At 48.0% G+C, this 57671-nt stretch carries 53 protein-coding genes and 1 rRNA gene (1 of these 54 running past the window's edge); 34 read left to right on the top strand and 20 right to left on the bottom strand.

Annotated features, from left to right (window positions below; translation table 11 throughout):
- Positions 1 to 116 precede the first annotated feature (116 nt).
- The 5 genes from glmU to AMJAP_RS17585 all read left to right on the top strand — a co-directional run bounded on the left by glmU (position 117) and on the right by AMJAP_RS17585 (position 7772).
- Positions 117 to 1484, top strand: coding sequence for a bifunctional UDP-N-acetylglucosamine diphosphorylase/glucosamine-1-phosphate N-acetyltransferase GlmU (gene glmU / locus AMJAP_RS17605; RefSeq protein WP_019621258.1), 1368 nt, complete (start codon positions 117 to 119; stop codon positions 1482 to 1484).
- Between the two features lie 12 nt (positions 1485 to 1496).
- Positions 1497 to 3326 (top strand): glutamine--fructose-6-phosphate transaminase (isomerizing), encoded by a 1830-nt coding sequence (glmS, locus tag AMJAP_RS17600; RefSeq protein WP_019621259.1) that lies wholly within the window; start codon positions 1497 to 1499, stop codon positions 3324 to 3326.
- 164 nt (positions 3327 to 3490) lie between these two features.
- Positions 3491 to 4864: a DUF1800 domain-containing protein gene (locus AMJAP_RS17595; RefSeq protein ID WP_026340058.1), complete on the top strand. Its 1374-nt coding sequence runs from the start codon at positions 3491 to 3493 to the stop codon at positions 4862 to 4864.
- 2 nt (positions 4865 to 4866) lie between these two features.
- Positions 4867 to 6057, top strand: a complete 1191-nt coding sequence (locus AMJAP_RS17590; RefSeq protein ID WP_019621261.1) for a DUF1501 domain-containing protein — start codon at positions 4867 to 4869, stop codon at positions 6055 to 6057.
- 224 nt (positions 6058 to 6281) lie between these two features.
- On the top strand, positions 6282 to 7772 hold the full coding sequence (locus AMJAP_RS17585; protein ID WP_019621262.1) for an FMN-binding glutamate synthase family protein: 1491 nt from the start codon (positions 6282 to 6284) through the stop codon (positions 7770 to 7772).
- 50 nt (positions 7773 to 7822) lie between these two features.
- Here AMJAP_RS17585 and AMJAP_RS17580 read toward each other — a convergent pair whose 3' ends face one another.
- Together AMJAP_RS17580 and AMJAP_RS17575 are read right to left on the bottom strand one after the other, a co-directional pair.
- Positions 7823 to 8029, bottom strand: coding sequence for a PA3496 family putative envelope integrity protein (locus AMJAP_RS17580; protein ID WP_019621263.1), 207 nt, complete (start codon positions 8027 to 8029; stop codon positions 7823 to 7825).
- Between the two features lie 209 nt (positions 8030 to 8238).
- Complete coding sequence (locus AMJAP_RS17575; protein ID WP_019621264.1) at positions 8239 to 9120, bottom strand: MurR/RpiR family transcriptional regulator; 882 nt, start codon at positions 9118 to 9120, stop codon at positions 8239 to 8241.
- A 223-nt stretch (positions 9121 to 9343) separates the two neighbouring features.
- Between AMJAP_RS17575 and AMJAP_RS17570 the strand changes: the two genes are divergently transcribed.
- The 4 genes from AMJAP_RS17570 (at position 9344) to AMJAP_RS17555 (ending at position 11933) form a co-directional block, all read left to right on the top strand.
- Positions 9344 to 10474, top strand: coding sequence for a TRAP transporter substrate-binding protein (locus tag AMJAP_RS17570; RefSeq protein WP_019621265.1), 1131 nt, complete (start codon positions 9344 to 9346; stop codon positions 10472 to 10474).
- A gap of 331 nt (positions 10475 to 10805) precedes the next feature.
- Positions 10806 to 11051 (top strand): hypothetical protein, encoded by a 246-nt coding sequence (locus AMJAP_RS17565; RefSeq protein WP_019621266.1) that lies wholly within the window; start codon positions 10806 to 10808, stop codon positions 11049 to 11051.
- Positions 11052 to 11226: 175 nt separating this feature from the next.
- Positions 11227 to 11472, top strand: a complete 246-nt coding sequence (locus AMJAP_RS17560; RefSeq protein ID WP_019621267.1) for a hypothetical protein — start codon at positions 11227 to 11229, stop codon at positions 11470 to 11472.
- 215 nt (positions 11473 to 11687) lie between these two features.
- Positions 11688 to 11933: a hypothetical protein gene (locus AMJAP_RS17555; RefSeq protein WP_019621268.1), complete on the top strand. Its 246-nt coding sequence runs from the start codon at positions 11688 to 11690 to the stop codon at positions 11931 to 11933.
- Between the two features lie 63 nt (positions 11934 to 11996).
- Here AMJAP_RS17555 and AMJAP_RS17550 read toward each other — a convergent pair whose 3' ends face one another.
- Together AMJAP_RS17550 and AMJAP_RS17545 are read right to left on the bottom strand one after the other, a co-directional pair.
- Positions 11997 to 13376, bottom strand: coding sequence for a TRAP transporter large permease (locus AMJAP_RS17550; RefSeq protein ID WP_019621269.1), 1380 nt, complete (start codon positions 13374 to 13376; stop codon positions 11997 to 11999).
- Positions 13373 to 13924 (bottom strand): TRAP transporter small permease subunit, encoded by a 552-nt coding sequence (locus AMJAP_RS17545; RefSeq protein ID WP_019621270.1) that lies wholly within the window; start codon positions 13922 to 13924, stop codon positions 13373 to 13375. The genes AMJAP_RS17550 and AMJAP_RS17545 overlap by 4 nt, the downstream gene beginning before the upstream one ends.
- 194 nt (positions 13925 to 14118) lie before the next feature.
- Here AMJAP_RS17545 and AMJAP_RS17540 point away from each other — a divergent pair, with 194 nt between their 5' ends.
- The 9 genes from AMJAP_RS17540 to AMJAP_RS17500 all read left to right on the top strand — a co-directional run bounded on the left by AMJAP_RS17540 (position 14119) and on the right by AMJAP_RS17500 (position 24559).
- On the top strand, positions 14119 to 14718 hold the full coding sequence (locus AMJAP_RS17540) for a YjaG family protein (RefSeq protein WP_019621271.1): 600 nt from the start codon (positions 14119 to 14121) through the stop codon (positions 14716 to 14718).
- 44 nt (positions 14719 to 14762) lie between these two features.
- Positions 14763 to 14975, top strand: a complete 213-nt coding sequence (locus AMJAP_RS17535; protein ID WP_236588733.1) for a hypothetical protein — start codon at positions 14763 to 14765, stop codon at positions 14973 to 14975.
- A 19-nt stretch (positions 14976 to 14994) separates the two neighbouring features.
- Entirely contained in the window at positions 14995 to 15423 is a 429-nt protein-coding gene (locus AMJAP_RS17530; protein WP_019621273.1) for a hypothetical protein, read from the top strand.
- 603 nt (positions 15424 to 16026) lie between these two features.
- On the top strand, positions 16027 to 16833 hold the full coding sequence (locus AMJAP_RS17525) for a response regulator (RefSeq protein WP_019621274.1): 807 nt from the start codon (positions 16027 to 16029) through the stop codon (positions 16831 to 16833).
- A gap of 56 nt (positions 16834 to 16889) precedes the next feature.
- Complete coding sequence (locus AMJAP_RS17520) at positions 16890 to 17252, top strand: response regulator (protein ID WP_019621275.1); 363 nt, start codon at positions 16890 to 16892, stop codon at positions 17250 to 17252.
- Positions 17249 to 17794, top strand: a complete 546-nt coding sequence (locus AMJAP_RS17515; RefSeq protein WP_019621276.1) for a chemotaxis protein CheW — start codon at positions 17249 to 17251, stop codon at positions 17792 to 17794. Before AMJAP_RS17520 ends, AMJAP_RS17515 begins: the two co-directional genes overlap by 4 nt.
- A 20-nt stretch (positions 17795 to 17814) precedes the next feature.
- On the top strand, positions 17815 to 19962 hold the full coding sequence (locus AMJAP_RS17510; protein ID WP_019621277.1) for a methyl-accepting chemotaxis protein: 2148 nt from the start codon (positions 17815 to 17817) through the stop codon (positions 19960 to 19962).
- A 21-nt stretch (positions 19963 to 19983) separates the two neighbouring features.
- Complete coding sequence (locus tag AMJAP_RS17505; protein ID WP_019621278.1) at positions 19984 to 23742, top strand: hybrid sensor histidine kinase/response regulator; 3759 nt, start codon at positions 19984 to 19986, stop codon at positions 23740 to 23742.
- 13 nt (positions 23743 to 23755) lie between these two features.
- Positions 23756 to 24559 carry a hypothetical protein gene (locus tag AMJAP_RS17500; RefSeq protein ID WP_156815151.1) on the top strand — a complete coding sequence of 268 codons (804 nt, stop codon included), beginning with the start codon at positions 23756 to 23758 and terminating at the stop codon, positions 24557 to 24559.
- Here the strand turns inward: AMJAP_RS17500 and AMJAP_RS17495 are convergent.
- On the bottom strand, positions 24556 to 25500 hold the full coding sequence (locus AMJAP_RS17495) for an NADP-dependent oxidoreductase (RefSeq protein WP_019621280.1): 945 nt from the start codon (positions 25498 to 25500) through the stop codon (positions 24556 to 24558). The genes AMJAP_RS17500 and AMJAP_RS17495 overlap by 4 nt on opposite strands.
- Before the next feature lie 130 nt (positions 25501 to 25630).
- Between AMJAP_RS17495 and AMJAP_RS17490 the strand changes: the two genes are divergently transcribed.
- Both AMJAP_RS17490 and cysZ read left to right on the top strand, forming a co-directional pair.
- Positions 25631 to 25855 carry a hypothetical protein gene (locus AMJAP_RS17490; RefSeq protein WP_019621281.1) on the top strand — a complete coding sequence of 75 codons (225 nt, stop codon included), beginning with the start codon at positions 25631 to 25633 and terminating at the stop codon, positions 25853 to 25855.
- A gap of 24 nt (positions 25856 to 25879) precedes the next feature.
- Positions 25880 to 26665, top strand: a complete 786-nt coding sequence (gene cysZ, locus AMJAP_RS17485; protein ID WP_019621282.1) for a sulfate transporter CysZ — start codon at positions 25880 to 25882, stop codon at positions 26663 to 26665.
- 59 nt (positions 26666 to 26724) lie between these two features.
- Here the strand turns inward: cysZ and phoR are convergent, their stop codons facing one another.
- The 4 genes from phoR to AMJAP_RS17465 all read right to left on the bottom strand — a co-directional run bounded on the left by phoR (position 26725) and on the right by AMJAP_RS17465 (position 30310).
- Positions 26725 to 28041: a phosphate regulon sensor histidine kinase PhoR gene (gene phoR / locus AMJAP_RS17480; protein ID WP_019621283.1), complete on the bottom strand. Its 1317-nt coding sequence runs from the start codon at positions 28039 to 28041 to the stop codon at positions 26725 to 26727.
- A gap of 8 nt (positions 28042 to 28049) precedes the next feature.
- Positions 28050 to 28745 carry a phosphate regulon transcriptional regulator PhoB gene (phoB, locus tag AMJAP_RS17475; RefSeq protein WP_019621284.1) on the bottom strand — a complete coding sequence of 232 codons (696 nt, stop codon included), beginning with the start codon at positions 28743 to 28745 and terminating at the stop codon, positions 28050 to 28052.
- A gap of 103 nt (positions 28746 to 28848) precedes the next feature.
- Entirely contained in the window at positions 28849 to 29739 is an 891-nt protein-coding gene (gene ubiA / locus AMJAP_RS17470) for a 4-hydroxybenzoate octaprenyltransferase (RefSeq protein WP_019621285.1), read from the bottom strand.
- A 16-nt stretch (positions 29740 to 29755) separates the two neighbouring features.
- Positions 29756 to 30310 carry a chorismate--pyruvate lyase family protein gene (locus AMJAP_RS17465; RefSeq protein ID WP_019621286.1) on the bottom strand — a complete coding sequence of 185 codons (555 nt, stop codon included), beginning with the start codon at positions 30308 to 30310 and terminating at the stop codon, positions 29756 to 29758.
- Positions 30311 to 30395: 85 nt separating this feature from the next.
- Here AMJAP_RS17465 and AMJAP_RS17460 point away from each other — a divergent pair, with 85 nt between their 5' ends.
- Positions 30396 to 30971: a DUF1415 domain-containing protein gene (locus AMJAP_RS17460; RefSeq protein ID WP_019621287.1), complete on the top strand. Its 576-nt coding sequence runs from the start codon at positions 30396 to 30398 to the stop codon at positions 30969 to 30971.
- A gap of 14 nt (positions 30972 to 30985) precedes the next feature.
- Here the strand turns inward: AMJAP_RS17460 and AMJAP_RS17455 are convergent, their stop codons facing one another.
- The gene (locus AMJAP_RS17455) at positions 30986 to 32503 is read right to left on the bottom strand and encodes a diguanylate cyclase (protein WP_019621288.1); all 1518 of its coding nucleotides are present in this window, start codon (positions 32501 to 32503) and stop codon (positions 30986 to 30988) included.
- Between the two features lie 256 nt (positions 32504 to 32759).
- Here AMJAP_RS17455 and AMJAP_RS17450 point away from each other — a divergent pair, with 256 nt between their 5' ends.
- A complete protein-coding gene (locus AMJAP_RS17450) occupies positions 32760 to 33041 on the top strand; it encodes a hypothetical protein (protein WP_019621289.1) in 282 nt (93 codons plus the stop codon).
- A gap of 75 nt (positions 33042 to 33116) precedes the next feature.
- Here AMJAP_RS17450 and phoU read toward each other — a convergent pair whose 3' ends face one another.
- The 5 genes from phoU to AMJAP_RS17425 all read right to left on the bottom strand — a co-directional run bounded on the left by phoU (position 33117) and on the right by AMJAP_RS17425 (position 39875).
- On the bottom strand, positions 33117 to 33851 hold the full coding sequence (phoU, locus tag AMJAP_RS17445; RefSeq protein WP_019621290.1) for a phosphate signaling complex protein PhoU: 735 nt from the start codon (positions 33849 to 33851) through the stop codon (positions 33117 to 33119).
- Positions 33852 to 33867: 16 nt separating this feature from the next.
- Positions 33868 to 34701, bottom strand: a complete 834-nt coding sequence (gene pstB / locus AMJAP_RS17440) for a phosphate ABC transporter ATP-binding protein PstB (protein ID WP_019621291.1) — start codon at positions 34699 to 34701, stop codon at positions 33868 to 33870.
- 24 nt (positions 34702 to 34725) lie between these two features.
- Positions 34726 to 36414: a phosphate ABC transporter permease PstA gene (pstA, locus tag AMJAP_RS17435; RefSeq protein ID WP_019621292.1), complete on the bottom strand. Its 1689-nt coding sequence runs from the start codon at positions 36412 to 36414 to the stop codon at positions 34726 to 34728.
- A 26-nt stretch (positions 36415 to 36440) separates the two neighbouring features.
- Positions 36441 to 38717: an ABC transporter permease subunit gene (locus tag AMJAP_RS17430; protein ID WP_019621293.1), complete on the bottom strand. Its 2277-nt coding sequence runs from the start codon at positions 38715 to 38717 to the stop codon at positions 36441 to 36443.
- A 186-nt stretch (positions 38718 to 38903) separates the two neighbouring features.
- Positions 38904 to 39875 carry a PstS family phosphate ABC transporter substrate-binding protein gene (locus AMJAP_RS17425; protein WP_019621294.1) on the bottom strand — a complete coding sequence of 324 codons (972 nt, stop codon included), beginning with the start codon at positions 39873 to 39875 and terminating at the stop codon, positions 38904 to 38906.
- Between the two features lie 219 nt (positions 39876 to 40094).
- Between AMJAP_RS17425 and AMJAP_RS17420 the strand changes: the two genes are divergently transcribed.
- Positions 40095 to 40493 carry an acyl-CoA thioesterase gene (locus AMJAP_RS17420; protein ID WP_019621295.1) on the top strand — a complete coding sequence of 133 codons (399 nt, stop codon included), beginning with the start codon at positions 40095 to 40097 and terminating at the stop codon, positions 40491 to 40493.
- Between the two features lie 11 nt (positions 40494 to 40504).
- On the opposite strand, the gene AMJAP_RS17415 is transcribed toward AMJAP_RS17420, so the two are convergent.
- The 4 genes from AMJAP_RS17415 to AMJAP_RS17400 all read right to left on the bottom strand — a co-directional run bounded on the left by AMJAP_RS17415 (position 40505) and on the right by AMJAP_RS17400 (position 45570).
- Entirely contained in the window at positions 40505 to 41734 is a 1230-nt protein-coding gene (locus AMJAP_RS17415) for a nucleoside recognition domain-containing protein (RefSeq protein WP_026340062.1), read from the bottom strand.
- 98 nt (positions 41735 to 41832) lie between these two features.
- The gene (gene uvrD, locus AMJAP_RS17410; RefSeq protein WP_019621297.1) at positions 41833 to 44049 is read right to left on the bottom strand and encodes a DNA helicase II; all 2217 of its coding nucleotides are present in this window, start codon (positions 44047 to 44049) and stop codon (positions 41833 to 41835) included.
- 234 nt (positions 44050 to 44283) lie between these two features.
- The gene (locus AMJAP_RS17405) at positions 44284 to 45237 is read right to left on the bottom strand and encodes a homoserine kinase (RefSeq protein ID WP_019621298.1); all 954 of its coding nucleotides are present in this window, start codon (positions 45235 to 45237) and stop codon (positions 44284 to 44286) included.
- Between the two features lie 45 nt (positions 45238 to 45282).
- Positions 45283 to 45570, bottom strand: coding sequence for a DUF2782 domain-containing protein (locus AMJAP_RS17400; protein WP_019621299.1), 288 nt, complete (start codon positions 45568 to 45570; stop codon positions 45283 to 45285).
- Between the two features lie 115 nt (positions 45571 to 45685).
- On the opposite strand from AMJAP_RS17400, the gene polA reads away from it, so the two are divergent.
- Positions 45686 to 48427, top strand: coding sequence for a DNA polymerase I (gene polA, locus AMJAP_RS17395; protein WP_019621300.1), 2742 nt, complete (start codon positions 45686 to 45688; stop codon positions 48425 to 48427).
- Positions 48428 to 48634: 207 nt separating this feature from the next.
- Here polA and yihA read toward each other — a convergent pair whose 3' ends face one another.
- Positions 48635 to 49270 (bottom strand): ribosome biogenesis GTP-binding protein YihA/YsxC, encoded by a 636-nt coding sequence (gene yihA / locus AMJAP_RS17390; RefSeq protein WP_019621301.1) that lies wholly within the window; start codon positions 49268 to 49270, stop codon positions 48635 to 48637.
- A 205-nt stretch (positions 49271 to 49475) separates the two neighbouring features.
- Between yihA and AMJAP_RS17385 the strand changes: the two genes are divergently transcribed.
- The 10 genes from AMJAP_RS17385 to AMJAP_RS17340 all read left to right on the top strand — a co-directional run.
- Positions 49476 to 50078 carry a c-type cytochrome gene (locus tag AMJAP_RS17385; RefSeq protein ID WP_019621302.1) on the top strand — a complete coding sequence of 201 codons (603 nt, stop codon included), beginning with the start codon at positions 49476 to 49478 and terminating at the stop codon, positions 50076 to 50078.
- 134 nt (positions 50079 to 50212) lie between these two features.
- A complete protein-coding gene (locus tag AMJAP_RS17380; protein ID WP_040404311.1) occupies positions 50213 to 50836 on the top strand; it encodes a thiol:disulfide interchange protein DsbA/DsbL in 624 nt (207 codons plus the stop codon).
- 148 nt (positions 50837 to 50984) lie between these two features.
- Positions 50985 to 52523 (top strand): sensor domain-containing diguanylate cyclase, encoded by a 1539-nt coding sequence (locus tag AMJAP_RS17375; RefSeq protein ID WP_169336945.1) that lies wholly within the window; start codon positions 50985 to 50987, stop codon positions 52521 to 52523.
- 106 nt (positions 52524 to 52629) lie between these two features.
- Complete coding sequence (gene ubiB / locus AMJAP_RS17370) at positions 52630 to 54267, top strand: ubiquinone biosynthesis regulatory protein kinase UbiB (protein ID WP_019621305.1); 1638 nt, start codon at positions 52630 to 52632, stop codon at positions 54265 to 54267.
- Positions 54268 to 54370: 103 nt separating this feature from the next.
- Positions 54371 to 54760 carry a phosphoribosyl-AMP cyclohydrolase gene (hisI, locus tag AMJAP_RS17365; protein ID WP_019621306.1) on the top strand — a complete coding sequence of 130 codons (390 nt, stop codon included), beginning with the start codon at positions 54371 to 54373 and terminating at the stop codon, positions 54758 to 54760.
- A gap of 9 nt (positions 54761 to 54769) precedes the next feature.
- A complete protein-coding gene (locus AMJAP_RS17360) occupies positions 54770 to 55102 on the top strand; it encodes a phosphoribosyl-ATP diphosphatase (RefSeq protein ID WP_019621307.1) in 333 nt (110 codons plus the stop codon).
- A gap of 109 nt (positions 55103 to 55211) precedes the next feature.
- Positions 55212 to 55457 (top strand): Sec-independent protein translocase subunit TatA, encoded by a 246-nt coding sequence (gene tatA / locus AMJAP_RS17355; protein ID WP_019621308.1) that lies wholly within the window; start codon positions 55212 to 55214, stop codon positions 55455 to 55457.
- A gap of 14 nt (positions 55458 to 55471) precedes the next feature.
- Positions 55472 to 55858, top strand: coding sequence for a Sec-independent protein translocase protein TatB (tatB, locus tag AMJAP_RS17350; protein WP_019621309.1), 387 nt, complete (start codon positions 55472 to 55474; stop codon positions 55856 to 55858).
- Complete coding sequence (gene tatC / locus AMJAP_RS17345) at positions 55845 to 56657, top strand: twin-arginine translocase subunit TatC (protein ID WP_019621310.1); 813 nt, start codon at positions 55845 to 55847, stop codon at positions 56655 to 56657. Before tatB ends, tatC begins: the two co-directional genes overlap by 14 nt.
- A 719-nt stretch (positions 56658 to 57376) precedes the next feature.
- A 16S ribosomal RNA gene (locus tag AMJAP_RS17340) occupies positions 57377 to 57671 on the top strand (it continues 1246 nt past the right edge of the window).

Below are 57671 nucleotides of genomic sequence, written 5' to 3'. Positions count from 1 at the left end.
TTTAATATTGCATCTGTAAGCAGTTATATTAAAGTTCTGTTAAATTGTTACTTATGTCAATAACAGCAGACCACTGGAAGTGGTTAATGCTGTCATAAACCAAGGATGCATCTGTTTTGAATAAGCTTGATATTGTTGTCCTGGCTGCGGGTCAGGGTAGTCGGATGAAATCTTCTCTGCCTAAAGTACTGCATACGGTTGGCGGTAAGCCGATGCTGCAACATGTTATCGATAATGCATCTATTTTACCGGACTCCCGGCTTCATATTGTCATTGGCCACGGGGCTGAAAAAGTTCAGTCGCTGCTGTCTGAACAGACTGTCGAGTTTGCATTGCAAACGGAGCAACTGGGAACCGGTCATGCGGTCGCTCAGGCGGTGCCTGGGGTCTCCGATAATGGTGTGGTACTGGTGTTGTACGGAGATGTTCCTTTAACGCGATCAGAAACGATGTCAGAGCTCGTGAAGATCGCAGAAAGGGGGCAGTTTGGCTTGTTGACAGTTAACCTGGCGGACCCCACCGGTTATGGCCGGATCGTCCGTAGTGATACCGGCGATGTGGTGGCTATCGTTGAGCATAAGGATGCCAGCGAAGCAGAGTTGAAAATTACAGAAGTTAACACCGGGATTCTGGCGCTGCCTTCTGCGTTATTAAAAGAGTGGATTCCGCAGTTATCCGCTAATAATGCCCAGGGTGAATACTATCTGACCGATATTATTGCCATGGCTGCTGAACAGGGTGTACGGATTCAGGCTATTCACCCGGCTACGGAGCAGGAAGTGCAGGGTGTTAATAACCGTATGCAGCAGGCAGAGCTGGAGCGGTGGTATCAACTTGGTGAGGCTGAGGCATTGATGCTGGAAGGCGTAAGTCTGGCCGACCCTGCTCGAGTTGATATTCGTGGAGAGGTGAATGTTGGGCATGATGTGTCGATCGATATCAACGTGATTCTGGAAGGCAAGGTGAGTATTGGCGATAACGTCACAATCGAGGCGAACTGCATTATTAAAGACTCGGTTATCGGTTCCGGTACCTGTATCAAAGCAAACTCGATGCTTGACCAGGCGGTCGTTGCTGAAAATTGCGACATAGGCCCTTTTGCCCGTCTTCGCCCAGGTAGTGTATTAGCGAAGAACGCAAAAGTGGGCAATTTTGTAGAAACCAAGAAAGCGAATATTGGCGAGGGAAGTAAGGTTAATCATCTAAGCTATATTGGTGATGCAGAGGTAGGTGTCGGCGTTAACGTAGGTGCAGGCACTATTACCTGTAATTACGATGGGGTGAATAAATCTATGACTGAGATTGGTGATGGTGCTTTCATTGGCTCAAACTCCTCTCTGGTTGCACCAGTTCGTGTTGGCGCAGGTGCAACGGTAGGTGCAGGCTCTACCATTACCAAAACGATTGAAGCTGATCAGCTGGCAGTGACCCGTGCGAAGCAGCTTAATCTCAATAACTGGCAGCGTCCGGTTAAAAAGTCATAAGGAAACGGAATTATGTGTGGAATAGTTGGGGCTATCGCTGGCCGGAATATTTCAGCGATTCTGTTAGAAGGACTTAAGCGTCTGGAGTACCGGGGCTATGATTCTGCAGGTATGGCTGTTTATAGCGCTGAGACGGAATTGTTAGACCATGTTAAGCGAGTAGGTAAGGTGGCTGAACTGGAAGCGGGTCTTGAAGAACATCCGTTGCCGGGTCATCTGGGAATAGCGCATACCCGCTGGGCAACCCACGGTAAACCGGAAGCGCGTAATGCTCATCCTCATCTCTCTTCTGACCGTATTGCTATCGTGCATAACGGTATTATTGAGAACTATGTTGCGTTGAAAGAAGAGCTTATTGCTGAAGGTTATACGTTTATTTCTGATACGGATACCGAGGTGGTTACTCATCTGATTTATCGTGCGGTAGCTAAAGGCAGCTCACTCGAACAGGCGTTGAGGGAGACTGTTGAGCGATTAGAAGGTGCTTATGCGTTGGCGGTCATTGACCAGCAGCAGCCAGATCGGATGTTAGCTACGCGTATGGGTAGTCCCCTGGTGATCGGTGTGGGTATTGAAGAAAACTTTATCGCTTCAGATCCGTTGGCATTGTTACAGGTAACCGATCGCTTTATCTATCTTGAAGAGGGAGATCTGGCACTGATCAGTCAGGGGCAGATCGCTATTGAGGATGGGTCTGGAAACCTGGCTGTCAGAGAGATCAAGCAGTTCGAACATGGGCATGGTACGGCAGATAAGGGCGAATACCGTCACTACATGCTGAAAGAGATCTATGAGCAGCCAGCAGTTATTACTAATGTACTGGAAGGCCGAATTCATCAGGGACAGGTGTTAGAGCAGATATTTGGTTCGAATGCGTCGGAGCTCTTTGATCAGGTTAAAATGGTTCAGATAGTTGCTTGTGGCACTAGTTACAATGCGGGTGTCGTTGCCCGCTACTGGATCGAAAAGCTGGCGGGTATTCCCTGCATGGTTGAAGTGGCCAGTGAGTTTCGTTACCGGGCGACAGTATGCATGCCGGGCACCCTGTTTATTACCATTTCTCAGTCGGGTGAAACGGCAGACACCTTGTCCGCTCTTCGAGAGGCAAAAGAGCAGGATTATCTGGGCTTTCTGTCCATCTGTAATGTACCGGGCAGTTCATTGGTACGTGAATCCGATCTGTCTCTGATGACCAATGCAGGTCCGGAGATTGGGGTTGCCTCGACTAAAGCATTCACCAGTCAGTTAGTTGCGCTGATGTTAACGGCGCTGATTTTAGCGCGCCGTAACGGTTACGCGGAAGAAGAGCAAATGGTGGCTAATCTTCAACAATTATCAGCTCTGTGTGAACAGGTGCTGGCTCTGGATCCGGCCATTCAGAAAATGGCGGAGCACTTTGTTGATAAGCATCACACCCTGTTTCTGGGGCGGGGTACTATCTATCCGGTCGCGGTAGAAGGGGCTCTGAAGCTTAAAGAGATCTCTTACATTCATGCTGAAGCTTATCCTGCAGGGGAGTTGAAACACGGCCCTCTGGCGTTAGTGGATGAGGATATGCCGATAGTTGCTGTTGCTCCGAATAATTCTCTACTTGAAAAATTACTGGCTAATCTGGAAGAGGTGCGGGCGCGTGGTGGTAAATTATTCCTGTTTGCCGATTCTAAAGCACAGGTAAAACCGGGCGATGACCTGGAACTGATCACTTTACCCGATGTCCCAACAGTAATGGCACCAATTATATATTCAATCCCCCTACAGCTGCTGGCTTACTATGTTGCTGTTCTGAAAGGTACGGATGTAGATCAGCCGCGAAATTTAGCGAAGTCGGTGACGGTTGAGTAAGCAGTAGAAGCTGATCAGCTGGCTTTTTATTAAAGCTTCTTAGTACGATTAAAGAATCAACATTTCGTTGATTTTTTTGTTTTTGCTTTAGTATATTTTTTATGGAGCGCGGATGTTAAGTATCGATATTTAATTACTTGAAAAGCAACTTATGGGAGAGCAGCGTGATTTCGTTTTCACAGAATAGGGCTCTAAATCGATTCGGTTTGGGTCTTAGTCCATCAGATGTTAAAGCCTCTTCTGCAGATCCAAAGGGCTGGTTGCTGCAACAGTTGCAAGTTCAGCAAGATCCAGGGCCGAAGGTTGCTGATGCCGCTAGCAGTTTGGTTGCTTTTCATGAGTGGAAGTCGACGAGAAAGCTTCTGAGCGGCAGTGAGGATAGCGATAAAAAGAATGGTGAGCTTAAAGCTCTGCAAAAGAGCTTTGCTGACAGAGAGTTAAGCAACTTCAATAAACGCTTTGAATATGCTGCGCAAAGCCGAACCCCCTTTAGAGAACGATTAGTTCAGTTTTACAGCAACCATTTTTCTGTTTCACGTAAAGGAAAAAGAATCATATCCTTGGCTTGTGTTGCGTATGAAAATGAAGCGATCCGCTCGAACCTGAATAACTCTTTTTCAGATATGCTGCTGGCAGCTGTTTCCCATCCAGTGATGTTGATTTATCTGGACAATGATCGTTCTATTGGCCCGGACTCTGTTGCGGGACGAAAGTCTAAACGGGGCCTCAATGAAAACCTGGCCCGGGAGATACTTGAGCTGCATACACTGGGTGTTTCAGGGGGATATAAGCAAAAGGATGTGCTGGCGCTGGCAAATATGATTACTGGTTGGGGCGGCGGCGGATTTAAAAGTAAGAACCCCAGAGTAAAGCCAGGAGAATTCTACTTTTCTAAACACCGGCATCAGCCCGGTACACAGGTGTTATTGGGGAAGCAGTATAATTTCGAAGGCTTGGAACAGGGAAGAAGAGCGTTGACCGATCTGGCTTTGGATTTTTCTACTGCTCGTTTTATAGCGACCAAACTGGCAAAGCACTTTATAGCAGACAATCCGCCAGCTGAGGTTATAAGTATCCTCGAACGAAGCTTTCTTATTAGTAAGGGGCATTTGCCAACTTTACATCGTACTCTCGTTAACCTGGAGGCTGCCTGGGATCCTGCGCTAAAAAAATTCAGAACGCCTTATGATTATGTTTTATCAGCGGTGAGAACAATTGATCTATCAATGGGAGGCAGGATTAAAAAGTTTGTCAGAACCGGGTTAGTGACAATGAATCAACCGCCTTTCTTAGCAAACTCTCCTGCTGGATGGTCAGATGAGGCTCGCTACTGGAGCTCGTCCAGTGCTTTAAAAAAACGAGTTGAATGGGGTCTAGCCGCCGGCTCAGCTATTGGAGCCTCTCCCAGAATGATTGAGTGGCTTATCACAGTGTTACCTGCAGAAGCTGATAACCTTAAGCTGGCTATGAGCCGGGCAGCAAGCCCTGCACAGGCGGCTAGCCTGATGCTAGCTTCACCTTATTTTCAGTGGAGATGATAATGCTATCTGGAATTGGTCGCCGTCAGTTTATTCAAGCTTGCAGTTTATTGACACTGGGTTTTACCACGCCAATATCATTTGCCAATAGTATTAAAGATCCGCGTTTAGTGGTGATTATCTTAAGGGGGGGGATGGATGGTCTGGCTGCTGTGCCTGCTTATGGTGATCCTTTTTATCGTTCCTCACGAGGTAAGCTTGCGCTGAATACTCCGAGAATGGCGGAAGGAGCAATTGATCTTGATGGCTTCTTTGGCTTAAACCCCAACTTTAAAAGCCTTGCCAAGCTGTATAGACGTCAGGAAGCGCTAGTGTTTCAGGCTATTGCGCCCCCCTATGCTCAACGTTCACATTTTTATGCTCAAGATGTACTGGAAACTGGTTTGACTGCTCCATTGGGGCATTCAAGCGGTTGGTTATATCGGGCTTTGACTGGGTTAACAGCAGGTCGTAGCCCTGAACAATATGCATACTCATTGGGTGCAGGAATACCGCGTATTGTTCAAGGGCAAGTGCCGGTGGGAGCCTGGGCTCCGGATCGATTACCCGACCCAGATGAAGATACACTGGAACGATTAATGGCGCTGTATGAACAGGATTCCTATTTAGGGCCAAAGCTTCAGGCTGGTTTTAATGCAGATCAGATGATCAACTCTATGGGGGGGAAGCTCAAGGGAAGAAATAATTTATCGACAGTTGCTAAAGCTGCAGCCAGATTTATCACTCGGATTGATGGTCCTAGAATAGCCGTAATGGATAGCAGTGGCTGGGATACCCATGCATGGCAAGGCACAACAAAAGGCCGGTTAGCTAACAGGTTTCGTGAGCTTGACACTGTTTTAGAAAACTTAATGCATGATATGGGTTCAGTCTGGCAGCAGACGGCTGTTTTGGTTGTCACTGAGTTTGGACGGACGGTGGCGGTTAATGGTACATCCGGTACGGACCACGGCGTCGGTAGCGCTGCGTTTCTGCTGGGCGGTGCAGTCAGAGGGGGGCGGGTAGAGAGTGACTGGCCGGGCCTGGCTAAGAATCAGTTGTTTGAAGGACGTGATATACAGCCGACACTTGATATGCGTGCTTTGTTTGCCGGTGTTTTACATCAACATATGGGCTTAGATAGAAACTTTGTTGAAGATGTTGTTTTTCCGGGTTTCCGGGATCAGGTCAGAGGACTGTTTCGCACAGGGTGAAAATCCTGATTAATTTAATAATAGTGTTAGCTTACCTGAATTATTTATATCTAAAGTACTTTCTTTTTTCGGAATAGTGTCAACAACTTGTCTATAGATTTGTCCTCAGGAATAAAATTTTGTCTTAGCCTTATGTTCCCGTAGGCATTGCCGATGCAACAGGTTAGGATTGGGATATCTGTTTCTTTATATGCGCTAATAAACAATAACAAGGAGTGCAGAATATGATCGATCCCGTCAGTAGCTTTGCGATTAACTTCGTAGCAATTCTGGGCGGCATTTTGCTGTTGATCGTCATTGGTGGGCTGGTAACCGGGTTGATTATTTATCAGATAGATAAGAATCAAACCACTCAGACTATTCGACGAAATTATCCATTATTTGGCCGCTTCCGTTACGTGTTTGAGCATCTGGGAGAGTTTTTCCGTCAATATTTCTTTGCTATGGACAGAGAAGAGATGCCTTTTAACCGGGCGCAGCGTAGCTGGTGCTATCGGGCAGCAAAAGATATTGATAATACGATTGCATTTGGCTCATCCAGGGACCTGCGTATTCCCGGCACTTACTTTTTTCTTAATTGCCCGTTTCCTACGATGAAAGAAGATGCGGTGAAGAATCAGCCGCTGCGCATTGGACCTCATTGTCGACACCCTTTTGATGCAAAGTCATTCTTTAATATTTCCGGTATGAGCTATGGGGCTTTGTCCAAACCTGCCGTTCAGGCGCTCTCTAGGGGAGCTAATGAGGCGGGTTGCTGGATGAATACCGGTGAGGGGGGGTTATCGCCTTTTCATCTGGAGGGTGGTTGTGACATCGTCTGTCAGATAGGTACCGCTAAGTATGGTGTGCGTGATGAGCACGGTATGCTCAGTGATGAGAAGCTGAGAGAAAAAGCCGCGTATGAAAATGTCAGAATGTTTGAGATCAAACTTAGCCAGGGCGCGAAGCCGGGTAAAGGTGGCATGTTACCGGCTGAGAAGGTCAGCGCTGAAATAGCGGCAATTCGAGGTATTCCGGAAGGGCATGCGTCTATAAGTCCGAATCGGCACCCGGATATCGCTTCAATCGACGATCTGTTGGATTCGGTCAGTCATATTCGTCAGGTTACGGGGAAGCCGGTAGGCTTCAAACTGGTGCTGGGTTCAACTGACTGGCTGGACGAGTTCTGTGAGCAGATTGTCTCCAGGGGTATAGAAGAAGCACCAGACTTTATTACGCTTGATAGTAGTGACGGGGGGACCGGAGCAGCACCGATGCCATTGATGGATAGTGTCGGGTTACCACTCAGGGAGAGCCTGCCAGCCTTGGTGAATAAGTTGATAATGCATGGCCTGCGGGATCGGATTCGAGTGGTCGCCTCAGGTAAGTGTATAAACCCTACAGATGTCGCTGCAGCGCTGTGTATGGGTGCTGATTTTTGTGTCAGTGCCAGAGGCTTCATGTTTGCATTAGGCTGTATTCAGGCGTTGCAGTGTAATAAGAATACCTGCCCAACCGGTATTACAACCCATGATGAAGACCTGCAACGAGGCCTGGTACCGGAAAATAAATCTGTCAGGGTGACAAGCTATCATCAGCATCTGGTGAATGAGGTGGAGATGATTGCTCACTCATGTGGTGTATCAGAACCGCGCAAGCTGAAGCGTAAGCATGCTTCGATAGTAATCGATAGTGGTCGCTCAGTACCGTTGGATATTCTTTATCCGGAGATGTAACAGAAAAAATTAAAAAAGCCTGCTTATGCAGGCTTTTTTATCGTCGATAGTTAGATGTCTTCAAACCAGAGTTCATCGTTAATTTGATGTTCGAGCTCTTTTTTCTTTCTGCGTTCTTCAATGGCACGTCGGTAAACGAGGCTTTTTGCAGAGGCTTTTTTCTTCATAGCCTGTTGGGCTTCCTCTTCAATACCAACAATTATATCAAAGACTTCGGTTTGAATTTCGCTGAGATTCTGACCTTTCCGTATTAGCATAGCAGGGGCTCCTATACGTTCTGTAAAATCTACCTGGCAGCCTTATTCCAGAGACGGCTAACCGGCGGCTTTGCTTTATTGATTAACAGCTAAACTCTTTTTTATAACAGACAAAAGAGAATTTCAAATATGCGTAGCCCTTAAAGCTGTCTTTAGCTGAATTAAATATGTCAGAGAAATGTTACAGAAATGAGAATAAAAGGCGCAAATCAGTCAGCAGGTTTGCGCAAGGGCAGGCGCTTATCATTCTGACGCAGGCTTTTCAGGCCCCGCTTAATAGTCTTGAGGTGGTCGAGTAATCCTGGTCCTAGCTTCATTGCCACTCCAACGGCCAGTACATCGATAACAACCAGATGTACAACTCTGGAAGACATCAGCGTGCTGAGGTCTTTATCTTCTTCCAGGTCGATATGGATAGAGATAGATGCCAGGTCAGAGAGTGGCGTATTACTGGGGCAAAGGGAGATGACGGTTACTCCGGCATCTTTTACCAGCTTCACTGAATGGAGAAGATCCTTAGTGCGACCTGTTTGGGATATAGCGATAACTACATCCTGCTCAGTCAGCGTCGTTGCCGATATCATCTGCATATGGGGATCTGAATAGGCTGATGTTGCGATTTTAAGGCGATGAAATTTATGTTGAGCATCATTGCATACGGGGGCTGATGCGCCAAAGCCATAGAGTTCAAGGCGATTGGTATTGGCAATTGCATCAATAGCGGCTTCAAGGGTTTCAGCGTTAAGTTCTTCCCGTACGCGCATCATATTACCGACGGTTGAGTCGAAAATTTTCTGCTTGAATTCACTTACTGTATCTTTGCTGTTGAGGGAAAACTGTTCGAAATTAGCATTACTCGCGAGGCCCTGGGCTAGCGTCAGTTTAAAATCCTGAAACCCATCATAATTGAGTGCCCGGCAGAAACGCACGACCGTAGGCTCGCTCACATTTGCTTCTGAAGCTAAGTCAACAATTCGCATATGAATTACATCTGAAGGATGCTCCAGTACGTAATCGGCAACTTTCTGCTCAGACTTACGCAGATTCGATTTTGCATCAGCAATAGACTTTAGAAGGTTAAGTGATTGCAAGCTGGATTCCGTATTCAGGTTATGCGTAATGTGACGGCAATGAGTATATCAGTAATTTTGTTCAAGAGAATTAACCCTTATCTTATTATTAGTGCTTTTTAGTTGCGAAAAATCAGGTAAAGCAACGGGCTTACTATTTGAAATTGCAGGATTTAAAACTTGGTGCTATGTTCATTGGGTTATGTATAAAAATAGAATAAATTGACGATTAGGGAGATGCCTTGTGAAACGTCGTGAGATTGTTAAAGTCTTGGGTCTGGGTGCCGCTGCTGCGGGCCTGGCTGCATGTACGGAACAAAAAGCGCCGGTTGCTGATTGTAAGCCGGTTGCACAACCTGCTGCGCCAGTCGCCGCTAAGCCAGAGACCATCGAATGGAAGATGGTAACAACCTGGCCAAAAAACTTTCCTGGTTTGGGTACCGGGGCGAATAACCTGGCAGCTCTGATCGGCGAAATGTCCGGTGGGCGAATCAATGTAAAAGTCTATGGGGCTAAAGAGCTCGTAGGCGCGCTGGAGATCTTTGATGCCGTATCTCGTGGTACTGCCGAAATGGGACATGGTGCCGCTTATTATTGGAAAGGTAAGACCCGTGCAGCACAATTCTTCGCTGCGGTACCTTTCGGGCTGACGGCTCAGGAGATGAACTCATGGTTGTACCACGGCGGTGGTATGGAGTTATGGGAAGAGGTCTATGCTGAATTTGGTCTGATCCCTGGGGCAGCCGGCAATACCGGTGTTCAGATGGGCGGGTGGTTTAATCGTGAGATTAACACTCTAGAAGACCTGAAAGGCTTGAAAATGCGGATTCCGGGTCTGGGTGGTGAAGTGCTTAAGCGGGCTGGAGGTACACCTGTACTGCTACCTGGTGGTGAGATATTCCCCTCTTTGCAGTCAGGCGCTATCGATGCAACCGAGTGGGTGGGCCCATACAATGATCTGGCCTTTGGTTTGCATAAAGCCGCTAAGTTCTACTACTACCCTGGATGGCATGAGCCAGGTACAACTCTGGAAAGCTTCATTAATAAAGAAGCTTTTGAGAAGCTACCTGAAGATTTGCAGGTTATTGTGCGTAGTGCGATTCGAGTGGCAAACCAGGATATGCTGGCTGACTTCACAGCGAAGAACAACCGCGCACTGGAACAATTGGTGACTGAACATGGTGTTGAGTTACGCAAGTTCCCGGACGAAGTACTGAAAGAGATCAAGTCCTTGTCTGATGCAGTGGTATCTGAAGAGGCAGCGAAAGATCCGATGTCACAGAAAGTCTTTGAGTCTTTTGTTAAGTTCCGTGATCAGGCTACCCAGTGGCATGCGGTATCTGAACAGGCTTATCTGAACGCCCGTTCTTTGTAAGTTATCTCAATTAGAAAAAAACAGGCTGTAATGCCTGTTTTTTTTGTGCTTCAAGTAGTCATTCCAGAGTCTATGACCGGCTCTTTATAAAGGGAGAGGCTGTGCTATCAAAAAAGCCTGTATCGCTGGCTGTGACTTTTGATTGCTCTGAGAATAAAAGATCAACGCTAGTGCCATAGGAGGCTTTATCTGGTCAGGGTGATATTTGGCTCTTATAACATATCCATAGTATTAAGTTTTAAATGTTATAACGGTAATGGTGATTTTCAGTCGTATTTCAGGAAAGCATCATATATTGACTGTGGATTGAAAAACATATGAGGATGTCGCCATGAACACTAAATTATTAACAGGTATTGCTTTGAGCTTAGCTATGATTTCATCTAGCGCCTTTTCTGCGAATTCTATGCTAAACGACCCTTATTCCACTCATGTCATAAATAATTCAAAAGTTAATTCCAGTTATGGAATTCATAGTTCAGAAATGCGTAGTAGTTCTAATCAGCATGTTGATAAAGCGGTTAGTTTTGATAAGGCAGCCTCTAGCTGGGGTTGGGATGCTGATTCATCAAAGTAAGTGAAATAATTGTATTTATAAAAGCCTTATAACGTTAGTTATGAGGCTTTTTTATGCTGCCAGATAATAACTAACCTTTATAAAAATTTATTATCATAAATATAATGATTTTCAGCGGTATTTCAGGAAGACATCATATATTGAATATGAATTGAAAATATATGAGGATATCGCCATGAACACAAAATTATTATCTGGTATTGCATTGAGTTTAGCAATGATTTCATCCAGCGCATTTTCTGCAAACTCTATGCTAAACGACCCTTATTCCAACCATGTGATAAATAATTCAAAAGTTAATTCCAGCTATGGAATTCACAGTTCAGATACTAACAACAGCTCTAATCATCATGTTGATAAAGCGGTTGGTGTTGATAAGACGGATTATACCTGGGGTTGGGATACTGATTCATCAAGGTAAATTAACGGGTTATATACAAAGACACTTATAGTGTTAGCTATGAGTTATTTTGTTAATAGAATTACGTAATAGCTTATTAGTTTTAATAATTACATTATTATCTTATGTGACGTTAATTTTAATAAAAAACATCAAAATATAATTATTATTTTCAGCCATATTTCAGTAAAGAACTATATATTAAATATGAATTGAAAATATATGAGGATATCGCCATGAACACAAAATTATTATCTGGTATTGCACTGAGTTTAGCCATGATTTCATCCAGCGCCTTTTCTGCGAATTCTATGCTAAACGACCCTTATTCCACCCATGTCATAAATAATTCAAAAGTTAATTCCAGTTATGGAATTCATAGTTCAGAAATGCGCAGTAGTTCTACTCAGCATGTTGATAAAGCGGTTAGTTTTGATAAGGCAGCTTCTACTTGGGGTTGGGATACTGATTCATCAAAATAAGTAAAATAATTTAATAGTTAAAAGCCTCATGGTATATATCATGAGGCTTTTTTGTTTTTTAACTTAACCATATACCAGGTTTGGCAACCAGGTAGCTAACCCTGGCCACTGCGCTATCGCAAGTAGGGCAACTAGCTGGATCAGGATGAAGGGAATGACTCCTCGATAGATCTGCATGGTTGAGATACTTTCGGGTGCGACACCGCGCAGATAAAATAACGCAAACCCAAAAGGAGGGGTGAGAAAGGATGTTTGCAGGTTTATCGCTATCATTACACCTAACCATATAGGATCCAGCCCCATAACCAGCAGGATTGGCGCTACGATGGGTACTACGACAAAAGTGATCTCGATAAAGTCGAGGAAGAAGCCCAGCAGAAAAATCACCAGCATCACCAGTGCGACGGCACCAAAGACGCCACCAGGCAGGTCTGCAAGAAACTCTCTTACCAGGTCATCACCGCCATAGCCTCGAAATACCAGTGAAAAGATGGACGCCCCGACCAGAATGATAAATACCATTGAGCTGACCTGGGTGGTCGTACGCATAACGTCTTTGAGGATAGCTAAAGTAAAGCAGCGACGTGCCATGGCCAGCACCATTGCGCCTACGGCACCCACTGATGCGGCTTCAGTGGGTGTGGCCCAACCTCCTAATATAGAGCCCAGAACTAAACCGACGAGTAAAATGGGGGGCAATAGCGCTGAGATGACTCGCTTGAACATATTGTCCATCGCATCCCGCTCATCCTGAGGAATAGCCGGGACGGTTTCTGGGTGGAAGATGGCTTTAAATATAAGATAGAGAATATAAGCACCGACCAAGAGTAATCCCGGTAGCAGGGCGCCGAGAAATAGATCACCAACGGTGACTGTTTCCGGTGAGTATATGCCCTGATCTAATTGGGCCTGCTGATAGGCTGAGGATATTACATCTCCTAAAAGCACCAGTACTATTGACGGGGGAATTATCTGACCCAATGTCCCTGAGGCACAGATGACGCCGGTGGCGACTTTAGGATCGTAGCCTCGTCGTAACATCGTTGGTAGTGAAAGTAAGCCCATAGTTACGACTGTCGCTCCGACGATGCCGGTACTGGCAGCGAGCAACATGCCAACCACGGTGACTGATATTCCCAGACCTCCCCGAAGAGGACCAAAGAGAGCTGCCATGGTATCCAGCAACTCTTCTGCGACTTTGGATTTTTCTAGCATAACGCCCATAAAGACAAACAGAGGTACAGCAATCAGTACCGTGTTATTCATGATGCCAAATAAGCGATTGGGTACTGCCTCCAGAAAACTGGGCTCAAAGTGCCCCGTCATAATGCCGATAGCCGCAAAAATAAGTCCCGTACCGGCCAATGAAAAGGCAACAGAATAGCCGAGTAGCAGGACTAAGATTGCCGCCAGAAAGAGTAGAAGTGGCAGTAGTTCGCTCATAAGGGGCGCTCCTGAATATCCGTTTCTGGCAAGTGATCTTGTCCGGTGAGTGCCATAAAGTTGCGCAGTAACTCTGCAATACCTTGCAGGATCATCAATACCGGCATCAGTAGCAGAGAGGTTTTAAGAACGTATAGCGCTTCAATGCCGCCAGCTTCCTGCGAGCCTTCCAGAGTGTGCCATGAGAAGGCGACATACTCCCAGGAGATCCAGAAGATAAAGCCTGAAACAGGCAAAAGCAAAAACAAGGTGCCAATGATATTGATGATGGCTTTTCCCCGCTCTCCCAGTGGTCGATAGAATATATCTACGCGGACATGTCCATCATGCTTCAGGGTATAGCCTGCTCCCAGTAGGAAGATGAAGCTGTGCATATAGATAATCGATTCTTGTAACTGGATATTACCGATATTGAGGACGTAGCGCATAACAACGACTACAAAGGTTACTAAGACCATTAACAGTGTTAACCAGGCGATAGAGCGACCGGTCCATTCGCTGAAGCCGTCCAGCCCTCTGATAATTGTTGCGATAGCGTTATTTTTCATGGTTTTATTGTTTTCCGATCAGAGCCCGCGTTGCTTTTCGAGTATACAGTAAAAAAGGGAACTGAATCAGGGGATTAGTAACAAGAAATATGATGTTAGCCGTGTTGGTTTGGTGGGGTATAAATCGATGATAACTGCTGCAAAATGATTATTGCGCTGTACAATAAGGCAAACACAATTCTGGAGTTAATCTGATGTCACAATGGTCGCTGGAAAAGGAGCTTAAGGTTCTTGAAGGCTGGCAGCTGAGCGCTTTCTCAGTAGCTGTAACTGAGCGGATGTTTCCCAATTTTGCACTATTCTCTTCTCTGCTGGAGTTTGGTGATCGTGATCAGGTTCGCAGTATTCTGGATGGTATCTGGAGCAAACTGAGTAATACCGGCGCAAAAATGAATTTTGAAGTTCAACAGATTAATGTTGAAGTGAACATGCCTGATCTTGAAGAGTTTGATATGTACGGAGCCTCGCCAGCGTTGGATGCGATGGTTGCGCTGTATTCAACTATCAACTGTCTGCTGGAACCTAATCGGGCAGAGGCGACTAATGTGGGCAATCTGTCACTGGAAAGTGTTGCAACCTTTATCGAGGTGACTGCAGACGCTGATATGTCGGACGAAGAGCTGCTTCGTTGCATCAGCAATCATGATTTAATGCTTCAGGAAGAAAGTTTTCAGGAAGAAGTTATTACCCGACTGAGTGGTATGAAAAATGCCACAGCGGCAACAATAAGCGACCTCAAGCGGCTGGCGGCCAATGACGGTGTCAGCAATATCGGCGTTAGTGACGAACAATGATACGGCTGGGGTTGTTATTATTAGTTCTGCCGGGAGTCATTCTGATGGCCGTGTTTTGGTCTGAACAGAGTGCAGTAAATGAGTGCTTATCAGCCGGTGGTTCATTTGATTACCTGATATCTGCCTGCGATATGACCCAAAGTCATCCGTTTGTTCCTTTTGGGGCGCGAAACCCTCTTTTTGTAAATTTGACGATGCTGGCTTCAGCAGTTGGCTTCGGTTTTTGTTTGATTGGGCTCTACGTGAGAGCTCGCTGATTTAAAGGGATTAAATAGAATGCGACGCTTTTGGCTGGGTTTATTATTGGCTGTTTTGGTGGGTGTTTTTTATGGCTGGCTTTATGGCCCTGAGTGGCTCGAAAGCTGGAATGAGACAAATCAGCAAGTGGTTGAACAACAAAAGCGTGAAGGCGCTGAAGCAGGTCAACAAACTGATCAGCAAGGCTGTTTATCTACGGCATTGCAGCGAGTGGAAAGTTGTAAAGAATCTGAATATCGTTGCACGGTAAACGGAGGAGCATTTTTGAAAGCTTGTTGGAACGAAAGCCTTCCATCAGAGGGTTTCTGTGGTCAGGTGCCCGCTTACAATGAATCAGCAACGAGTGATGATAAAGCCTGGGTCAAAGAGCAGTGTAGTGAATTAGGTATGCTGGCTAAGGGGTGTCGTTTGTTAATACGCCAACAGCAGAAATTGTGTAGCCAATAATGAGAGCCTGAGCCCAATATTCTTACAAATTACCCAATTTGGGTAATTTGTAAGAATGATCTGATATTAGAGTACTACCGATCTGGTTATGCTCCTTGTTTATTGATTTTCCTGAGCTTTTCAAATAAAAATCGATAGCTCTGTTTTCCTTCCTTTGAGCCCTTCATAAGCTGTTTTTCCTAAAACTCTCTCGTTAGAGGCCTTGTAAAATATCCATTCTCATCGTAGTTTAATACGCTCGTTTGAGGTCGGCGTTGTTCATTTTTTCTTTCGCCAGCCATACAAACAGAATATTAAAAGCATTGCTTACAAACAATAAATATAAGAAAGGTAAATGGGCTCTGTCTTCTTTGACATTGAGTCTCTCAGATACAGGATGTTATCTGATTATGTTGTAGAGTAACTTCGCCTATAGAATCTAGGGTGCTGAATCTTTTTTCTGATTAGGCAATATCTCTGCACTACTCACATCTGACCTGTTTATACCTACCTGCTTATATCTATCTTTGTTCATCGTTTTGTTGACTGTAAATGTTGTATGTCTTTCTGTCGGCTCATGGAGCGGATTCAATATTAAGGTATTTGGGATAATCAGGAACAACTATGCATATTGGCACGTTAAGCTTTCCCGCTGACCAACAGCAAAAGTTGGCACGGATACTCGAATTGTCCAAGCACCAGCGATATGAACTGGTGGAGTTTGATGCTCATACCCCACCAGACCTGTTATTGCTATTCGGAGCCGATGCGATGACAGACCCTGAGCTTGAGTCTCTTCCTGAAGCCTACCGTTCGCGTATGGTGCAGGTGAGTAAGCTTCCGCCTGAAGATAAAGGGTTGGGGCATATCCGCTACCCACTTATCTCTTCCCGTGTTATCAGAACACTTGATGATATGACATCAGAAAATGAGGAACTGACCCCGGAGGAATTAGAGGCTGCTACATCGACTGATAACCGCTTTAGTAAGTATGAAAATGTTGTAGCGTCAACGATATCGCCGACGACAGAGAGTGGCGGATACCGGGTTTTGGTGGTTGATGATAATAGCTCGATGCAGCAGGCGCTCAGACTGGAGCTGGAGAAATTACCGGCTACGATTGAGCTGGTCTATGCAGATTCGGGTGAGCAGGCGCTGGAACAGATCGTCAATGATCAGTTTGATTTTATATTTCTTGATGTATTGATGCCGGGTATTGATGGCTTTGAGACCTGTACCCGTATGCGGGAGATACCCCGCTTAAAGAAAACCCCGATTATTATGCTGACATCTAAGACCTCACCTTTGGATGAAGTGAAAGGAATTATGGCCGGCTGCTCTACTTATCTGACTAAGCCGATCGATCATGAAGAGTTTCAAAAAGTAATCACCCGGGTGTCTGGTTGGGTCGATGAATTTAAACAAGATTAAAAGGTAAATAGGCGAGATTATTTAGCCCGTTATCTGACAAATTGATTGGAGCAGTAATGAGTAAGAAAATCCTGGTCGTAGATGATGACCCTGTACAGCAGCAACACATCAGTAATCTGCTGAGTAGTGTTGATGCTGAGTTGATCCTGGCGGCGAATGGGCAACAAGGAGTGACTAAGGCGTTGGAAGAGCTGCCAGACCTGATTCTAATGGATGTTGTGATGCCTGAGGTAGACGGTTTTGCTGCGTGTCGGCAGATCACCTCTATGGCTGAAACCCGGAATATACCGGTGGTGATTGTTTCCAGTAAAAATCAGGAAGCAGATAAGGTCTGGGCACAATTACAGGGGGCTAAAGCGATGATTGCAAAACCATTTGCTGATCAGGAACTGCTCGCTCGTGTTAACGAATTCCTTTGAGCCTGGCGATGGAGTTGCTTAATAACGAGCCCCAGGTGGAGGCTTTCTCTGATATTGCTCCCTCAACCGGGGCTTATGACTTGCGGCACGGGTTTCGGGTGGGATTCCTGCAATTGTTATTGCAGTCGCAAACCCGCTCGGAATTGCTTCGTTGTGAGCAGGTGTGTGGGATACCTGATACTCCGGGCTGGTTCGTGGGTTTCATGAATCACCGGGGTGAAGCTGTCCCAGTGTATGACTTTGCTGCATCGTTGGGACTGGAGGCTACCAATCAGAAAGAAGGTTGGTTGTTGTTATTGGGAGAGCACCCGGAAGCTGCCGCATTACTGTTGGCGGACACTCCGGAAAGTGTTACCAGTCCTCAAGTGTTGCCTCAAGATGTGTCTTTACCTATCCCGGATATTCTAAAGAATATCTGCGGTGGGCAGTATCAGCATCAAAATTCTGTTTGGTTTGAGCTGAATCACCAGGCATATTTTATTGCTCAAAAACAACGATTTAGAAGAGCCGAATCTAACCTGAATATCGATCAGGGTATTTAATTTAACGGGGTATAAAGAAAATGAGTTCATTCTGGCAAATGAAAACAACAAATGATCGCCAGATCTGGGAATTCCGCAGTATCCGAATGCCGGTTAAATTTGCTGTTGCTGGCGCATTGCTGGTGATCGGGCTTATTTTTATGGGTGCATCTTTCTATCAGACGGTTGTAATAAAGGAAGAGGCTGAAGCTCGTAGCCAGGAGCTGAATGACTTTCTGCTGCTAGTCAGTGATATTCGTTCTAATATCGCCCTGGCCAGATATCACGAGAAGAGCTTTCAGGTTGATAAAGATATGGCGCAGTTGCCTTTATACAACGACACCATGGCGAAGGTAGATTCAGATATTCAGACGATGAAACAGTATCTGCGAACGGAACAGGACCAGGCTCTGGTGGCCCGGTTTCAATCAGTTATAGATAATTATCAGGACACCTTCTATGACGCATCCGAAGCTTCAGTAACCGCAGGCCTGACAGCAGACCAGGGCATTTCTGGTCAGATAAATAAGCTGTTGTGGGAGACCGATGCTCTGATTATCTGGATTCAGCGGGACTGGTTACGCAGCTCTTTCGATACGTTAAAAAGTAACATGAATGAATACATTGCCAGTGGTGGTCGAACGGTAACGAATGACTCTGTTGCCTCACAGATATTACGCCTGAAAAATCAGATGGAAGCGGCAAAGGCGGTAAAGCAGTTTCCGCAGAACAGAACGGCCGTGATTAATAACCTGGGTGAAGTGGCACTGCTATTTGCTGAGTTGTCAGACTCTGTAGAGCGTGGCACCGGTCAGTTTGAACAGTTACAAACCATTATTGTTGAGCTGGAGCCTTTTATTGGTCAGGTAATTAAGCTGGCCGATAGCTATAAAGTTCAGAACAGTGATCTTCAGGCGGAAGAAGTGCTGTCAATGGTGACCTATTTCTTTGCTTCAATGGGCTTAATGCTTGTTGCGATGGCTGTCGCTATGTCGATTGTTAAATACGGGGTGGTTGATCCGGTCAATAAACTGCAGGACACCGTTAACCGGATACGCGAGGGTGATGTAGAGGCCCGCAGCAGACTGGAGGCCCGGGATGAACTGGGGCAGCTAGGCCTGGTACTGGATAACTTGCTGGATGAGAAAGAACTGGCGTTGACGGCAAAAGAAGACGAAAACAAAACACTTAACAACTCGATTATTGAGCTGATTAAGAATGTATTCCTGATCAGTCAGCGTGACCTAACGGTTCGGGTTCCGGTTGCAGAGGACGTAACCGGTGCGATTGCTGACTCGATTAACCAGCTGACCACATCGATAGAAACTGTACTTAACGATGTGAATGCAGTATCGACCCGGGTAAATAACGCATCAGTGCAGGTTAAATCGCAGTCTGAAACCGTACTGACATATGCCAGTAAGGAGCAGGAGGAGATTGTCGAAACCTTGCAGGGTCTGGACTCGGCAATCAAAGCGATGGAGCTTATTTCAAAGCTGGCTGTATTGACCAACAACGCTTCTCAGAAAGCGATTAAAACCTCTGAAACAGCGATGGATTCAGTATCTCAGACAATTGGTAGTATTAACAAAATTCGCCAAACTATCCACGAAGCAGAAAAACGGATTAAGCGTTTGGGAGAACGTTCTCAGGAGATCGGCGGTATCGTCAACCTGATCAATAATATCTCTGAACGAACCCATGTATTGTCTCTGAATGCGAGTATGCACGCGGCATCGGCGGGTGAAGCAGGTCGGGGTCTGATGGTGGTGGTAGATGAGGTACAGCGTTTGGCGGAGAACTCCCGTGAAGCAACCTCTGAGATCGAGTCACTGGTAAATAATATCCAGCTTGAGACCGCAGATACTATTAATGTTATGAACACTGTAATTACCGACGTTGTCGAGGGAACCCGGTTGGCAGAGGAAGCGGGTGAACGTATGGATGAGACCCGTTCGACCACACAAACGCTGGTAGAGTCGGTGGTTCGTATTGCACAGAATTCTGCCCGACAGGCGAAAGTAGCGAAAGAGTTGCGTGAACGTGCGGGTAAAATTGATGAAACCACGATGGCGACAAACAAAGAGATGTTACAGCAGGCGGAATTGTCAGATGAACTGGTAGATGCTGCACAGGAATTGCAGCGCTCTGTCAGTGTATTTAAGTTGGCGGCCCCTGCCGTTTCCTGAGCCATCTAATAGGCAAATAGCATGACTCGCGAAAGTATCACAGCCGCAAACCAGTTTCTTGCGTTGTTACAGACACAGATTGATTCACAAATCGTCCCTGGGGAGCTGATTGATTCGCTTCAGGGGCTGGTTGATTCGTATAGCGAAGCGGGGCTGCTCGGTATTGCTGATGCATTGGCGCTCTTTGCTGAGCAGCTTGAACAGCTGGAACAGATCGAAGAGTTGGCAGAGCAACGGGTTCTGTTGATCGACTTTTCACAGGCACTGGGTGAGCTTATTCATCAGCCTCAAGCCGGTGTTTGGCAGTACTTGCTGGCCTGTTTGAGCGATACACATTGGCCAGAGCCACTCGAGGCTGAAGATTGTGATTTTCTTGCAGACTTGCTTGAGCAGGATTGTCAGACGCTGATTGATTGCGTGCTTGAATCTACGCCGGTTACGGAAAGTGTTTCCGGGCAAGACTTGCCTGAAAGCTCAGGTAGTAGTTTAGCTGCAGGCTGGGGGGAGCAGTTAGCGCAGTTATCCAGCTTAGAGACTGAATCTGGCGTAGAACAGTTGCATCTGCTGGTGGAGATATCTGGTGATGCGGGCTACGCTGGCTTTGCTGATCTGTTTGCCTTGCTGGCTGAGCAGTGGGAATCTGAAAGTGACAACCCTGAGCGTCTGGAGCTGCTAAAACGGGCGTGTGAGTTATTGCAAAGTTTACAGGTGGAGGACGCTGAGTGCCTGTTGGCTTTGATGAGCGATCTGCGTTGGATTGAGCCGTTGCCGGAGGATGACAGGCAGTTCCTCCTTGAATTATTGCTGCCCGATCTACAGCAACTTGATGCTATTGAAACCGAACTTCAGAGCGATGATATTCAAACCGTTAAAACCGAAGCTGAACAAGCTTCCCCTCTACCTACTACAGCCTCTTTCTGCGATGTTGATTTAGCATTACTGCAACAGCCGGGTCCACAGCTGGAGCCTGCCGTACTGCAAATGCTGACGGATTCGTTACAGGGGTTACTGGATAATTGGCAGACGCTAGGGGAGTCGGAGGAGAATGCGGATAAACTATTATCTGCAATAGCACAACAACTTGAACCGGTAACTCGGGCGCTGAATTCGGTGCATCTGCTGGGGGCCGCTGCGATTACACAGGGTATTGCCACCAACATCTGTTGGTTGCTGAGCAATCCACAGTCGTTTCAGTCACAGCTGCAACTCCAGATCAGAGAGTTATTGGCAGAGCTGATCAAATACCTGACAGATATTACCGACCCTGAAAGACAGCAGGTGCTTAAAGACCAGCTGGAGGCTCTGCAGTTACCCGCTAAGCCGACGGAAGAGCAGATCAGTTATATTGGCGGATTACTTTCCCTGGCGTCCTTGCAAACCCTTGAAACCCTGGAAAGGGAAGAGGCCGTTGCTGCTGATGTTGCGTTGAAGGTTGCCGATGATATCGATCCCCAGTTACTTGAAATGTTGTTCAACGAACTACCTATGCTGTCGGAGCAATTATCAGAGCAGCTTCTGTTGATGGTGAATGCCGCAGATGTTGAAGCGATTCGTGAAGCGCAACGTGCTGCTCATACGATCAAAGGGCTGGCGAATATGGCAGGGGTCAGTGGAATCGCCAACCTGACACATCGGCTGGAAGATATTCTTGAGTTATTTACTGACGCGGAGAAAATTCCGCCTAAGCGTTTGAGTGATGACCTGATTGCGATCACTGATACTATCGCGGTTATGTGCGAGTCGGTTGTTGATCAGGGTGCCGCGCCGGAGAATGCTTGCGCAACGCTACAGTTGGTTATGGACTGGCACTATCGATTGCGCAGTGAAGGGCTGGACCTGCCAGCTGCAACAGAGGTTACGCTTGAACGCCAGCCTGAGGAGGACGCAGCGGTCCTCTCTGGAGAGCGGCAGACGTTAGAAAACGAACCGGAAAGTCCGCTTCAGCCAGCAGAAAACAGTAATCGCGAACAGACCTTTTTCCGTGTTCCTCAGGCTTCTCTCGACAGCTTAATGCGATTAGCAGGCGAAGGCACGACGCTGAATACTCAGCTTGATGAAGAGATCTCCCAGCTACGCAGCTCAGTACGATTAAGTCGTGACCGTCAGCGAGCTTTACAACGGGTTCTCTTTGAACTGGAGCAACAGCTGAATGAATACTATACCCTGCAACCTGGATTGGACCAGGACAGCGAAGCCTTTGATCCTCTGGAGATGGACCGCTATAACGAGATGCATACCAGTCTCTCCAGACTTCAGGAAGCGGTTGCCGATATCCACGAAGTGGAGCAGCAGATGGACCGGCATATTCGTCGGACTAGTGAGCTGCATATTGCTCAGAACGGGGTTCAGAAAGAAACCCTGGAGAGGGTGCTAAGCACCCGGATGGTGGAGGTTAAGTCGATAACCGCCCGACTGCAGCGAGTATTACGGCAGGCCTGTCGTACTACCGGTAAGCAGGCCGAGCTGATTATCGAGGGTGAGGCGACATTGGTGGATAGTCATATTCTTAATCAATTAGCTGATCCGTTGATGCATATCGTTCGCAATGCCGTCGACCATGGCCTGGAGACGCCAGATGTTCGGACATCGTTGAATAAGCCCCAGCAGGGCAGAGTTGTTTTGAGGTTCTGGCTGGAGAATGATCTGATTCGGGTAACCTGTGGCGATGATGGGGCGGGTATCGATACAGGGCGAATTCGTGAGGTTGCACAGCAGCGGGGGTTGATTGAACCTGCGATTGAGCTGACGAAGCGGGAGATAGAACGATTGATTTTGATCCCCGGCTTTTCAACCCGGGATGAAATTAGTCAATTGTCTGGCCGTGGTATCGGCATGGATGTTGTCCACCAGCAGATAATGCGATTGCAGGGAAATCTGGATATTCGCTCAGATCAGGGGTTGGGAACGACTCTTGAATTATCGATGCCTTCCAGCTCGTTGATGATTAAAACGTTGCTGGTTAGGGCAGGGAAGCAGATCTACGCACTGGCCAGTCATGGTTTGGAGCAAAGCCTCATCTCGCTGGATGGAAGGTTGCATGATACGGCAGAGGGTATGAGATTCGAAAGCCAGGGTGAGCATTTTCCTGCCTATGGTTTGGAAGCCCTGCTGGGCGAGCATGGTAAGCCTTATGAGTCCGGTCAGGTACATCCCGTATTGTTGGTGAATCTGGGGCCGGGTGAAAAAGTAGCGATCATGGTGCGCGAAGTGATCGCTCACCGTGAGTTGGCTTTTAAGCCCATGGGCGACTATCTGCCAGATCTTCCAGGAATACCAGGTATTACAATACTGGCGAATGGTGATACCGCACCGGTTATCGATCTGCCTGCGCGGATTCGGCATAAGTCTGTGGGTAATCAGAATCTCTTTACACCGTTAGCCCTGAGCGATGATCTGGGTTTACCGAATCTACTCGTAGTGGATGACTCGCTCAGCGCCCGAACGTCTCTTGCAACGCTGCTGCGGGATACTGGATATGAAGTGAATACTGCTATCGATGGCTTAGATGCGATGAACCAGATCCGTAAGAAACGTCCTGATCTGGTGCTGACCGATCTGGAGATGCCCCGGATGGGAGGAATGGAACTGACCAGTATGATCCGGGGAAGGGAGGAGATCGACAGTATTCCAGTGTTGATGATTACCTCCAGAACGACTACCCGGCACCGGGCAGAAGCTACATCGGCCGGAGTGAACTCCTTCCTGACCAAGCCCTGGACAGAAAACATGTTGCTGGACAACGTGCGTACGTTGTTGCAGCCCGAAAACCCAATCGCCTGAAGGTAATGTCGGTATGTGCTTAATAACAATAAGAAAGCGCTTTGCTATGGTTTCACTCTTGTTGCTCTGTGTTACAGGTCCGACTTATGCGGCGAATATTTCAACCGCAGCGGAGGTGGTTAATGCTGCCGTTGAACAGCGGACATTGATCCAGGTAATGCTGAAGAACTATGTGCTTTCTGGGTTGGGAGTGCGCTCTCGTAAAGCGAATCAGGCACTGGCTGAGGCGATAACGCGCTTCGATCTGCAGCAGCAACAGCTCAATGCTGCAGTTACTGATATTCAGGTGTTACACCAATTAAAACAGATGGAACAAAGCTGGGTATTATTACAGCGTCAGTACAAACAGAAGCCGGACCGGGCTCGATTAGTCGAGTTGTATACCATGAATGAAAATACGCTTAAGCAGGGAACATTACTGCTAGAGGGCATGGTAGTGGGGAACCTCAGTAAGGGGGCGCAGATGTTAGAGCTGATGGGGCAACATGAATTGCTGTGCCAACGGTTATCTGCTTTGTATGGCATGATGGCTTGGGGTATGCGTGCTGAGGTAGAGCCGGCTTATCGCGAAACGTACCAGGCGCTGGGCGATAATCTGATTAAACTAGAGGCAATACCGTATACGACTCCTTCGATAAACCAGGGATTAAAGAAGATCGGTCAACAGTTGGAGCGGATTCGAAAAACAGCAGATGCCAGCAAGGACGCGTTCGTTCCGGGGTTGGTTGATCGGTCGGTGGTCAGAATGGTAGAACAGGCTAATCAATTGCAGGCGGAGTACCTGCAATTGGCCGGTTCATTGGATAGTACGAATTAATTCTGTGAGTCCATTGTAAGAATCAGCTTGCCACAAACGTGGCCGCTTTGACTGAGTTCGAAAGCTTCTGCTGCCTTATCCAGAGGGAATGTCTCGGTTGTATGCAGTTGTAGCTGTTCATCGGCAACCAGTTGAGCAATTTCACTGAGTTGCTTTGCCGAAGGCTCACAAAGAATGGTTTCAACCCGGCGTCTTTGAGCTGCTCCTGCAGCCACTACCTGGTCTTTTGTGATCGATGGAAGCGTAACGATAGCCCCGTCTGCTGTCAGGCAAGGCAGGGCTTCAATTGCAGTTTCCCCTCCTATACAGTCAATAATCAGATCAATATTGCTGACATGATCGGTGATATTTTGGCTGTGATAGTCAATGGTATGTTCACACCCCAGCGTTGCCAGAAACTCGTGGTTGTGCATGGATGCGGTACCGGTAACATGAGCTCCAGCCCACTTTGCCAGCTGTACTGCAAGGTGGCCGACGCCACCGGCCGCTCCTAATATCAGTACTTTCTGGCCCGGTTTAAGGGCTCCTTTATCAAACAGGGCCTGCCACGCGGTCAGGCTTGTTGTAGGAAAGCCGCCAGCGGTGATCAGGTCCACAGCATCGGGTAACCGGCTGATTTGGGCTGCTGGTGCTGCGATATATTCGGCATAGCAGCCGGCCGGTTGAGGAAATCGAATCATCCCGAATACCGCCTGACCCACTTCAAAGTCAGTATCCCCTGCATCAGCAATAACGCCAGAAAACTCCCAGCCGGGTATAAACGGCATCTCATCTATGAAACCGCTGGCGCCACCTCCTGAGCAGGTTTTCCAATCGATAGGATTGACCCCTGCAGCAGTGGTTTTTACGAGAACGTCACCGGAATTAAGCTGGGGTTTAGGCTGGGTGCTGTAAGTTAGCTCTTCGAGGCCGCCAAACTGATGTATAGAGATTGCTTTCATAGTGGACTCCGATGCAGAGAAGGAGAAATAAGCTGCATGTTCACATAAAGTTATAGGCTAAACCAGCCACTTATGCCGACTATTTCTGTTAATCTTAAGGCCTTGAATCATAATTGAAGGTGAAGGGTAGATGTATCTTGTAGTAGCAGAACAGCTGTTAATGATGGTTGGCCTTGGCGTGTTTGTAGTGTCGCTGATACTCTACGTCTTACGAACCCAGGATCTTAAATCCGTACTGGTGTTCTGGCAGGCAACAATTAGCTTCACTAAGCGGGAATTCATGATTAACCGGATCGGTCTGTCTATGATGCTGCTGGCAGTTATTGTCCGTTTTTATAATCACTTTATGGGCTGACCCAACTAATTAACTGAGGACCCGATGAAAGGAAACCCGTTCCGCGGCGCAAATTTTTTTATGCGTGGCCTGGCAATGTTGCCGGAAAAAGGCATACGACATTTTGTGTTAGTGCCGTTGTTGATCAATGTTTTTTTATTTACCGGGGCTATCTGGCTGCTATTTGATCAGATGGGCTACTGGATCGATTATTTACTGAGTTCTATTTTGCCAGACTGGGACTGGCTACAGTTCCTCCGTTACTTATTGTGGCCGCTGGTAGCTGGCTTTGTGTTAATCACGGTGTATTACAGTTTCAGTGTGGTGGCTAATATCATTGCTGCACCCTTCAATGGCATATTGTCTGAGAAGGTTGAGCAGCGCTTGCGCGGAGTCACGGTAACTGATTCCGGTTGGCAGGAAATTATAGCCCTGATTCCCCGAACGGTAGCCCGTGAGATTTCAAAATTACTCTACTATCTTCCCCGGTTGTTGTTTTTACTCGTACTGACGTTTATCCCGGTGCTGGGTATCGTTGCACCGTTTCTGTTGTTCCTCTTTGGCTGCTGGATGATGGCGATTCAATATTGTGATTACCCGATGGATAATAATCACGTTAGCTTTCGGGATATGAAAGATTCCCTTAAGCAGCGGCGACTAACATCAGTTGGTTTTGGCGGCCTGGTGTCCGTGGGTATGATGATTCCGTTGGTGAATTTGCTGGTGATGCCGGCCGCGGTGATAGGCGCGACCATTTTCTGGGTTGAGGAATATACAGGTGACACTGAGATTGACCTGACGCTGCGTCAGGATCAGGGGCGATTAGAGTAATAAGCAGTGTCGGCGAGGCTATAAGAAACGCACGAATTATGTGCGTTTTTTTATAGTTGCTATTCGTTTTCTATATGCTCTTTTGCCGGCGTAGCGATAATGAGATCGGAAGGGAAATGGCAGATAAAGCTACTACCTTTACCCGGCTGACTATTGATGGTTAGCCGACCGCCATGACGAAGCATTACATGTTTAACAATGGCCAGACCCAAACCGGTACCACCACTATCTGAGGACCTGCTCTCATCGACCCTGTAGAAACGTTCCTGCAGTCGTGGCAGGTGAATACTGTCGATACCCGCGCCGTTATCCTGGACTGAGAAGTGACCGCCCTTTTTGTCGGTCCACCAGCGTAGCTTAATATTGCCTTCATTGGGGGTATAACGAACCGCATTAAAAACCAGATTTGAAATCGCACTAAAGATCTCCGATTCCTGACCCAGAAGCGTTTTGCCTGCTTCCAGGTCAACAGTAATAGTTTGGTTCTTGTCTTTGCCGAGGGCCAGGCCATCTTCTTGTAATCGGTAGATTATCGAATGAAGAGGAATAGGCAGTTCATCAGCGACATGAGCGCTGGCTTCAAGGCGTGATAAGAGCAAGAGATCAGATACCAGGTTTTCCATCCGTTTAGACTGACTTTCCATCTGGCTCAGACCGCGCTGTAGTGGTCGAGGCAGCTCTTGGTCAAGAAAGGTCTCTAGGTAGCCACGAATTACTGTAAGCGGTGTACGCAGCTCGTGAGAAGCGTTAGCGACGAAATCCTGTCGGGTCTGCTCCAGTTGTTTGAGGCGGGTAATATCACGGGCGACCAGAATGCGGTCGCCTGCCCCAAAGCGGGTAATCCGGTATTCCAGGATAATATCGTTGTGTATCGGAGAGGAGAGTTCTAACGGATCCTCATACAGCCCTTTGCGGTAGTAACGGACAAAGCGCGGATCCCGTAGCAGATTCATGACCGAGCGACCCCGGTCGGTTTTGACTTTCATCCCTAGCAGACCTTCAGCGGCTCTGTTCCACCACTCTAAATGGTTCTGCCCATCAATAATGACGATAGCGTCGCTCAGTGCTGCGGAGGATTGCTGGAACCGATTGATCACATTACGTAATGACTGAGTACGCTGTTGTTGTCTTTTTTGGTCTCGGGATAGCTCATCAAAGAGTTCCCCCCAATAGCCCTGACTTTCAGGCACCTTAGAGCGGTCACTGCTCATCAACCATTGTTGCAATCGATTGAACTGCTTAATCTGATAGAGTCCCCAGATAATCAGGGTGACAGACAGGGTCCAGCCGGGATGGCCAATGATCAGACCCAGTACAAACCCAGCCACCACGGTTAACAACAGGTTGCTGGCTATGGAGTGGCTGGCGTTATACATCGCTAGTCTCAGGCCGCTTGAGAAGAAAAGCGGTAGCCAGTACCACGGACTGTTTGTATCAGGTAGTCGTGGCGGTCACCCAGTGCTTTACGCAGGCGACGGATATGCACATCAACAGTACGCTCTTCAACATAAACATTGCCTCCCCACACCAGGTCCAGCAGTTGGCTTCGGCTATAGGCGCGATCCTGATGGGTCATAAAGAACTGCAGCAGTCTGAATTCAGTAGGGCCCAGTTCCAGTGGTTTCAGCTCAGAGCTGACCCGGTGAGAGACCGGGTCCAGGGTTAATCCATCGACGGTGATTGGTTCTTCAATACCTTTGGGGGTTGTTCGGCGAAGTACTGTTTTCAGTCGGGCAACTAACTCGCGGGGGGAGAACGGCTTAGTAATGTAATCATCAATACCGGTTTCCAGACCCTGAATCTTATTATCTTCATCGGTTTTTGCCGTTAGCATGATGATTGGGATATCTGAGGTCATTTCATCTTTGCGTAAGCGTCGCGCAAACTCGATACCGCTGATACCCGGCATCATCCAGTCTAATAGGATCATATCTGGAAGATTATCAACGATCATAGGATGGGCAGCCTGGGCGGAATCCGCCTCCATGCACTCATAGCCTGCCATTTCGAGAGCAACGGCGATCATTTCGCGAATCGGAGCCTCGTCGTCAACAATCAGAACGCGTTTACCCGACGTCATGACCAATCACCTCATTTATTAGATATATTCAGACGGTCATATTAGATGATGAAACTGTTACAGAAATATGACAAAGCACCCGGTGATGCAAGTGAATTTGTCATTAAACCGTTAGATAGTGTATTACCACCCCGATGAAGAGGGCCAGGCCGGCATAATTGTTGTTGAGAAAGGCGCTAAAACAGGCGTCCCGCTGACGGTCTTTGATCAGATGCTGCTGATAAGCAAACAAGCCTGCCATGACTGTCAGGCCGAGATAGAATCCGATCGATAAGCTAAGTTGGAGGCCCACCATAATAAATATGATCAGGGTGAGCAGCTGTAGAATACCGATAATAATTTTATCCAGATCGCCAAATAAAATGGCAGTGGATTTTACGCCGATCTTTATATCGTCATCCCGGTCGACCATTGCATACATCGTATCGTAGGCTACCGTCCAGAGCATGGTTGCGGTGTAGATTAGCCAGGCGATAGGTGGAATCTCATTCAGAGTCGCGCTGAAAGTCATCGGTATCGCCCAGGCAAATGCCATTCCCAGCACGACTTGGGGGAGGTGGGTATAACGCTTCATAAAAGGGTAACAGGCGGCCAGGGCAACACCGCCAAAGGAGAGGTAGACCGTCATCGAATTGGTAAACAGCACGAGAATAAAAGCGGTAACCAGCAGCAGAAAAAATAGGATTAATGCTTCTTTTGCAGAAATTCTGCCTCCGGGAAGCGGGCGTTGAGCGGTGCGTTTTACATGCCCATCTACTTTTCGGTCGGCGAAGTCATTGATTACACAGCCGGCTGAGCGCATTAAAAAAGTGCCGAGGCAGAAAATGAATAGCAGATTCAGTGGGGGGATGCCTTCAGCCGCGATCCATAGCGAAAAGAGCATCGGCCAGAGCACCAGGTAGGTGCCGATCGGCTTATTTACTCGCATCAGCTGACCACAAGCCTGCAGTTTTTGTTGCCAGCCAGCTTCGATCGGTTTAGCGCCTGATTGCATTATAAACAGCCTATAATCATTTTTTCCGATAGTTTACCTGTTGTAGTGCCGGCAGGAAAACCTCGGCTACCAGCAGGGGCTTATTTGCCAGCTTAAACATGGACCGACGAGCCCAGACCGTTTCTCCACTCCTTATTTTAAGCCGACTGATTTGGAGAGCGCCTCTGCGCATCGTTGGGTCGCGGAAGAGGACGGTCCCTAGGGAACGGTTTCCCAGGAAGTTTAATTCCCGTTGTTTACCTGTGAGGGTGGTCGCCGGAATAATTGTTCGGGCGAATACCCAGGGTTGCCCAAGACCGACCAGTTGTACTTCACGGATTAACGCTATCTGTCTGGGCGAAATCCCCAGCGCCAGAGCTTCTGAGCGGGTAGGACGTCCCCATATCTGGCGTACAACCTCAACTTTAAAATCACCGTTACTGGCCTGCAACAGGTGTTGGGTCAGAGAGCCACGGTCCAGTAGCCACTTTCGCCAGATATTCGGAGCATCAGGAGCTGCCGGACGTCGCAGTGTATACCAGCGAACGTCGAAGCTATTTTGATTAAGGGCTGCAGGGATTGGCACGATCATTTCTCAGCAAAAAAACTGGCTGTATAGTACCCTAGCCGGATTAAAATGTATCGGTTAGAGCATCGATTGGAACAGGTGAAAGATAATGGCTAAAGCGCAACAACACTACTCAACCGAGCAGATTGAGCAGCTTACCCGACAGTGGGTAGAGACAATGGTCGTGGGCTTGAATCTTTGCCCATTTGCCGCGCCGGTGGTTAAGGATAATTCGCTGCGCTATGCAATCACTGATGCTCGGGGTAGTGAGTCGCTGGTGGCCGCTTTTATGGCAGAGATCGAACAACTGCTGGCGGCCAGTGAAAAAGAGATATCGACTACATTGTTTATCGTGCCGACCGGCCTGGAAGACTTTTACGACTATCTCGATCACTTGCGTCTGTTTGAAGAGTTACTGGAGCAGGCGGGACTGGAGGGCGTGATTCAGCTGGCCAGTTTCCATCCGGGCTATCTGTTTCATGGCGTGGCTGAAGATGACCTGAGTCACTGGAGCAACCGTTCTCCCTGGCCGGTGTTCCATATTATTCGTGAGGCAGAAATGAGCCGGGCGCTAACCCATTACTCTAACCCGGAACAGATTCCTGAGCGCAATATCAAGCGACTGCGCGAGCTGGGGCGGGAAGCGTTAATTGAACGTTTTCCTCCTTTTGCGGATTATTGCTGAGGCCCGCCTCAGGGCTATTCATCAAAGACCGCAACCTGATTGCGACCTTGTTTCTTCGCCTTATAGAGGGCGATATCAGCTTGATCGATGAGTTCTTTCGGGGATTGCCCCTTCTGCGAAGGCAGCGTTGAAGCAACACCCAAGCTAATAGTAACGGGCTGGTCTTTAAAATTAGGGCTATGACGAATATCCAGATCTATGATCTGTTGTCGGATATGCTCTGCTAATATTTCAGCGCCTGTTCGGTCAGTTTCCGGTAGCAGAATGATAAATTCTTCCCCGCCAAAACGGCAAACCAGATCTTGAGCCCGGCGGGCTGAATCCCGAATGCTTGAGGCTATTTGTCGCAAGCAGTTATCGCCGTTCAAGTGTCCAAGGTTGTCGTTGTAGGCTTTGAAATGGTCGATATCGATCAGGATAACTGAAATGGATTGGCGTGAACGCTGGCCCCGGCGCCACTCAGTTTCGAAGCAGCGCTCAAACTCTCTGCGATTATAAACCTGTGTCAGGGTATCAATGCTCGCTGCTCTGGCAAGCATATCGTGAGCGCGCTTCAACTGCAGGAGTATGTTGATGCGTGCCTGAATGATAGAAGTGTTACGTTGTTGTAACAGATAATCTGCAACCCCCATATCATATAGGCTCACCTCATCAGTATCAGAGATGGGTGTGCCAATCACGGCTAGGGGAACCTGTTTTTCCCGGGTTAAATGGGAGGTACTCCGACAGATGTCGATAAGATTTGCGTGCTGTTCCGTATTATGAAGCAGCACGAGATCCGGGCAACGTTCGTCTGAAAGCAACATCTCTTGCAGTGCTGCTAATGACTGAGGCAGAAGTATGTTGTTCTCATCTCTGAGCGTGGACAGTATTGGCCAAAGCTCAGTAATAGGGTCTTCCCCAAGAAGGGCTATCGTCATTCTTTCCTGATAACGGGAACTGCTGGTGAGGGTACCGGGTTCCACGTCGGCTCCCTGCATGAACTCGAGCACGGTTTGTGGGTTTAATAATCCCACCATACGGCGCCCGTCATTAGCCACAATGGCGGGGGTTCGAAGGCCAAAGTTGCCATGCTCCCATTCATTTTGCCAGCGCAGAAGGGTTTCTTCGCAGGCTTCGTCGGTTTCTAATTCAGTGTTTATGCCGGCCTCTTCAAGCGCGTGAAAAATAGTTGAGGGGTTGGCGATATCTTTACCTTTTATCCATAACGCGCGGTAAAGATTACTGAGAAATAGGTTTGATTGCACAGGATCGTTACGTTGAGCGGCAATGACACATAAAGAGGGGAACAGGCTGTCACTCAGGCTTAACGGCAGAGAAATAGTCACCCCTGGGGAGCGATTGCGGATGTTGAAAATATCACTGGCAAGCTCGGACATGCTCTCGACACTGTGCAAATAGGAGCCAGATTCGCTAGAGCGCTCAACGACACGCCATTCAACGTTTTGCAACAGGTTTTGGTTGGCAAGCAGCTCATACAATGCATAACTGAAAGGGCAGTTAAGGTTTCCATATACAACGTATTTAGCCATCCGGGTGCCTTGTCATCGTTTAATATAAGTTGTTGAGAGACTCACAGAGCTATCGGCGGCCAGCAGTAATCTTGAGTAATCGTCGAGATAGTTTTCTTGTAAATCAACAATCCTGTAGTACAAGAATTGTTCTAATTACGATAATATTTATAGTCAGGCATCAAAAAAATTAATAAATACTGTTCTATGTTATGCGAGCTGTGCTGTACGCCAATAATAATTAGATAGAATCTTAGAAAGAAAACAGGGTGGTTGTGTGTCAGTTGAGCTAAAAAGGAAACCTCAGGGGAAGTCTGGGCGTCGGGGTGGCAAAACAGGGGAAGCTGTTTGCGATATGAAAGGGGATCTTTGGGAAATTGATGGGGTCTTTCTAATACTGATGAAACAGGCTATTCCTGGCTGGAGTGGCGGGAATATTCCTCAAGATGTTATTTCTGAATTGAAAAATACCGGCCGTTACCAGGCAGAAGGTATGTTACTCACGGCTCAGCCAACCAGCGGTGGTCAGATCAGCTTAGTGGTTAAGCCTGCTGACTAGCTTTCTGCTCTGTTAAGAATAAAAAGGCAGCATAGGCTGCCTTTTTATTGCTCTGATCGACAAGCAAGCAGCAGGTTATTTTCTTTCTTCAGCTTTGCGAACCGTTCGCTTGATCTCTTTCAGGCTACTGTGGCGTACGTCGGTACCACTGACCAGGTAGATCAGATGCTCTGCCATATTGCGGGCGTGGTCACCGATACGCTCAAGGCTTCGCAATATCCAGATAACGTTCATGATGCTGGAAATGTATCGAGGGTCTTCCATCATATAGGTCATCAGCGAGCGCATCGCTGTGCGGTATTCTGAATCGACCTCTTTATCCTGTTTTGCGACTTTGTAAGCCATTTCCGCATCGCTGCGAGCAAAAGCCGTTAAGCAGTTTTGCAGCATATCGCGCACCAGGTTACCGATATGGCGAACTTCCTGGTAGCCCCGTACATTTTTACCTTCATCAGCTAACTCAATCGCGTAACGACAGATCCGGCTGGTTTCGTCGCCAATTCGTTCAAGGTCGCTGACGGCCTTGCTGACAGAGATAATCAGACGCAGGTCTGCGGCGGCTGGCTGACGGCGGGCGATGATCAGTGTGCACTGCTCATCAATCATCATCTCCATGTCGTTGATTGCCTGATCGCTTTTGCGAGCTTGCTCTGCCTGTTCGGTGTCACCCTCTACCAGAGCTTCAACGGCATCGCTCAGCTGGCGTTCAACGAAACCTCCCATCGTTAGCAGTTCTGTACGGATCTGCTCCAGTTCTTCATTGAAGCTCTGGGAGATGTGGTTGCTATGGCGGTCCTGTTCGTAACTCACTGTAATGCTCCCCTAATTAACCGTAACGACCGGTAATGTAGTCTTCTGTTTGTTTCTTTTCAGGATTGGTGAATAGATTATCGGTTGCACCAAACTCGATCAGATCTCCCATGTACATAAATGCGGTGTAATCGGAAACCCGGGCAGCCTGCTGCATGTTGTGAGTTACGATGACAATGGTGAAATCTTTTTTCAGTTCATTGATCAGCTCTTCGATCTTCAACGTAGAGATCGGGTCAAGTGCTGATGCCGGTTCATCCAGTAATAATACTTCAGGTTTAACGGCGATAGTACGTGCGATAACCAGACGCTGTTGCTGTCCGCCGGACATGCCGAGCGCGCTTTCGTGCAGTCGGTCTTTAACCTCATCCCAGAGGGCCGCAGATTTGAGTGCCCATTCAACGGTTTCGTCGATCAAACGTTTCTTTTTAATACCCTGAATGCGCAGGCCATAAGCCACGTTTTCATAGATGCTTTTCGGAAAAGGATTTGGTTTCTGAAACACCATGCCGACACGGCGCCGCAGGTCAGCAACATCGATGCCTCGTTCGTAAATGTTGTTTCCGTAGAGGCTCATTTCTCCGTCAATGCGGCAGCTGTCAACCAGGTCGTTCATCCGGTTGAAGCAACGTAACAGGGTCGACTTACCGCAACCCGATGGGCCGATAAAGGCGGTTACCCGGTTTTTAGGAATGTCCATGTTGATACCATGCAGCGCTCGTTTATCTCCATAATAAAGCTGGAGATCGCGTACGGTCAGGGCAATGGTCTCATCTTCCATGCGCAGGCTTTGCTTCTGGCGCTGCAGCGCGGAAATATCGATTGAATGGGTTTTAGCTTCCATAGTCATCATTAAACCTATCTAGTGTGCGGCTTACATCTCAAGCGCTTTGTATTTTTCTCTGAGGTGGTTTCGGATCGCAATCGCTGACATGTTTAACAGAGCGATAACCGCAACCAATAGCAGGGCGGTGGCATATACCAATGGCCGAGCAGCTTCAACGTTCGGGCTCTGGAAGCCCACATCAAAGATGTGGAAGCCCAGGTGCATAAATTTCTGATCCAGATGGATGAATGGGTAGTTGCCATCCAAAGGCAGGCTGGGTGCCAGTTTCACAACACCGACCAGCATTAGCGGTGCGACTTCACCAGCCGCCCGGGCGATTGCCAGAATAACCCCGGTCATCATGGCCGGACTTGCCATCGGCAGGACAACCTTCATCAGGGTTTCAAATTTGGTTGCACCCAATGCCAGGCTGCCTTCGCGAACCGAGCGAGGTATACGGCTAAGCCCCTCTTCGGTGGCCACGATTACCACAGGCACTGTCAGCAGAGCCAGTGTCAGAGATGCCCACATCAGGCCCGGTGTACCAAAAGTGGGTGCCGGTTTCGCCTCGGGGAAAAACAGATCATCAATGTTACCGCCGAGAAAGTAAACAAAGAAACCCAGGCCAAATACACCGTATACGATGGAGGGTACACCGGCCAGGTTGTTTACAGCGATCCGGATAAGTCGGGTAACAAAGCCCTGTTTGGCATACTCACGCAGATAGACGGCAGCGACAACACCAAAAGGGGTTACCAGAAGCGACATTAGCATTACCATCATCACCGTCCCGAAGATTGCCGGGAATATTCCCCCTTCGGTATTGGCTTCACGGGGATCATCGCTGACAAATTCCCAAAGTTTAGCCGCATAATGAAGGCTTTTCTGACCCACTCCCATATCGTTGGGGCGGAATGCGCGAACGATTTTAGCCAGTTGAACCTCAACGATTTTACCGTTGGCTACTTCTGCCGTAATCGAATCGCGGTTAATCTTGGTGTAGAGATCCAGCAGGCGCTGCTGCAGACCTTCATATTTAAGGTCCAGCTCTTTGCGCCGTTGCTCAATTTCAATGAAAGGGGCTGTTTCGGTAATATCCTTGAGTTGCAGGCTGCGCTCTTTCAGGCGTAAGCGTTCCAGCTCGTAGTTGATAGCCCCGATCTCATGCTTCTCAATCTGAAGAATATCATCGCGAATATCCAGAGCGCGCTGAATACGTGAATCCAGGTTGTCCCACAGAGCCAGGTATTCAGCAGATTTGTCATTGCCCTCGTAACGAGCAATCTCGATACCTGATTCTTTGATTGTCCGCAGGTAACCATACAAATTCCCCCACTCACGACGCTCAGCTGCGAACAGCATCTCTGGATGAGCCTGGTCTGACAAGAAGTCTTCAAGTACCCAGGTAAAGTCTGAGCCGTAGACATCACGGTTACCAATTTTAAGCAGGTGGCGGATAGAGAATTCTTTATCATCCGGAAGGTCGATACCGGCTTCGATCAGCTGTTTGGTCAACACTTCATTGGTCTCAACCACCTCGCCGGCGATGATACGGGACTCTCCATTCTGGGTGTACGTTCCCTGAATGATATCGGCTGGCCAGAAGTGACTCAGGCCGCGAATAGCGATCAGGCCCAGCAGGCCGACAACCATAATAATACTGATGGCGACTGCACCTGCATTCATCCATACCCAGGGTGAACCGGACTTAAACCACTCTTTTACTGAGATGTTCATATCGTATATTTCCTCAACAACTCAGGTTACAGGGAGCCATATTTATTGCGCAGCCGCTGACGGATGACTTCCGCCAGAGTGTTTACCACAAAGGTAAACATAAACAGCACAAAGGCAGCCAGGAATAGGATTCGGTAGTGTGTACTACCGACTTCGGACTCAGGCATCTCTACCGCGATGTTTGCCGCCAGAGTTCGCATGCCCTCGAATATATTTACGTCCATAATCGGCGTGTTACCTGTCGCCATCAGTACGATCATGGTTTCGCCGACAGCGCGACCCATACCGATCATTACCGCCGAAAAGATACCCGGGCTGGCCGTCGGCATAACGACTCGTGTCAGGGTTTGCCAGGGGGTTGCGCCCAGAGCTAATGAGCCGTAACTAAGGTGCTTAGGCACAGCAAAGATCGCATCCTCGGTGATTGAGAAGATGGTTGGGATAACCGCAAACCCCATCGCTATACCGATAACCATCGCGTTACGCTGGTCATAAGCGATTCCCAGGTCGTTGGTCAGCCAGTGGCGCATATTGCCATCAAACAATACCAGTTCCAGAGAAGGGCTGATGGCAATGCTGAGCCAGGTCGCCAGAATAATCACCGGTATCAGTAGCAGGGCATCCCAGCCATCCGGTACCAGCCAGCGAATCTGTTTTGGCATCTGTGCCCAGCAGAAAGCGAAGCCTAATATCGCGGCGGGCAGCATCAGCAGAGTAACAAAAATTCCGGGAAGGTTTTCCTCCATGAAGGGGGCCAGCCAAAGGCCTGCGAGAAAACCAAGAATGACGGTTGGCAGTGCTTCCATCAGTTCAATGAATGGCTTCACCTTACGACGCAGTGACGGCACCATAAAGTAGGCCGTATAGATTGCACCGCAGATCGCCAGAGGCGTTGCCAGCAGCATGGCGTAGAATGCCGCTTTCAGTGTCCCGAATGCCAACGGCATCAGGCTGTATTTTGGCTCAAAGTCATTGTTTGCAGCAGAAGACTGCCAGATATATTTAGGTTTCTCATGACCTTCATACCAAACCTTGCCCCAGAGTGCGCTCCAGGAGACCTCCGGGTGCTCATTGTCGATGTGTAGCAGGTTAAGTTTCCCCGCTTCTTCAATTAGTATCGCATTTGCCCGGGGAGCCATGGCGATCATTGAAGCGTTGGCCTGGGCGACTTTATGTGTCAGTACATTGGCGTTGGCTGTCGTGTTGTAAAGCCGCAGGTCGCCTGCTGTATCGATAGTTGCAAAACCTTTGCGACGATGTTCAATTGCCAGGTCTGTTACTGATGTATTGCCGGTTTTGAACTCGCGAATTTTGGTCATCAACCATTCGCCCTGATCGTTTCTAACGAGAAACCACTGAGAGACTTCGCCTTTATCGTTACCAATGAGAATTGCGTTGCCACCGAGAAGCAGGTCAAAGGTGGTTATTTTGCTGGAGGATGCCTCCAGAACCTGAGTTATAACAGGTTCGTCGCGGTCTCGCAGATTCACAACTTCAATTTTACCGCCTTCACCGGCCAATATAAGCCAGGAAAGATCAGGCATCATCAGCATCTTTTTAATCTTGAGGCCCAGATCGGGTAAAGCGGTGGTGGATTGTTCCAGTTCGATGTCACCGGTAAACAGGTTTTCAGTTCGAGAGATAAATACGGCTTGCATATTTGCCTCAGTTCCACCGATCAGAGCAAAGCCATCCTCGTTGCCATTGAATGCCAGGTGATCCAGAGGGACGGCCGCTATCTCTATAGGGGCTTCACCGAGAGGGTAGGTGATAGTTGGTAGTATTACGCGCTTCCCACCGGGATAGGTCGATTTATATTCGTGCTTGAATGCCAGCGCCGTACCGTTACTCAGGCCTATCGCAAAGGAATGGCTGTTTTCTGATGCCAGGGCAAAGCTAGTGATGCTGACACCGGCTGGTAAAGGTGCCTGAAGCGTTTTTATCGGTGTGCCATTAACGGTGTTAAAAAAGATCAGCTCACCCAGATCAGAGACTCGCAGGCCAATCTCTGCCTGTTCTTCCATCGCCATGTAGAGGGTTTTTCCTGCGCCGGGGACGGCATAAGGTTCAACAACCTGCTCATTATGTTCCCAGGGCTGGATTTCTGCAGACTGAAACATGGGGACTACTTCATAAAGAAGGTAGAAAAAGATCAATAGGATCGCGATGATGACACTGACACCACCCAGGCCGATGCCTGCTGAGGCCGCTTTGTCTTTAAAGGCCCGGAATTTGCGGCCGCGACGGGCTGCCGGGGAGTCAAAGTCCAGATCAGGAATAACGGAATTGTTCTCAATATTCATGAAAAATTTCTACAATGATAAAAGTTATGGCGCAAAGATAAACGTTGTTGATGACAGAAATGTTACAACTTAGTAATAAAACTTTTGCATACAAAAAAGGAGCCCATATGGACTCCTTTTTATCAGATTAGGCTTACTGGTCGAGCACGATAGGGCCGACCAGTAATTCTTTAAGTCAGGTCTGTATTATAGACCCAGTGCTTTCATCTGCTTTTCAACCAGAGAAGCCGGCAGAGGGATATAACCATCCTTCACCACAACTTCCTGGCCTACTTTAGACATTACCATTTTCAGGAACTCCCGCTCCAGAGGGGCCAGGTCCTGGCCAGGCTTCTTGTTAACGTACACGTACAAAGCGCGAGCCAAAGGATAAGAGCCGTTTAACGCATTCTCAGGTGTGGCTTCAACGAAAGGCGTGCCTGCTTTCTTCGTCAGGGCAAGTGCGCGAACAGATGAGGTTTTATAGCCGATACCTGAGTAACCGATACCATTAAGTGACGTGGAAACAGACTGTACAACAGATGCAGAACCAGGTTGCTCATTGACGTTGTTACGGAAGTCACCTTTACAGAGTGCTTTCTTCTTGAAATAACCGTAAGTCCCGGAGACTGAGTTACGACCGAAAATCTGGAAGCCCTGAGACGCGATGGAGCCAGTAGCGCCAACCTCGCCCCAGTTACTAACTTCGTTAGCCAGGCCGCACTTACGGGTGGCAGAGAAGATCGCATCAATCTGAGGAATAGTCAGACCCTTGATAGCGTTATCTTTGTTTACAAAAACGGCCAGTGCGTCGATTGCTACTGCTACCGGCGTTGGTTTGTAACCGAACTTCTCTTCAAATGCGCCCAGTTCTTTGTCCTTCATTTTACGCGACATTGGACCCAGGTTGGATGTGCCTTCAGTCAGTGCTGGTGGTGCAGTAGAAGAACCTGCAGCCTGAATCTGAACGTTCACGTTCGGGTAGTTGCGTTTAAACTCTTCAGCCCACAAAGTCATCAGGTTAGCCAGAGTATCAGAACCTACAGAAGACAGGTTGCCAGACACACCGGATGCTTTTGTGTAAGTTGGCAGGTTAGCATCCAGCAGATCAGATGCCGTTGCTGTCATGCACGTTGCTGTCAGGGCAACAGCGGCAAAAAGTTTGTTCATTGGTTTCATTACAAGCTCCAGAGAGTCGGATTTGAATACGCTTTAAAACGATCAGTATTGATTCGATGATGGCAATATAAGGGGGTTGTATGACAAAACTGTGACAGGCTGAAATATTTTTTATAGGTTTTGATACGGAGTAAGTCATATTTTAGCTAGACTTTAGTCGGGTGATTAATAGTAAAATATGCCCGCTAATAAAAAATAAAACTCTGGAATTGAGCTGATATGAATACCGATGAAACACTCTTAAAGCCTGAAGGTGAACTAAGCTTGCGTTGCCCTGCTGCTGGGGCTGCAGCGAATATGTTTGGTGACGTTTATGGTGGCTGGGTTGCATCGCAGGCGGTGCTTGCAGCTGAAATCCGTGCGGCTGAAGCGGCAGAGGGAAGGGTGGCAACGGTGTCCATCGGCGCGATGAGTTTTATGGCTCCGGTGCTGGAAGGTACTATTTTAAGCTTCTATACGACGATTATGGAGCAGGGCACCAGTTCGTTACGGATACAGGTTGAAGTATGGGGTTGTTGTCCCGATGGCCGGGATCAGCGCAAAGTGACAGAAACAGAGTGTGTACAGGTTGCTATTGATGGGCATGGCCATATTCGGGCGCTGGATTTCGGACAATAACAGTTTACTGATTAACCAAAGAACCAGTAGCCCACCAGGATTGCACTGATAATCCCTGCCAGATCGGCTGTCAGGCCACAGGTGAGTGCATGCCGGGTATGACGAACCCCCACTGAGCCGAAGTAGACTGCCAGAACATAGAAGGTGGTTTCTGTGGATCCCTGGATAATGGCCGCTAATCGTCCCGCAAATGAGTCTACTCCATGGGTGTTGATGGCATCCAGCATCATCGCCCGGGCACCGGAACCACTGAGGGGTTTCATCAGGGCAGTAGGCAGCGCATCAACAAAGCGTGTGTCCATACCGAGCAGAGAGACGCCTTCCTGTAGCAGCCATATCATTCCGTCCATCACACCACTGGCTCGAAAGACACCGATTGCCACCAGCATAGCCAGCAGGTACGGGATAATCATGATGGCGACAGAGAACCCTTCTTTTGCGCCATCAACAAAGGTTTCATAGATATTGACCCCTTTCAGGTGGGCTGCCCCAAGAAAGCAAATGATCGTGCTGAAAATCATAAGGTTGCCGATCAGAGATGATTGTTGCTGCAATTGATCGACCGTTAGCGTGGCAAAATAGCCGACAAATGCCAGTATCAGGGCAAAGAATCCTCCCAGGTAGAGAAGGGTGACGCGCTCCCATAAACGGATCTTCTGTACCCAGGCTACGGCTAGCAGGCCTGCCAGCGTAGAGCAGCTGGTTGCGATCAGGATAGGAATAAATACTGAGGTGGGGTCAGGCGCACCTTGCTGGGCGCGGTAGAGAAAAACCGTAATCGGAAACAGGGTTATTGAGGAGGTATTCAATACCAAAAAAAGAATCTGGGCATTGGTGGCGCGCTCTTTATCCGGGTTGAGCTGCTGCAGATCCTGCATCGCTTTTAAGCCTAGCGGTGTTGCAGCGTTATCCAGGCCCAGCATATTGGCAGATAGGTTCATGGTCATTGAGCCGATTGCAGGATGACCCTTGGGGACTTCGGGCATCAGTCGGGTGAATAACGGGCTCAGACCGTTGGCCATTTTTTCTACAAAACCAGCGGCCTCTGCCAGTTTCATAATACCCAGCCAGAACGCCAGAGTGCCGATGAGCCCCAAAGCCAGTTCAACCGAGACTTTCGACATATCAAAGGTTGATCGGACTATTCTTTGGAAAACGTCGGCATCTCCTCCAATAAGCCATTGATACAAACCGCCCATGAAGGCTAAGAGGAAAAAACCAAGCCAGATTCTATGTAACATTCCGGTACCTCTCAGAGGGGTTCAGAGTAGTATATCGGCGGTAGTGTTTGAAAGAATAGGGGAAAGGCAGGAAACCTGCCTATTTAGTTTTTTTAGGCTCAGAGCGGCTGAAGGTTGGCATAGCCGACTACCAGCCATTTGCTACCTTCGGAGTCAAAGTTAACCTGCACCCGGGCTTTGGGGCCAGAGCCTTCATAGTTTGTTACGATCCCGTCACCAAAGATGGGATGTGATACCCGTTGACCGAGTACAATTTGAGTATCCGGCACCTCTGCATTGGCAAACATGGATGGACGAGTTTGCTGACGAGCGGTTACCGGGCGACTAATGCTGGCGTTCAGCCGTACCTCTTCCAGGTGTTTATCCGGTATCTCACGGATAAATCGAGATGGTCGGTTAAAGGTTTCATTGCCATGCAATCGACGGGATTCGGCATAAGTGATAAACAGCTTTTCCATGGCGCGGGTGATGCCCACGTAGCACAGTCTGCGTTCCTCTTCGAGGCGGCCATCCTCTTCCAGAGACATCTTATGGGGGAACAGGCCTTCTTCCATTCCAGCGAGAAATACCAGGGGAAACTCCAGTCCTTTCGCTGAATGTAACGTCATCAGCTGCACGGAATCCTGGTGTTCATCTGCCTGTGCCTCACCAGCGTCAAGAGCTGCATCATCCAAAAACGCGGTCAGGGGGGTGCTGTTCTCGTTGCCCTCTTTATCGGGTTGCCAGGTTGAGAGGTATTGTCGTGCGGCGCTGATCAGTTCTTCAAGGTTTTCGATGCGTGCCTGGGCTTTCTCGCCCTTTTCTTTCAGGTGGTGATCAATCAGGCCTGACTTCTGGATCGCGTGTTCGGTCTGCTCGTGCAGGTCTGTCCCTGCGGTGTCCTGATCTATCCGGTTAACCAGGTCTATAAAAGCTTGCAGGGCGTTGGCTGCTCTGGGTGTGAGTTTATTCAACTCGATGACTTCATTGGAGGCACGCCACATGGACACTCCTTCGGTGCGGGCGTGTAGTCGGATCTCTTCAATGGTTTTTCCACCGATGCCCCGGGTAGGCACATTGATTACCCGCTCCATTGCGGTATCGTCTTCCCGGTTACTCACCAGACGTAAATAGGCGAGGGCATTTTTAATTTCCAGTCGATCGTAGAAGCGCTGGCCACCGTAGATACGGTAGGGCATGTTAGCCCGGATTAACGCTTCCTCGAGCACCCGGGACTGGGCATTAGAGCGATACAGGATAGCGCTTTCGCTGCGCAGGTTTCCTTTGCGTACCCAGCTGTCGATCTGATCGACAATAAAACGGGACTCATCCTGTTCATTGAAGGCCGAATAGAGGGCAATCTGTTCACCATCGGGCTGATCCGTATGCAGTTCTTTACCCAGTCGACCCTGATTGTTACGAATCACTTCGTTAGCGGCCTGCAAAATGGTGTTCGTGGAGCGGTAGTTCTGCTCCAGTTTTACCACCATCGTCTCGGTGAAATCCTGATTGAAGCGCTGGATATTTTCTATCTTAGCGCCACGCCAGCCATAAATTGACTGATCATCATCTCCAACGGCCATCAGTTTCTCAGGTAACGGCTTACGCGGATCGAGTGGCTGGCACAGGATTTTAAGCCAGGCGTACTGAATGGCGTTGGTATCCTGAAATTCGTCGACCAGAATATAGCGAAACCTATCCTGATAATGTTCCAGAAGGGCTGGGTTATGATCTCTGAGCAATTCCAGCGAACGTAACAACAACTCCCCAAAATCGACCATGCCTCCCCGATCACAAGCGTCTTCATAAGCCGCGTATACCCGGACCATTACCTGGGCATAGGGATCTCCATCGGGGTCTATATGTCGGGCTCGTAATCCTTCATCTTTCTGGGCATTGATAAACCACTGGAATTGTCGGGCGGGCCAGCGACTGTCATCCAAGTTCATCTCTTTCGCCAGACGTTTGATGAGTCGTAGCTGATCATCGGAATCCATAATCTGGAAGTTTTCCATCAGACCGGCATCGCGCCAGTGAGCGCGCAGAATACGATGGGCCAGCCCGTGGAAAGTGCCAACCCACATCCCTGCAGGGCTGAGGCCTAACAGTTCTTCAATGCGGCCGCGCATTTCCTTGGCGGCTTTATTGGTAAAGGTCACCGCCATAATGGAATAGGGTGAAAGTCCCTCTGTTTGAACCAGCCAGGCTATCCGGTGCACCAGTACCCGGGTCTTACCCGACCCCGCACCCGCCAGTACTAACATGTTGCAGACGGGAGCAGAGACCGCTTCCCGCTGGGCTTCGTTCAGGGAATCAAGTAGATGGGATACGTCCATAGTGGCTTCTTCAGATAGCTGTATAAATATTCAGTAGGGGATTATAGCCGCCGGAACAGCCGGAGGCTAGATAGATCTTTAAGAGCCATTGCTCGTAGCTCGAGCGATACAAAAAAAACGTGACTTGCTCGTAGCTCGAAAAAAAATCTTCGTTATTGGTTTTGAAGTGGCCTTGAAGATAAATGCTTTATAAGAAGTGGTTGCTATGGATCTGCAGTCACTAATATTTTCGAGCTACGGCAGCTTTGCTGGATTCTGTATCCGAAAAGTCAGAATTCGGCGGAACTCTTCCGGGTCTTTTATTTTCTGGGTGGAATTCGGGTCCAGTGCAGGAATTAAGCGCGATAGCCAGAAACGCATTGCCGCGGTACGGACTAATTGTGGCCAGGCGTGGTATTCGTTCTCTTCGAATGGGCGAACTTCATTATAGGCGGTGAGTAGTGCCTGTTCGCGCTGTGGGTCGATCGATCCGTCCGGGTTCACACACCAGTCATTAGCAACGATGGCCAGATCAAAGAGTAGGTAACCGGTGCAGGCGTTATAGATATCTAATACGGCACTCAGCTTATCGTTATCAAACAGTGCGTTATCAAAGAAAAGGTCGCCATGAATTGCTCCCTGAGGAAGGTTCCAGGACTGTTCCCGCAGTTGGTCGAACAGTTCGACCTCTGTGCGCAGTAGTGCTGCATCCTCTTCTGAAAGCTTTCGGGCTATCTGCTGAGACTCCCGGCGCCACCAGAATACGCCCCGGTGAGCTTGACGTTGCAGGTAGAAATCCCGGCCAGCCTGGTGAAATTGCGCTAATGCGTTACCAATCTGAGCGCAGTGGCTCGCTGTCAGTGTTTCGATATGGCTACCAGCCAGGCGGGGCTGAAGCAGCGCGGGTCGGCTGTGCATCATCTTAAGTGCGATACCGTTATGATCTTTATAGGGAAACGGTACCGGACAACCACGCTCTGCCAGCCAGGTGGTTAATTCGACAAAGTAGGGCATCTCTTCTTTATTCAATTCTTCAAAGAGAGTGAGTACATACTCCTGGTGGTCGCCTTTGCTATCAATGAGTGTGACAAAGTAGTTGGTATTTTCTATACCACCTTCGATCCCTTTAAAATCGACCAGCGAGCCCAGCTCGAAGTTGGTTAACAGGGCTTCAAGATCTGCTCGGCTTACATCAGTATATACGGCCATATATGCGCTTACTTATTTCCAATAAAGAGTGACGTGTTAACCCTGTTACCAGCTAAATAGAATCCATTTTGGCAACATCAGTGTTGAGTTATCGAAGCGATTAAACTCTCCCTCTGGCGTGGGAACCAGATAGTAGGACTTACCGACTACAGGTTCCACTTTTATCTCTTTTAGTTGCCCATTAATTCTATACTCGTAGTAAGTCGCCTTTTCCCCCTGACGTATAGTGACTACCGGTTCATTATCATCAAACTCCGGTAGCACTTCAGCGCTGGCTATTGGCGCCAGAGAGAACGCACTCAGCAAGGCTGCCAGTAACAGTATTTTCTTCATAACTACTCCGTGATCTGGTGACGCCTCTTCTGTGACAGAGGTGAATCGAATATGATGGTGCTCTCGGGACCAATCCCGTTAACAATATCTCCTGACGGACAATGACTGCAATACCATGACCGCAAATACCTCCCCTATTATCTTAGTCGATGGCTCCTCATATCTGTATCGGGCTTTTTTTGCTTCTCAACAAGCTGACATGCGCACCTCTGAGGGGGTTCCAACCGGCGCTGTTCGATTAGTTACCAGCATGATGCGTAGCCTGATCAAACAGTATCCTGATAGCCCGGTCGCCATGATCTTTGATGCGAAGGGTAAAACCTTTCGTGATGACATTTATCCGGACTATAAAGCGCAGCGTCCACCGATGCCGGATGACCTGCGTACTCAGATTGAGCCTATCCATAACATTGTCCGGGCGATGGGCTTTCCCTTGATCGCCGTGGAAGGTGTTGAGGCTGATGATGTTATCGGTACGTTTGCAAGGGAGGCCAGCGCGAAGGGATTAGAGACTATTATCTCTACCGGCGATAAAGATATGGCGCAGCTGGTGGATCAGCATGTTTCTTTGATCAATACCATGAATGATAGTTATATGGATGTTGATGGCGTAAAGGAGAAGTTTGGTATTCCGCCTGAGCTGATTATCGACTACCTGGCGCTGATGGGAGATAAAGTCGATAACATTCCTGGAGTGCCGGGGGTGGGTGAGAAAACTGCGCTGGCTCTGTTACAGGGGATCGGGGGGATCAGTGACCTTTATGCGAATCTGGACAAAATTGCGTCGCTGGGTTTTCGGGGCTCGAAAACCATGGCGAAAAAGCTGGAAGAGAACCGGGAAGGAGCGGAGTTATCCTATCTGTTAGCCACGATTAAAACCGACCTCGAATTGGAGATGGCGATCGAGGATATCCCGGCTCCGATTGCTGATAATGAGCAATTGATGGCACTTTTCCAGCAGTGCGAGTTTCGAACCTGGGTGAGAGATCTGGATGAGAAAGCGCCCGTTACAGCTGCCAGCGCTGAGGGTGAACCTGAAGCGCCAACCGAAATTGAATATGAAACGATTCTGGATCAGGCAGCATTCGATCGCTGGTTAGAGCGTCTTAGTAGCGCAGAGTTGTTTGCATTCGATACTGAAACAGACAGCCTTAACTATATGGAGGCGAATCTGATCGGTTTATCTTTTTCGATAGAACCGGGCAAAGCCGCTTACCTGCCAGTTGCGCATGATTATATGGGGTCTCCGGATCAGCTTGATCGTAATGGCGTATTACAGCAACTGAAACCTCTATTGGAAAGTGATACCCATAAGAAGGTCGGGCAGCATATTAAATACGATATGAATGTACTTGCCCGTTACGGTATTCAGCTTAAAGGTGTTGCATTCGATACAATGCTTGAATCCTATGCGCTTAATTCTACCGCGACCCGTCATAACATGGATGCGCTGGCAGACTTCTACCTGGGGGTAAAAACGGTCAAGTTTGAGGAGATCGCGGGTAAGGGCAAAAAGCAGCTGACATTTAATCAGATTGAAATGGAGCAAGCGGCACCTTATGCGGCTGAAGATGCTGATATAACGTTGCGGTTGCATCAAACGTTATTCAGCAAATTAGAAAAAGAACCATCGCTGGCGAGTGTCTTTTCTGACATAGAGCTGCCACTGATCTCCGTCATGGCGCGGATGGAACAGCAGGGAGCGATGGTTGATGCGACCCAGCTTGCAACACAAAGTATGGAGCATGGTGCTCGATTGAAAGAGTTAGAGACAACTGCGCATGAGTTGGCGGGTTGCCCTTTTAATCTGAGTTCGCCGAAACAGTTGCAGGATATTCTGTTTGAACAGCAGAAACTGCCAGTGATTAAGAAAACCCCGAAAGGCGCCCCTTCAACCGCAGAGGAAGTGTTGCAGGAGCTGGCGCTGGATTACCCTCTGCCGAAGGTGATTATCGAGCACCGCAGTCTGAGTAAACTGAAGAGCACTTATACTGATAAGCTGCCGCAGATGATTAACCCTGCTACCGGCCGGATACACACGTCATACCATCAGGCGGTGACGGCTACCGGTCGACTTTCCTCTTCTGATCCGAATCTGCAGAACATTCCTATCCGGTCTACCGAAGGGCGGCGTATTCGTCAGGCCTTTGTCGCGCCAGAGGGGTATAAGCTGGTTGCTGCGGATTATTCGCAGATTGAGCTGCGTATCATGGCTCATCTGTCACAGGATAAAGGCTTATTGAATGCCTTCGCTCAGGGTGAGGATGTTCACAAGGCGACAGCTGCGGAAGTCTTTAAAGTGAGCCTGGATGAGGTAACAGCAGATCAGCGTCGCAGTGCTAAGGCGATCAATTTTGGCTTGATCTACGGTATGTCAGCCTTTGGTTTGGGTAAACAGCTGGGTATTGGGCGTAATGAAGCGCAGAAGTATATCGACCATTACTTTGAAACCTACCCGGGCGTACAGCGCTATATGGATGATATTCGTTTACAAGCGGCAGAGAATGGCTACGTAGAAACACTGTTTGGACGCAGGCTCTATCTGCCGGAGATTAAAGCCAGTAATGGAATGCGCCGACAAGCGGCTGAACGAACAGCGATTAATGCGCCGATGCAGGGAACTGCAGCCGATATCATTAAGAAGGCGATGGTTAAGGTTGACCGTTGGCTGCAGAGTAGTGATACCGGAGCCAGAATGATTATGCAGGTACACGATGAATTGATTCTGGAGGTGCCTGAGGCCGAGCTGGAAGCGGTTTCCGCGGAATTAGTAGAGCTTATGCAAACAGCTGCAAAGTTGGATGTGCCACTGCTGGTGGAAGCTGGAACCGGTGATAATTGGGATCAGGCTCACTGAGATAAGCTCCTTCCAGAACCCTACCCATAAGGGTAGGGTGAACTTTTTATGACGGTATTACTCATAATTTATGAGGGCTGAACTATAAATCCTTGCCAAGGGAGGCTCTCGTGTAATACGCATGCGTTGAAGCTCTCGTGATCACTCAGTTCCCCCTTTTTGATTTCGAGGGCTTCTTTTTGTTTCGCTGCGCCGTGAGTATCTGTTTTATTCTGAGGATTCTTCTCCAGAATTTTCTGCAAGTAGCCAGGCGTTTAATTGATCACGTAACTGGTCAACACCGGTGCTCTTAAGTGCTGAGAAAGCCTGAATGGTAAGCAAAGGTTTGTTTTTAACATCAAGGGCCTGTTTTTGCTTTAGCATTGCGTTCTGCGCCGCCCCGCGGTTTAACTTATCCGCTTTGGTTAGCAAAATATGCAGCGGCATCTCGGCGTCATGGCACCATTCGATCATCATCAGATCGAACTCTTTCAACGGATGGCGGATATCAACCATCAGGACAACGCCCCGTAAACAGTCGCGATTCTGCAGATAATCATTCAAATGTTTTTGCCAGTGCTCTTTCATGGCGATGGGCACTTTTGCATAGCCGTAGCCTGGCAGGTCGACGATGCGGACGTCTTCAACATTGGTGTCGAAGAAGTTTATGAGCTGCGTTCGCCCCGGTGTTTTACTGGTACGGGCGAGTTTTGCATTGGTCAGTGTATTGATTGCGCTGGATTTACCTGCATTGGAACGACCTGCAAATGCAACTTCGGCACCTATGTCATCAGGGCACTGGCTGAGTTTACTCGCGCTGGTGTTAAAACGGGTCAAATGATAGTGAATCTGGGGTGAAGACATATACTTTTTGCCTATTAGCCTGTAAATACAGACATTTGTCGTTCCAGTTTGTGTGGATATTAGGTTATAATTCCGCCGGAATTCTACCTGTGACTGGTATATTACACCAGTCCGGGTGTTAGTTAGGTCGCCCTGTTTCAATCTGATTAGCTTTAGATTGCAGCAGAAACCGTTAGCAATTTATAGCAAGAGTCTGGATTAGTCGATGAATAAACTACTGATCGCCTTACTGGCAAGCGTGAGTTTCATAAGTGTTGCACATGCGGCGGGTGATGCTGCTGCAGGGCAAGGTAAAACCGCTGTATGTGGCGCATGTCACGGAACTGATGGCAATAGCGCTGTTGGTAATTTTCCTAAACTGGCAAGTCAAAATGAGCGTTACCTGCTGAAACAACTGCAGGAAATTAAAGCGGGCACCCGTCAGGTTGTAGAAATGACGGGACTTCTGACCAACCTGAATGATCAGGATATGGCGGATATAGCTGCTTATTACTCTTCTAAGCCGGTTCAAATTGGCGCGGCAAAAGCCGATCTGGTTGAAGCGGGCGAGAAAATTTACCGTGCCGGTGTTGAGTCGAAAGGCATCGCTGCCTGTACCGCTTGTCACGGTGCGCAGGGTAAAGGTATTGCGTCTGCAGGTTACCCTCAATTGGGTGGTCAGCATGCAGCATATACCGAAACTCAGCTGAAGAACTTCCGTGTAGAAGCGCGTACTAACGATCCTCAGAACATGATGCGTGATATCGCAGCGAAACTGAGTGATAAAGAGATTCAGGCAGTCGCAAGTTATATTCAGGGTCTGAATTAATATTCAGCTTTGAGTCAGGAAAGGCAGCTTAAGCTGCCTTTTTTATTGTCTGAAGTTTATTTGCACCGGGGCTGAACTTGAAGAGTATTGGCGTGTCTTAGGTGTTTGGATTGTCTGAAAGGGTGGAGATGCATATGTTAAAAAACCTGGGTATTGGTTTGTTACTGGTTCTTACGGCTGCAGTTGCGCAGGCTGAGGACTATAAGGCAGGCATAAATTATGAAGTAATTGCTCTCCCCGTGCCAACGGCGGATAAAAGTAAAGTAGAAGTGGTAGAAGCTTTTGGTTATCTCTGCCCGCACTGTGCTAGTTTCGAGCCGCTGTTGCATAGCTGGACAAAAAACCTGTCGGATGATGTAAGCTTTGTTCGTACACCGGTTGTTTTTTCTCGCTCCTGGGAGCCAATGGCTCGTGCTTACTATACTGCCGACCTGCTCAAAGTCGTGGATAAAACTCATCAGCCCACCTTTGATGCCTTGCATAAAGAGCGTCGTCGCTTCCGTAATCTGGAAGATTTTGCTGATTTTTATGCTGACCTGGGTGTAGATAAAGATAAGTTTACTAAGATGAATAGCTCCTTCGCCGTTAATATGCGAATGAATCAGGGGGCGTCCAAAGTAAAAGGCTATGGTATCCAAAGTGTGCCAACGTTAATCATAAACGGAAAGTATCGTATTACCGCTGAAAAGGCGGGTGGACATACCGGCATGTTGAAAGTAGCTGAGTATCTTATTGCTCAGGAACGAAACGCTAAGTGATCCGGGTTTATTTCTAGAAAGCCGCTATATGCGGCTTTTTTATTGCATTCTGAGTAGAGAACGCAGTGATGTGGGCTGGCGTCTCAGACCGAAATTGGCATAACATTAAGAAATCCCCTTATTGATGACCGGTTCGCAGGTGCAAGTGATGGAACAGGAAGACTGGAAAGAACGATATAAATCCCTTTCTGAAGAGATGGAAGTGCTCCAGGCGCAGCTTGATGATCGTAGCTTAGAACATCTTATCTGTCAGATGGCGGTCGCGCTTGATGGTCATTCTACCGTACTGGACCGAGCATTAGTCACTCTGTGTAAACAACTGAAGGCAGCAGAAGAAACCCCTCCTGAGACGATCCAGTTAGTTGAGAAGCAGCTTCGAGGGTTGGATATTGAGCAGCAGCGAAATAATAAAGAACTGCTACAGGGGCTGCATAAGTGGGTTCATCAATTACGCCTTAATCTGACGACTGATTTGAGTAATCAGCGGCTATTGGGTGTGGAATCCTCCATCGAGCCTTTCTCTGGTCAGGCGTCTCAGGTGTCGGGAGTTGTTAACCAGTTGGTTGATATTCAGGGGCCGTTATTGGAAGGCGGTTTGAGCGATGGGTTCAAGCAGGCAGCCGTGGTCGAAGATCTGGACCACCACGATGATGAAATACTGAAGCAGATTGGTAGTGAGCTTCTGATTGTAATGACCAGCCTGAACGCTCCTCAGGGTGAAATGCCCCGTGTGCGGGAGCTAACCCGACGAATTGAGGGGGGCGTTACGCTAGTGTCACTGTCTTCAATTATTCAGGATGTTGTGAGTCTGGTTGCAAGTCTGAGCTCGCAGAACAGTGAGGATTTTGAGAGCTATCTACGTAATTTAACCGGCCAGCTGGCAGAGGTTCAGGCCTTTGTTGAAGCAAGTCAGAAGGATGAACAGGTTGGTGGGGAAGTCGCAATACTCAGCAACGGCATCCATCAGGACGTTCAGGCGATTCAGCAGGCGGTATTAGCATCGAAGGACCTTAATCAGCTCAAGAGTAACGTGTCATCACAATTACTGAATATTGTTAAGTCTGTTGACCTGTTCAAGCAGAAAGAGGAAGACAGGGAGAAGCGGGTGCATGAGCGATACCTTCAGATGAATACCCGATTGGAGCAGATGGAAGAAGAAACCCAGCATATGAAGGTACACGTTGAGGCTGAGCGACAGAAAGCCATGACAGATGCTCTGACATCATTGCCGAACAGGGCTGGGTACGATGAGCAGGTGTCTGCCGAGTTTGAGCGCTGGACCCGTTATAAACATTCCTTTTCACTTGCTGTGGCTGATCTGGATCTCTTTAAGCGTATTAATGATACATACGGTCATCAGGCGGGGGATAAAGTGCTGCGCTTGATTGCGAGTATTTTGTCTAAACAAAGCCGGTCAACAGATTTTGTCGCTCGTTATGGCGGAGAGGAGTTTGTTATCCTGATGCCTGGAACATCCGCTGAGCAGGCTTCTTTGGCTGTTGATAAAATTCGCAAAGCGGTAGAAAAAAGCCCATTTAATTTCCACGGCCAACCGGTTCAAATTACGCTTTCTCTTGGTATTGCTGAAGTAAGGGAAGATGACAGTATCGAAGGATTGTTCAGCCGTGCAGATAAGGCGTTATACAAAGCGAAGGAATTGGGGCGAAACCGGATTGAGCAGGGTTAAGGTATTACGTCCGATACTCCGGTATGATGCAGCTCTTTACCTTACGAGTTGAAATGGGCAATATGCCTACCTCTCTTGATATCAATCGACTACGGAACTAGCAGCGGTGCGACGATTACTCCGAATTATTAAAATTGCACGGGTTTTTGCACGGTACCGGCTGGATACTCTGTTCGATCAGGTCAATCTACGCTGGTATGTTCGCCTACTGATCATGATGATGCTGTGGCGTTACCTGATTCCTGTTGGTAAACGGTCTCAGGGAGCACGTCTGCGCTTGGCTCTGGAAGAACTGGGGCCTATCTTTATTAAATTCGGTCAGATGCTTTCTACCCGTCGTGACTTGCTGTCTGATGATCTTGCCCTTGAACTGAAGAAACTGCAGGATCAGGTGCCCCCTTTTTCAGGCGCATACTCCCAACAGTTGATAGAGCAAGCGTTGAATGCTCCGGTCGAGGAGCTGTTTGCAGAATTCAGTGCCGAACCGATGGCATCTGCTTCGGTCGCACAAGTGCATGAAGCCCTGCTTTATAATGGCGAAGAGGTCGTGGTGAAGGTTATTCGTCCGGGTATCGAGCGGACGATCAAGAAAGATATGGCTCTGTTGTACACTCTGGCTCGTTTGGTTGAGGCGCTGTGGGCCGAGGGCCGTCGGTTAAGGCCTGTCGAAGTTGTAGCTGATTATGAAACGACTATTTTTGATGAGCTGGATCTACGAAAAGAGGCTGCCAACGGTTCTCAGATTCGGCGTAACTTTGATGGTTCACCTATTCTGTATGTGCCAGAGATATACTGGGATCTGACCCGGCAAAATGTATTGGTAATGGAGCGAATTCACGGTATTCCGGTGGCGGATATCGAGCAGTTAAACGCCCAGAACACGGATATGAAAAAACTAGCGGAGCAGGGGGTAGAGATTTTCTTTACTCAGGTTTTTCGCGATAGTTTTTTCCATGCGGATATGCATCCCGGGAATATTTTTGTATCTCGTAGTAATCCCGCCTCCCCACAATATATCGCGGTAGATTTCGGTATTGTAGGTTCACTAACCGCTGAGGATCAGAGTTACCTTGCTCGTAATCTTCTGGCCTTCTTTCAGCGAGATTACCGCCAGGTCGCCCAGCTACATATTGACTCTGGCTGGGTGCCTGAAGATACCAATGTTTATGCATTTGAAACCGCTATTCGTAGTGTCTGCGAGCCTATCTTTGAAAAGCCACTGAAGGACATCTCTTTTGGTTTGGTGTTAATGGGTCTGTTTCAGACGGCACGTCGGTTTAATATGGAAGTTCAGCCGCAGTTAGTGCTATTGCAGAAAACTTTACTCAATATTGAAGGGTTAGGGCGTCAGCTCTATCCTGAACTTGATCTCTGGCAGACAGCGCAACCCTTTCTGGAACGCTGGATGAAAGAACGAATGGGCCCTAAAGCGGTCTACCGTTCTATGAAGCAGCAAGCGCCAGACTGGTTGGATAAGATGCCTCATCTGCCGCAAATGGCCTATGAAGCCCTGCATCAGTTGAAGAATCTCGATGATGTTCGCCGTCGGGATATGCTTGCTTTGAGTGTCGCTCGGCAAGAATTACAGCGGCAGCGTAATCAGCGTGGTCGTTGGCTTGGTGTTGTGTGTCTGGTAGTTGCAGTGGGATTATCAGTGGAAGATCCTCTTTTGATTGCCAGTCAGTTACCTGCTGTCAGTTGGATCTTGGGCGGTGTAGCGACAATCCTGTTGCTGCGTCACTGAATTGAAACAATAAAGGCTTAGTCTTTGCCTCCCGTATTCCGGGGATAGCGCAGTCATAGGGGATCAGGTATCCTTGCGGCCTTAGTTTTTGAAGAATAGTGATATGTCTGAACAGTGGATAGAGCAAGTTAAGTGGAATAGTGATGGCTTGGTGCCGGCAATTGCGCAGGACCATGTGACGGGTAAGGTTTTAATGGTTGCCTGGATGAACGCTGAGGCGCTAGCCCTGACTGTTCAGGAGAATCGGGCTATCTACTGGTCTCGCTCCCGTCAGAAACTGTGGCGTAAAGGCGAAGAGTCGGGTCACGTTCAGCAGCTACATGAAATTCGATTGGACTGTGATGATGATGTTATCTTGATGTCTGTCGAGCAGCTTGGTGGTATTGCTTGCCATACAGGCCGCGAACATTGCTTCTACAAAACCCTTCAAGAGGGGGAGTGGGTTCCGGTTGAGCCCGTCTTGAAAGATCCAAATTCGATTTATGAGAAGTAAGGCCTGAATATGAAAGATGTATTGACGCAGCTAGGTGATATTCTGGAGCAGCGAAAAGCAGCTACAGCTGAAAAATCGTATGTTGCAAGTCTGCATGAGAAAGGTCTGAATAAAATCCTGGAAAAGGTTGGTGAAGAAGCGACCGAGACTATTCTGGCGGCTAAGGATGCGCAGGTTAGTCGAGATAACAGCGATGTTATCTATGAAACAGCAGATCTTTGGTTTCATACCCTGGTGGCTCTTTCCCACTTAGGAGAGCGTCCAGAGACGGTTCTGAATGAACTTGCGCGACGTTTCGATATGTCGGGCATTGAAGAGAAAGCATCCAGAGCGGATAAATAAAACAGACGGTATTTATGGGTGTGATTAAGCACCTGGAAATTGAGTTAGATAATCTATTCATATGTGAGCGGATACTGTTCGCTTCAGAAGTAAAACGGAGAACAATAATATGTTAGGTGGTATTAGTCTTTGGCAGCTGGCTATTCTTTTAGTGATTGTTGTGCTGTTGTTTGGTACTAAAAAGCTACGCAATATCGGAGGCGATCTCGGTGGTGCGGTAAAGGGCTTTAAAAAGGCAATGAACGAAGAGCCTAAAGAAGAAGATAAGAAGTTAGAAAATGATGCTGAATTTACCGAGGCAGATAATGCTGAAGTAAAAGAGCAGGCTAAAGACGAGCCGAAAACTGATAAATAACAGGTAGCTGGCAGATGTTTGATATCGGCTTTGCGGAGCTCCTGATTATTGCGGTAGTTGGGCTGGTAGTGTTGGGGCCGGAAAAACTTCCTGTGGCTGCGCGTACCGTCGGCTTGTGGGTGAGAAAGGCCAAGCGCACCATCGGCGGTATACAGTCCGAAATTAATGAAGAGTTACGCCTGGAAGAGATGAAGCGTCAGGTTGTCCTGAAACAGGATGAGCTGGATCGTGAACTTGATGAAATGCGCGAGCCGTTCTCAGAAGCACTGGGTAATAACTCTCCGTTAGCTAATAGTATTTCTGCGCCTGAAAAGAAAAAGTCTGAGCCAAGTCCGGATCAGACTGCTGCTGTAGAAACGCCGCCTGTAGAGGAAAATTCTAAGGCCGATGATAGATCCTAACCAAAACCTGCCTGATAATGATCAGGAACAGCCATTTGTCTCCCATCTTGTGGAGCTGCGCAGTCGGCTGATGCGGGCTTTATTGGCAATTTTGATTCTCTTTCTTTGCCTGTTCTATTTTGCTAATCATCTGTATGAAATAATATCTGCTCCCCTGACGGCATTGCTGCCCGAAGGCACTAGTATGATCGCTACAGATGTGACATCTCCCTTCTTTGCGCCATTCAAGCTAACCTTAGTATTGTCACTGTTCTTGGCGATGCCGGTTATTCTGCACCAGGTATGGGGATTTATCTCTCCAGGCCTTTATAAGCACGAGAAGCGTTTGGCAGTGCCACTATTAGCATCAAGCATCGTGCTCTTTTATTCAGGGATAGCGTTTGCTTACTTCGTTGTATTTCCGCTGATTTTTGGTTTTTTTACCAGCGTTGGTCCAGAAAATGTTGCGGTGATGACTGATATCAGTAGCTATCTTAATTTTGTACTTAAGATTTTCTTTGCGTTCGGCGTTGTTTTTGAAATCCCGATTGCGACTCTCTTACTGGTCTGGAGTGGTATAACAGATGTTCAGAGTCTGCGGCAAAAGCGAGCTTATGTAATTGTCGGCTGTTTTGTTTTGGGCATGTTATTGACACCGCCGGATGTGATTTCTCAAACATTACTTGCCTTGCCAATGTGGTTGTTATTTGAGTTGGGAATCATACTGGCCGTTATTGTTAAGAAGAAAGGCCCGGTTGTAGATGAAGACGATGAGCTTGAGGAAGCGATACAGGACGAAGATGAGAATAAGGGGATTTAGTTGCTAGAACACCGCTTCGCGGCTCGCTAGGAGTTAGATGCTTCGCTTGCTAGAAAAAGTAAGAACATAAAACCGCCGTCAGGCGGTTTTATTGTTTCAGGGACGAAGCCTTTTCATTCTTTTGCTTACGAAGCACGTTGTTGCAAGGATCAAAAAGAATGCTCTCCTAGCCACTCGCAAGCGGCGCAGCCGCGTCTAGCTAGTCGCGTAGCGACGGTCTCGCTACTGGCCTCCTCGAAGTGCTGAATTTTTCATAAAATATTCACTTTTTTGTGCTCCCGATGTTGACTCCTCAGGCCATGAATGTAGAATGCGCTTCCTCGCTTGAGACAGCCGCTGGAAACGGTCGCTGAGGCAGGTTGAGCTGTTCAGTATAACTGATTGAAAAACAGTGTTTTTTAGTTGGATTAAACGGAACAGGAAGAAGATCGGATGGTTTGATAATTTGTTAAAAATTATGAAACAAAATGGTTGACTTCATCAGGGTGTTGAGTAGAATACGCACCTCGCTTGAGAGACACACCGGCAACGGTTTGAGTCACTCAGGCAACGCTCTTTAACAGTTTGGTCAGATAATTCGTGTGGGCGCTTGTTGAGATGAAGCAAAAAGCTTTATCAAAGCAAACGACCAACGTGAATACATTTATTTGTTTTTATGTGAAATTGTTTAATGCTTTGAGCTAGATTTACAGAATGTCTTTTTCCGACATTCTTGATTTAAACTGAAGAGTTTGATCATGGCTCAGATTGAACGCTGGCGGCAGGCCTAACACATGCAAGTCGAGCGGTAACATTTCTAGCTTGCTAGAAGATGACGAGCGGCGGACGGGTGAGTAACGCGTAGAAATCTACCTAGTAGTGGGGGATAGCCCAGAGAAATTTGGATTAATACCGCATACGCCCTACGGGGGAAAGGAGGGGACCTTCGGGCCTTTCGCTATTAGATGAGTCTGCGTCGGATTAGCTTGTTGGTGAGGTAATGGCTCACCAAGGCGACGATCCGTAGCTGGTCTG

Origin of the sequence: Amphritea japonica ATCC BAA-1530 (genome assembly GCF_016592435.1) — a bacterium.
In the GTDB taxonomy this organism is placed as follows: Bacteria; Pseudomonadota; Gammaproteobacteria; order Pseudomonadales; family Balneatricaceae; genus Amphritea; species Amphritea japonica.
This window is presented reverse-complemented; position numbering and strand designations above follow the sequence as displayed.

What these genes read in the sequence shown, in the direction of transcription:
- glmS (WP_019621259.1), top strand. Translation starts at nt 1,497, where the DNA reads ATGTGTGGAATAGTTGGGGCTATCGCTGGCCGGAATATTTCAGCGATT.
- AMJAP_RS17590 (WP_019621261.1), top strand. Translation starts at nt 4,867, where the DNA reads ATGCTATCTGGAATTGGTCGCCGTCAGTTTATTCAAGCTTGCAGTTTA.
- AMJAP_RS17585 (WP_019621262.1), top strand. Translation starts at nt 6,282, where the DNA reads ATGATCGATCCCGTCAGTAGCTTTGCGATTAACTTCGTAGCAATTCTG.
- AMJAP_RS17580 (WP_019621263.1), bottom strand. Translation starts at nt 8,029, where the DNA reads ATGCTAATACGGAAAGGTCAGAATCTCAGCGAAATTCAAACCGAAGTC.
- AMJAP_RS17565 (WP_019621266.1), top strand. Translation starts at nt 10,806, where the DNA reads ATGAACACTAAATTATTAACAGGTATTGCTTTGAGCTTAGCTATGATT.
- AMJAP_RS17560 (WP_019621267.1), top strand. Translation starts at nt 11,227, where the DNA reads ATGAACACAAAATTATTATCTGGTATTGCATTGAGTTTAGCAATGATT.
- AMJAP_RS17555 (WP_019621268.1), top strand. Translation starts at nt 11,688, where the DNA reads ATGAACACAAAATTATTATCTGGTATTGCACTGAGTTTAGCCATGATT.
- AMJAP_RS17550 (WP_019621269.1), bottom strand. Translation starts at nt 13,376, where the DNA reads ATGAGCGAACTACTGCCACTTCTACTCTTTCTGGCGGCAATCTTAGTC.
- AMJAP_RS17545 (WP_019621270.1), bottom strand. Translation starts at nt 13,924, where the DNA reads ATGAAAAATAACGCTATCGCAACAATTATCAGAGGGCTGGACGGCTTC.
- AMJAP_RS17540 (WP_019621271.1), top strand. Translation starts at nt 14,119, where the DNA reads ATGTCACAATGGTCGCTGGAAAAGGAGCTTAAGGTTCTTGAAGGCTGG.
- AMJAP_RS17535 (WP_236588733.1), top strand. Translation starts at nt 14,763, where the DNA reads ATGGCCGTGTTTTGGTCTGAACAGAGTGCAGTAAATGAGTGCTTATCA.
- AMJAP_RS17530 (WP_019621273.1), top strand. Translation starts at nt 14,995, where the DNA reads ATGCGACGCTTTTGGCTGGGTTTATTATTGGCTGTTTTGGTGGGTGTT.
- AMJAP_RS17525 (WP_019621274.1), top strand. Translation starts at nt 16,027, where the DNA reads ATGCATATTGGCACGTTAAGCTTTCCCGCTGACCAACAGCAAAAGTTG.
- AMJAP_RS17520 (WP_019621275.1), top strand. Translation starts at nt 16,890, where the DNA reads ATGAGTAAGAAAATCCTGGTCGTAGATGATGACCCTGTACAGCAGCAA.
- AMJAP_RS17510 (WP_019621277.1), top strand. Translation starts at nt 17,815, where the DNA reads ATGAGTTCATTCTGGCAAATGAAAACAACAAATGATCGCCAGATCTGG.
- AMJAP_RS17505 (WP_019621278.1), top strand. Translation starts at nt 19,984, where the DNA reads ATGACTCGCGAAAGTATCACAGCCGCAAACCAGTTTCTTGCGTTGTTA.
- AMJAP_RS17500 (WP_156815151.1), top strand. Translation starts at nt 23,756, where the DNA reads ATGTGCTTAATAACAATAAGAAAGCGCTTTGCTATGGTTTCACTCTTG.
- AMJAP_RS17495 (WP_019621280.1), bottom strand. Translation starts at nt 25,500, where the DNA reads ATGAAAGCAATCTCTATACATCAGTTTGGCGGCCTCGAAGAGCTAACT.
- AMJAP_RS17490 (WP_019621281.1), top strand. Translation starts at nt 25,631, where the DNA reads ATGTATCTTGTAGTAGCAGAACAGCTGTTAATGATGGTTGGCCTTGGC.
- cysZ (WP_019621282.1), top strand. Translation starts at nt 25,880, where the DNA reads ATGAAAGGAAACCCGTTCCGCGGCGCAAATTTTTTTATGCGTGGCCTG.
- phoR (WP_019621283.1), bottom strand. Translation starts at nt 28,041, where the DNA reads ATGTATAACGCCAGCCACTCCATAGCCAGCAACCTGTTGTTAACCGTG.
- phoB (WP_019621284.1), bottom strand. Translation starts at nt 28,745, where the DNA reads ATGACGTCGGGTAAACGCGTTCTGATTGTTGACGACGAGGCTCCGATT.
- ubiA (WP_019621285.1), bottom strand. Translation starts at nt 29,739, where the DNA reads ATGCAATCAGGCGCTAAACCGATCGAAGCTGGCTGGCAACAAAAACTG.
- AMJAP_RS17465 (WP_019621286.1), bottom strand. Translation starts at nt 30,310, where the DNA reads ATGATCGTGCCAATCCCTGCAGCCCTTAATCAAAATAGCTTCGACGTT.
- AMJAP_RS17460 (WP_019621287.1), top strand. Translation starts at nt 30,396, where the DNA reads ATGGCTAAAGCGCAACAACACTACTCAACCGAGCAGATTGAGCAGCTT.
- AMJAP_RS17455 (WP_019621288.1), bottom strand. Translation starts at nt 32,503, where the DNA reads ATGGCTAAATACGTTGTATATGGAAACCTTAACTGCCCTTTCAGTTAT.
- pstB (WP_019621291.1), bottom strand. Translation starts at nt 34,701, where the DNA reads ATGACTATGGAAGCTAAAACCCATTCAATCGATATTTCCGCGCTGCAG.
- pstA (WP_019621292.1), bottom strand. Translation starts at nt 36,414, where the DNA reads ATGAACATCTCAGTAAAAGAGTGGTTTAAGTCCGGTTCACCCTGGGTA.
- AMJAP_RS17430 (WP_019621293.1), bottom strand. Translation starts at nt 38,717, where the DNA reads ATGAATATTGAGAACAATTCCGTTATTCCTGATCTGGACTTTGACTCC.
- AMJAP_RS17425 (WP_019621294.1), bottom strand. Translation starts at nt 39,875, where the DNA reads ATGAAACCAATGAACAAACTTTTTGCCGCTGTTGCCCTGACAGCAACG.
- AMJAP_RS17420 (WP_019621295.1), top strand. Translation starts at nt 40,095, where the DNA reads ATGAATACCGATGAAACACTCTTAAAGCCTGAAGGTGAACTAAGCTTG.
- AMJAP_RS17415 (WP_026340062.1), bottom strand. Translation starts at nt 41,734, where the DNA reads ATGTTACATAGAATCTGGCTTGGTTTTTTCCTCTTAGCCTTCATGGGC.
- uvrD (WP_019621297.1), bottom strand. Translation starts at nt 44,049, where the DNA reads ATGGACGTATCCCATCTACTTGATTCCCTGAACGAAGCCCAGCGGGAA.
- AMJAP_RS17405 (WP_019621298.1), bottom strand. Translation starts at nt 45,237, where the DNA reads ATGGCCGTATATACTGATGTAAGCCGAGCAGATCTTGAAGCCCTGTTA.
- AMJAP_RS17400 (WP_019621299.1), bottom strand. Translation starts at nt 45,570, where the DNA reads ATGAAGAAAATACTGTTACTGGCAGCCTTGCTGAGTGCGTTCTCTCTG.
- polA (WP_019621300.1), top strand. Translation starts at nt 45,686, where the DNA reads ATGACCGCAAATACCTCCCCTATTATCTTAGTCGATGGCTCCTCATAT.
- yihA (WP_019621301.1), bottom strand. Translation starts at nt 49,270, where the DNA reads ATGTCTTCACCCCAGATTCACTATCATTTGACCCGTTTTAACACCAGC.
- AMJAP_RS17385 (WP_019621302.1), top strand. Translation starts at nt 49,476, where the DNA reads ATGAATAAACTACTGATCGCCTTACTGGCAAGCGTGAGTTTCATAAGT.
- AMJAP_RS17380 (WP_040404311.1), top strand. Translation starts at nt 50,213, where the DNA reads ATGTTAAAAAACCTGGGTATTGGTTTGTTACTGGTTCTTACGGCTGCA.
- AMJAP_RS17375 (WP_169336945.1), top strand. Translation starts at nt 50,985, where the DNA reads ATGGAACAGGAAGACTGGAAAGAACGATATAAATCCCTTTCTGAAGAG.
- hisI (WP_019621306.1), top strand. Translation starts at nt 54,371, where the DNA reads ATGTCTGAACAGTGGATAGAGCAAGTTAAGTGGAATAGTGATGGCTTG.
- AMJAP_RS17360 (WP_019621307.1), top strand. Translation starts at nt 54,770, where the DNA reads ATGAAAGATGTATTGACGCAGCTAGGTGATATTCTGGAGCAGCGAAAA.
- tatA (WP_019621308.1), top strand. Translation starts at nt 55,212, where the DNA reads ATGTTAGGTGGTATTAGTCTTTGGCAGCTGGCTATTCTTTTAGTGATT.
- tatB (WP_019621309.1), top strand. Translation starts at nt 55,472, where the DNA reads ATGTTTGATATCGGCTTTGCGGAGCTCCTGATTATTGCGGTAGTTGGG.
- tatC (WP_019621310.1), top strand. Translation starts at nt 55,845, where the DNA reads ATGATAGATCCTAACCAAAACCTGCCTGATAATGATCAGGAACAGCCA.